We start from the raw sequence: 55394 nt of genomic DNA on the forward strand, positions 1-55394 counted from the left end.
ATCCCGCTGGTCGCGGGCCTGCCCACGCTGGACGAGATGTACCGGCAGATCTGGGAGCCGCGTGCGCCGGGGCGGTCCCGGGCGGCCAGTGATCTCGCCACGATCGCGTCCCGGCTCCGCGGCGCGCTGAGCGCGGGGGTCGACTACATCGATCCCGAGCTGACCCCGGCACGGAAGGGCAAGAAGGACGAACGCTGGCCCGAACTGCCTCCGCTGGAGGCACTCCGCGCTGGTGTTCCACTGGGCGTCGTCCTGCATCGGGGCGTCCATACCGCCCTGCATCGGAGCCTCGCCCACGGGTTCCGCCTCCCGGTCAAGGCCGCGCTGACCGCCCGCGGGCCCGTGCCGGTGTGCTGGTACGGGCAGCAGGACGCGGCGTGGATCGCCTACTACGACGTCCTGCACCGGCTCGGCCTGGCGCACTACGACCCGCCCCAGCTCGACCACCTCGGCAACTGGGCCGCGGTGGCGCGCTCGTGCGGATGGTGGTGGCCCGGCGACGAGGTGTGCGTCGTGGTCGAACGGCCCGACCGGATCCGCACCGAGGCGGTTCCCCGGGCATGGCACGACGAGGTCCGGCTCAGCCGCGACGGCGTCCGCTACCGCGACGGCTGGCATCCGCGAGCCGCCTGACCCACCGGCGGGCCGGGACGAGCCCGACACTCTCGTCCCGGCCCGCCATTCTCGCCCATGACGCCGATCCGGCCTGATCTGAAAGCTCTTAAGCGTCCGGGCCTTCGATGTATCGGACGAGCCAGGCCGGTACGCGCGGGCGGGGATACGCCTCCAGATCGCTTCGGTAATCCTCGGGCGGCAGCATCTGGTCGTGCGGGAAAGGGCCGTCGCCGTAGTCGTAGTTCACGGTCGTCTCGCCGCGGTTGGTGACGGTCAGCAGCAGCCGCCACCACGGCCCGGCCGACATTCCCGCCGCGACGTGCCTTTGCTCGCGGACGAGCGCGGCCACCGGTTCCGGAACCGGAACGACGACTGACCGATGGTAGGACGAGAACCGCAGGTGGGCCATCTCGGCGGAGACGGTGAACGCGAATTCGGCCCACAGCCACTCCCACTCGGACGGGCCGAGCAGCGCCAGCTGCTGCACGATCGGTTCGATCAGCCGCGACGCCTCAGCGGCGATCACGTCATCGGGGCCGACTTCGCCTTCGGGGCCGACAATGGTGAACCCGCTGATGATCGGCTCGTCCGCCGATTCCTCCTGTTCAAGCCACTGCACGAATTCGGCCATGTAGGCGTCGGCGTCCTTTCCGCCGTTGGTGGCCCGTTCCCGCGCGGTGAACTCGTCCTGCGCGTACTGCGGCGGAACCGAGGACGACACCTCCTCGATACGGCCGGAGTCGCCCACCAGGAACACCGACCGTCCCACCGGCATGTCGAGAAATGCCATCGGGTCGCTCTCGTCGACGTCCACCGGCGCGTACACGCTCCACCCGGCCTCGAAGCGATCCGCCGTCAATCCCGTGGTGGGATAGTCCAAGCCGCGCGCCCGGATCCAATCCACCACCAAGGAAATCGCTCGCGCCGCGTCCATTCGCCTGGCCCTCCCGCGTGTTGGTCCAGGGCACCCTACGTGGTCGGCCGACGACGCGGAAGTACTAAGCGAACCCGGCGATCGCCCGGCGGCCGCGACGGCCCGGCAGCCGTCCCTTTGACCGCCGCTCACCACGCGAAGCGGCGAATCTCACAACACCTCGACCTTCCGCAGACGCCTCCGAAGGACCACTCTGAACCGATGGAGGTCAGCTTCGCGGAGGACCACATCTGCTTCCTGCGCTACGACTTTCGCGGTGCCACGGTCCACCCCTTCGGAAGGGTCGCGCATGCGCAGATCCGCGATGCCGACTGGAAGGCCATCAGCCCCGAGATACGAACGGCTCACGGCGAGACGCTGTTCATACCCAAACGGCAGCAGCCCGACCTTGAACAGTTCTGCCGCCGCCATGGCATCGTCCGGAAAATCCGCAAGGATATCTGGGCCGACCTCCTAGAACCGTTCCTGGATACGCAGTTCACTCCTGAAGACGAACGAGCGACCGTCCACCGGCTGGGCGAAGCGGGATTCTCGCCCGAAGAAGTCACCCGCATCCGGCGACGCCTCACCCCGCTCATGCAGGCATACAACTTCGACGCCATGCTCTGGGAATGGGCCTACCTCGGCCTGTGCGACCTCCTCAACGCCGCCAACGCCCCCATCGTCAAGCCCAGCCTGCAAAACGCCCTCGGCGACCCGAAAACGTTCTACAACTGGACAATGGAAATAGCCGAACGGCATCGCTGACCATAGGCCGAACCCTGGCCGCCATCCGGAACACATTCCGGCACGACCGTAATCACGTCGCGGCGGCCTCAACTGGGTGAACTTCCGCCCACCGGCACACCTGGAAATCATGGCCGGTTCCGGACATTGTTGGGCACGCACGCTTGGCCGATACTCACGTCCGCCGAAGGAACTCATTTCCTCAGGAGTGGTCAGCGTGCTCCCTCACGTGCCCCCCGCCGTCCCGCCGCACGATCCCCAAGACGGAGCCGCCGACGGCTCCCGCCCGACCCGACCGACCCGCCGCGACATCCTGCGAACCGGCGCCGGCGCCGGCGTCACCGCCGGGCTCGCCGCCGGCCTCACCGGCTTCGCCGGCCTCCCGGCGGTCGCCGACGAATCCACCGGCCGGGAGCCTCCCCGGGGCCGCGAGAAGACGATGACCGACGTCCCCTTCGAGGGATTCGACACCGTACGCGTGGCGATCATCGGGCTCGGCAACCGCGGAGCGGGGCAGCTTCCGCTCTTCTTCCCGATCCCCGGCGCGCGGATCACCGCGCTGTGCGACATCCGCCGCGAGCAGACCGAGCGGGCCGCCGACCGGGTCGAGACCGAAGGCGGGCAGCCCCGCCCGGCGACCTACAGCAAGGGCGAGGACGACTACCGCAACCTCGTGACCCGCGACGACGTGGACCTCGTCTACATCGCCACCCCCTGGGAGTGGCACTACCCGATGGCGAAGGCCGCGCTCCGGCACGGCAAGCACGTCGCCGTCGAACTGCCGATCGCGACCCGGCTGGACGACATCTGGGACCTCGTCCGAGCGTCCGAGCAAACACGCAAACACTGCTGGCTGCTGGAGAACTGCAACTACGGGCGCGAAGAACTCCGCGTCCTGACGATGGTCAAGCAGGGCCTTTTCGGCGACCTGCTGCACGGGTCCGGCGGCTACGTCCACGATCTGCGCAACCCGTACCTCTTCCACGGCGCGTATTACCCCGAGGGCTGGCGCCGCAAATGGCACACCCGGACGAACGCCAGCCATTACCCCATGCACGGCCTCGCCCCGGTCGGCGCCTGCATGGACGTCACCCGCGGCGACCGCTTCGTCCGCCTGGTCTCGGTGGCGTCCCCGGCGTTCGGGCTGGCTCTCTACCGCAAGGAGCACATGCCGCGCGACCACCCGTCCTGGAAGGACGACTACATCTCCGGCGACCGCAACACCTGCTTCATCGAGACCGCGAAAGGGCGCTTCCTGCGCGCCGAGCACGAAGTGTCGACCCCGCATCCCTACAGCAGGGCGAACACCCTCGTCGGAACCCGCGGCGTCTGGTCCGGCGATCCGCAGCGCATTTACCTGGAGACCCTCGGCCACGCCAATCACACCTGGCGGGACTTCAACGACGACTTCAAGAACTACGACCATTGGCTGTGGACGGACGTCGGCCCAGGCGGTGGCGGCCACGGTGGCATGGACTACATCTCCCTCTGGCGCACCATCCAGCTGATGCGGCTGGGCCTGACACCGGACATCGACGTCTACGACTCGGCGTCCTGGTGCTCGGTGGTCCCGCTGAGTGAACGGTCACTCAAGATCGGCAGCCGCGCGGTCGCGGTCCCGGACTTCACCCGCGGCCACTGGAAAAAGCCACGCCCCGGCCTCTCCCGAGGCCGCCCCACCCAACCCGCCACCGCCCGCTCCTGACAGGCCCGGCCATTCTCAGAGAGCGTCGGGAACGAAGTCGGGAGCCGTGTCCGCATCGACCAAGCGCCATCCGAAAGCCCGCAGCGTGACGTCCTTCCTGGTGCCGAAACGCCGCAGCAGATCGGGCCATTCTCCGGGAGGCAGCCGGTCTGCGACCTCCTGGAACAATGCCTGCGCTCCGTAGCCCAAAGCTTCGGCGACGAAGAAGTGTATCGCCCAGCTGACCAACGAATCCCGCCAATCGCGGCCCCTGCGGCATTCGGCCATGCCATGTGCCAAGAGCCCGTCGCGCAGTCGCTCGACTGAACCCGATCTCAGCGCAAAAGTCGCGGATCTCATTCCGTACCGTGCCAGCGAGGTCACGTCGGATTCCTGCAACGCGTCGATAAAGTGAGCATCGATGTGCGCGGGCGCCCGCTTCAGGATTTCCGCCGCGTGAGCGTCGCCGTCACCCGGGATTCGAATCAAATTGGGTTGCACACGTTCATCATTCCGCAAGGGTCGTGGACGTGTTCAAGCGTTCGCCCGGGGCCAGGCCGGTGATCACGTCCGCGTAGGGCCAGGCGCCATCGACCGGTACCGGGTACAGGACGGGGAGGTCGACGCCGGCCTTCCGGTACTCCTCGATCCGGGCGCTGCACGCGGCTGGGTCGCCGTGGGCCACGAACGAGTCCGCGACGTGCTGCGGCACGTGCCGGACCGCGCCGGCCCAGTCGCCCGCGCGGGCCAGCTCCCGGACGGTGTCGAGCGGGTCGCCGAACAGGCTCGGCGCCGCGGGATGCAGGGCATAGCGGGGAACGATGGCGCACGCCCCGCGGGCCGCGGCCGCCGCGTCGTCGGCCAGGCAGGTGTGGACGACGCAGACGATCTCGACGTCCGCCGGATCCCTCCCCGCCGCCGCGGCGGACTCGCGAACCGCGGCCACGGCCTCGGCGGCCCGAGCCGGTGACATCAGGTTGAGGATCACGCCGTCGGCGATGCGGCCCGCCAGCCGCAGCATGCGCGGGCCGAGCGCGGCCAGGTGGACGGGCAGGTCGGGGCGGTGCGGCGGACGGTCGAGCGGCACCCGGCCGGTACGGAAGATGCCGCCGTTGAACCCCGGCTCACCGGCCAGGACGGCGCGCACCACCGCCACGTACTCCTCGATCATCTGGAGCGGCGGATGTTGCGGCAGGCCGAACTGGGCGTTCTTGGCCGCGTTGGCGAGTCCGAGGCCGAGCCGGAAGCGTCCGCCGGACGCGTCGTCCAGGAGCGCGGCGGTCTTGGCGGCCAGCACGGGCGGGCGCAGCGCGGCGTTGGCGATGGCGGTGCCCACGGACACCGATTCGGTCGCCGCGATCATCGGGTGGCAGAGCGTCAGGGCGTCGCCGTTGACCTCGGCGACGAAGACGGCGTCGTATCCGGCGTCCTCGGCGGCGCGGGCCAGTTCGCCCATCTCCGCGGGCGGCAGACCGCTGTTCGACGCGATGGACAGGCCGAGGCGTGCTTCCTGGACGTACCGGCTCTGCATCTGGCTGCCCCTCTCGTCAGGTCGGTGCCCGCATCATTGCAGAAGAGAATTCTGTAGAGCAGACCGCGGTGCCGGGCGGGGCGGGCCGGGGCTAGATGATCAGTTGGTCGATCTCCTGCACCGCGTCGGTGAGCGCGGCGACGATCTTGCGGCGGGCGGGGACGTTCATGCGGCTCGCGGGGACGGAGATGTTCAGCGCCATCGGAGGACGGTTCGAGCGGGGCAGGGCCATCGCCACCGACATCACGCCTTCTTCGCTTTCCTCCTTGCTGGTCGCATATCCCTTGCGGCGGACGTCCTTCAGCGCTTCGAGCAGGGCGTCGCGGGAGTCGATCGACGCGCCCGTCATTTGTTCGAGCTTCGGTTCGGGATACAACTCGATGAGGTCGGCGTCCGGGAGCTGGGCCAGCATCGCCTTTCCCGTCGAAGTGCAGTGCGCGAGGATGGACCGGCCGAGACGGGACCCCACGCGAACGGCGCGCGGGCTTTCTATCGAGTCGACGAAGCGGACCATCTGCCCTTCGAGGGTTCCGAGATGGACGGTCTCCTGCAATTCGCCGTTGAGGCGCTCCAGCACGGGACGCGCGCGTTCGCGCACGTCGAGGCGCCCCAGCAGCGAGAACGCGATCTTGTCGAGCGACGGCCCCGGCTCGTACATCCGGGACTGGCGGTTCTGCCGGACGAAACCGCGGTATTGCAGCATGGCGAGGAGCCGGTGAGCGGTCGACGAGGCCACCCCGAGGTAATCTCCCGCGTCGGTCAGGCGCAGGGCGCCGCGTTCGCCGATCAGCCAGAGCAGCCGCAGGGCGTTGTCGACCGACTCGATCGGGTACTGCGGGGGCGCGGAGTGCTCCGGCTCGATGGGCGGATCCGCGTCCGGACTTGCGGCGTGGTCGGGCATTGGTGCCTTTCTGGCGGTCGTCATGGAACGCAGCTCTCGTGCACGTCGGGCAACGTACCCGATCGAGACTTTCCATTATCGCGCCCTGCGACGCCGTGCGGTCAGGCTCCGGCGGTCAGGGCGTACAGCTCGTAGACGAGCGTGCTGCCCGTCCGGCGGCCCATGCCGACCGCCTGGATCCGGTTCAGCCATCCGTACCGCTCGTCGTCGGTCTCGAAGGTGGGCGCGGTGAAGATGACGCCCCCGTCCGCCGGCGGCCGGTCCGCCTTCCCCCGGTAGGTCATCGCGATGACGGCGCCGTCGTCGGTGCGCAGCAGGATCCGGGCGTCCACGCTGACCGTGGAGTCCGCGTGGACGCGCACCCAGTCGCTGGCGCTGCGCCCGAGCTGGCTCGCCCGGACGCGATCGCCCTCCCACCGGCAGTCGGCGGCCTCGCCGATCAGGCGGCCGCCCTCCGGGGTGGACGGCAGCCTCGTCTGCCGCTCGATCGTGATGGTCAGCGTGCCCAGCGGGTCCAGCTCGATGCCCACGCGGTCTCCTTCTGGCTGCTCGGGGGTTGACATCCGGATGCACAGAAAAGCATTCTGCATTGAAGAAATCAACAGACACCCTCGCTGATCAGAGAGGCCAGCCATGACTGGATTCGCCCGACCTCGCGGCCTCAACCACGTCGCGTACGTGACCCGTGACACCGCCGCGACGAAGCGCTTCTACACCGAGCTGCTCGGCCTGCGGCTGGTCGGCTACGCCATGGACGACAGCGTGGGCAGCACCGGGGAGCCGACGACCTTCCTCCACACGTTCTTCGAGATGGGGGACGGCTCGTGCCTCGCGTTCTTCGAGATCGAGGGCGTCGACGTCGACCACCACGAGTCGCCGCTGCCGCGCTGGGCGCCGCACATCGCGCTCTCCCTCGACAGCCTGGAGGAGGTGGAGGCCGCCCGCGACCGCCTGGTCGCGGCCGGAGTCGAGGTGAAGGGCGTCGTCGATCACGAGGGCATCTGGTCGTCCATCTACTTCTTCGACCCCAACGGCGTGCGCCTGGAGCTGACCTACCAGAACCGGCCGCTGAACGACGACGACGCGGCGGCCGCGGAGAAGGCGGTGAAGACCTGGGCGGACGAGCACGGCTCGGTCACCGCATGACGGTCGCGTCCCGCATGACGCTCGCGTCCACCCCGTACACGGTCGCCGACGACGACGCGGCACAGGACCTGTTCACGCAGAACGGCTGGGGCGACGGGCTGCCCGTCATCCCGCCGACGCCGGAACGCGTCGAGAGGTTCGTGGCCGCGTCCGGCATCCCGGCCGATCAGGTGATCGGGGAGATCGCCGAGCAGGGCGCCGCGCTCACGTTGGAGAAGATCGCGATCAACGCGGTCGCGGCGGGCTGCCGCGAGGAGTACATGTCGGTGCTCGTCGCGACGGTCCGCGCCCTGACCCGCGAGCCGTTCAACCTGCACAGCACCACGGTCAGCGGCGCCACGGCGCCGCTGCTGATCATCAGCGGGCCGGTGGTCGACCAGCTGAACGTCAACACCTCGTACAGCGTGTTCGGGCCCGGCCACCACGCCAACGCCACGATCGGACGGGCGGTCCGGTTCGTCCTGCAGAACCTGTGCGGCGGCATTCCGGGCGTCCTGGACAAGGCCACCTTCGGGCATCCGGGCAAGTTCACCTACTGCATCGGCGAGAGCAGGACGTCGCCGTGGCCGCCGCTGCACGCCGACCGGGGCGTCCCGGCCGACGAGAGCGCGGTGACGGTGTTCGCCGGCGAAGCGCCCGTCAACGCGCGCAACGACTGGGCGAGCGAGCCCGGCCCGATCCTCGCGACGATCGCCGACGCGATGCTGCCGTGCCACTACACGGACGGGAGCTTCGTCGTGGTGATCGGACCCCGGCACGCCGAGATCATCCAGCGCGCCGGGATGGACAAGGCGGCCGTACGCGAGGAGCTGTTCCGCCTGGCCAGGCGCAGCGTCGGAGCGCTCCGGCGCGCGGGCCGCCTGCCGGGAGGCCCGATGCCGGATGACGAGGGCGAGCAGCGGACCGTCGTCCGGAGCCCGGACGACATCCTGATCACCGTCGCCGGTGGCGACCTCTACGGATACTCCGCGGTCGTCCCGTACTGGGTCGGCGGCCACGAGTCCGCGCCCGTCACCGAGGCGCTCTCCGCGCAGGAGGCCGAGAGGTGCCGGATACCGCAGAGGGAGACGCCATGACCGGAGGACTCGTCGTCCTCGATCCGACCGCCGACACCGCACGCGAGACGGCAGGGTCGCTGCCGCGCCCCGCGTCGCTGTCCGGCCTCGCGGTCGGGTACCTCGACAACGGCAAGCCGAACAGCGACCGCTTCCTCGAACTGCTGTCCGCGAGGCTGCGGGAGGACGGGGCGAAGGATGCCGCCTGGGCCCGCAAGCCCAGCATCGGCCGCGTCGCGTCCGGCGAGATGCTCGACGACCTCGCCGCGAAGTGCGACGTCGTCGTCACCGGAGTCGGCGACTGCGCCGGGTGCTGCTCGTGCACGGTCCGGGACGCGATCGCGCTCGAACGCCGCGGGATCCCGGCCTACGTCGTGTGCACGACGGAGCTGGTCACCACGGCCAGGATCGCGGCGCGGGCGGCGGGCGTCCCCGACCTGCCGCTCACCGTCATCGACCATCCGCTCGGCTCGCTGACCGTCGAGCTGCTCGCCGCGCGCGCCGAGGACGCACGCGGCCAGATCCGCGAGCGGGAGGACCGATGACCGGAGCGGAGCGAGGATCATCGGTCCGACCACGCGGGGGTCTGGGGGGCGCCCCCCAGAAAGGCAGGAACCGGTGAGCGCGGGCGAGCGGGTGGCGATCGTCACCGGCGGAGGCCAGGGGCTCGGCCGGGCCTACGCGACGCATCTCGCCGGAGCGGGGAACCGCGTCGCCGTGGTCGACGTGGCGGGGGACGCGGCGCGGGCGGCGGCCGAGTGCGTCGCCGATGACGTGGGCGCGGACCGGGTGAGCGCGCACGAGGCCGACGTCACCGACGAGGACCAGGTCGGCGCGGTCGTCCGCGCGGTGGTCGAACGGTGGGGCCGGGTGGACGCGCTGGTCAACAACGCCGGTGGCGCGCTGCTGCCGTCCGCGCCCTTCGACTCGTTCAGCCGGGCGGACTGGACGCGGGTCCTCGACGTGAACCTGACCGGGCAGTGGCTGTGCGCGGCGGCGGTCGTCCCGCACATGCGCGCCGCCGGGCACGGCAAGATCGTGAACGTCACGTCGACGATGGTGTCGAAGGGCCTGCCGGTCGGGCTCGCGCCGTACGTCGCGGCCAAGGCCGGGGTGGTCGGCTTGACCCGGGCCCTCGCGCGGGAGCTCGGCCCGGACGGGATCCGGGTGAACGCCATCGCGCCCGGCTACATCCCGGTCGAGACGAGGAAGACGGTGCACACCCCGCAGGCGGCGCAGGCGCTGCGGGAGCGGATGAAGACCGAGCAGTGCCTGCCCGTGGTCGGCGTGCCGGACGACCTCTGCGGCGCGGTGGAGTTCCTGTGCTCGCCGGCCTCGGACTTCATCACCGGACAGGTCGTCAACGTCGACGGCGGCTGGGCGCACGGCTGACGGACGCCGCGACCAGCGAGAACATCCACCACGTAGGGACCGGAAGGGTCTTTACGCACGACCCCATAGTCGCTAGTCTCCAGAAATTAATTCTGGAGAAAAGAGAACCTCCCCGCCGAGACCGTGCCTGGCAGGTGCTTCGCACGCGCATCAGATGAAGGGATCCCACGATGATCAGAACCGGCACCGCCGGTCGCGTCGCGGCCGGGCTGACCGCCGCCGCGCTGGCCCTGGCGGCCTGCGGGGGCGAGGGTTCGGGCTCGGACGACGGGTCCGGCGCCTACAAGATCGGTCTCGTCACCAGCTCCGCGGGGCCGTTCGCCAGCAACTCCAAGACGATGGAGGCGGGCGCCGAGTACGCCGTGAAGCTGCTGAACGAGGCGGGCGGCGTCAAGGGCGCCAAGCTGGAGCTGGTCAAGGTCGACAGCCAGAACAAGCCGGCCACCACCGCGACGCTCATTCCCCAGCTGGCGGCCAAGCAGAAGGTCCTCGCGATTGTCGGCCCGGTCGACAGCGCCGGCTGCGAGGTCGCCTGCAGCGCGGCCAACAAGCTCAAGGTGCCGATCGTGAGCCCCGGCGCGGCCCGTCCCGGCGTGCTGAAGAACGCCCGCCCGTACGGCTTCACGATCGCCCAGCCGGACGCCGACAACAGCACCCCCGTCCTCACCAGGATCATCCAGAGCCGCAAGCTGAAGCGCGCCGCGATCATCAGCGACGAGGCCAACGCCACCACGAAGGCGCAGGCCGACCTGTTCCGCAGCGTGTTCGGAAGCAACGGCGTCCAGGTCGTCAAGAGCGTGACGTTCAAGAGCGGCGACTCCAGCTTCGCCTCGCAGGTGACCTCGCTCGCCGCCGCCAAGCCGGACGTGCTGGCCCTGGCCGCGGGCCCGGACGACGCGGGCCGGATCGCGCGGGAGGTGCGGAGCCAGCGGCAGACCTTCGCGCTGCTCGGCACCGGCTCGCTCCAGTCCGGCGGCGCCGCCTACGTCGCGGCGGGCGGGAAGGCGACCGAGGGAACGCTCGCCGCCGCCCAGTACGACCCGCACAGCGCGACGCCCGCGGCAAAGGCGCTGCTGGAGAAGGCGCAGGCCGCCACCGGCCAGGCCGACATCTCGCTCAACTTCGCCTACGCCTTCGACGCCGTGCACATGATCGCCAAGGCCATCGAGGAGAAGGGCGTGAAGACCGACTCGGATGCCGTCGCGAAGGCGCGGGTGACCGTCCAGGAGAGCCTCAACGCGATGCAGAACTACCAGGGCATGGCCGACGCCACCACGTTCAAGGAGGGCATCGCGCAGCGGCCGCAGCTGCAGGCGGTCGTCCAGAACGGCAAGTTCGTGATCGACAAGAGCGCCGGCTGACCGCATGCTCGCACAGCAACTGTTCAACGGTCTGTTGCTCGGGGCGACCTTCTGCCTGGTCGCCCTGGGCTTCAACCTGGTGGTCGGCGCCATGGACCGGCTCAACTTCGCGCTCGGCGAGACGGCGATGCTGAGCGCCGTCCTCGGCGCGCTCATCATGACCGAGACCCCGGTGCCGTTCCTGGTGAGCTTCGTCGCGGCCACGCTGATCGGCGGGGGAGTCGCGGTGGCGGTGTACTTCGTCTCGTTCCGGTTCGTGTCCGCCGACTTCCCGACGGCGTCGATCCTCAGCAGCCTCGGCTGCGGGCTGGTGCTGACCGCCGTGGTCACCAAGGCGTTCGGCAGCCACCAGCGCTCGGTGCCGGACGTGCTCTCCGGCGTCCGGCTCGACCTCGGCCTCTTCACGGTGTCCGGCGCGCAGCTGGTGATCCTGCTGCTGGCGACGCTGCTGACCGCCGGGCTGTACGTGTTCCTCGAACGCACCCCGTGGGGGACGGCGATCCGGGCGGTGTCGGACGACGCCACCGTCGCGGGCCTGCTCGGCGTCCCGGTGCAGCGGGTCATCCTGCTGACGTTCGCGCTCTCGGGCGTCCTGGCCGGGGCGGCGGGGCTGCTGACCGGGCTGGCGTACCACTCGATCAGCCCGTTCGACGGGTTCACCACCACGCTCACCGCGCTGATGATCATCGTGCTGGGCGGGCTCGGCAGCGTCACCGGCGGCGTCCTCGCGGCCCTGCTCATCGGGCTGATCCAGACGCTGACCGTGGCCTACCTGTCGGCGACGCTCCGCGACCTGATCGTGTTCATCCTCGTCGGCATCGTCCTGCTGGTGCGGCCGCAGGGGCTGTTCGGCCGCAACGCCGGCGTGTTGGAGAGGGTCTGATGTCCAGCTTCAACGAGGCGGTCCTCCTCCAGGTCGGCATCAACGTGCTGCTGGCCCTCGGGTACTGGATCGCGGTCTCGACGGGCAAGTACTCGTTCGGCCACACGGCCTTCATGGCGATCGGCGCCTACACCGCGTCGATCCTGACGCTCAACTTCGCCTGGCCGCTTCCGCTGGCCATGGCCGCGTCGGGCGTCACGGCGGCCGTCGCGGGGGCGCTGATCGGGTGGATGGCGCTGCGGCTCTCGCTGCTGTACCTGGCCATCATCACGTTCGTCTTCTCCCAGCTGATCAACCTGCTGATCTCCCAATGGGACTACGTCGACGGCGCCAGCGGCATGGTCGGAATGACCGGGACCACGGTGCCGCTCGTGCTCGGGTGCGTGGTGCTCGTCGTCGCGTACCTCGTCCTGCTGAGCAGGTCCCGGCTCGGCCTCGCGCACAAGGCGATCCGGGAGGACGAGCGCGCCGCGATGGCGTCCGGGCTGCGCATCACCCGCATCGCGGTGGGCGCGTTCGCCACGTCCGCCGCGGTGACGGGCGTCGCCGGGGCGCTGTCCGCGCACCAGCTCATGGTCATCACCCCGGAACTGTTCGGCCCGCACCAGGCCCTCGTGATCATCCTGTACTGCGTGCTCGGCGGGGTCGAGTACTTCTGGGGCGCGGCCATCGGCGCCATCGTGCTGAGCCTGCTGCCGATCTACTTCGACTGGCTCAACGAGTGGTACGAGATCGTCTACGGCCTGCTGTTCGTGGCGCTGATGATCGTCCGTCCGCAGGGGCTGATCGGCCGGGGCGGCGACGGCGGGATCCGGCTGCCGCGGCTCGTCCCGCGACGGGAGCGTGAGTCCGTTGGCTGAGCCGCTGCTGCGGGTGTCCGCGGTGACCAAGAACTTCCAGGGCGTCGAGGCGCTCGGCGCGGTCGACCTGGACGTGGCGAAAGGGTCCGTGCACGGCGTCGTCGGACCGAACGGCGCGGGCAAGACGACCCTGCTCAACGTCGTCTCCGGCTACGTCCCGCCGGACGCGGGCCGGGTCGTGCTCGCCGGACGGGACGTCACCCGCCTCACCCCCCAGCGCCGGGTGCCGCTCGGGATCGTCCGGACGTTCCAGAACATCCGGCTGTTCGGCGGGCTGACCGTCCTGGAGAACGTGCTGCTCGGGCAGCACAGCCGGGCGGTCACCGGGGCGCGCTCGCTCTGGCCGCTCAAGACCGGCGCGGACCGGCGGCTGCGCGCCCAGGCCGAGGAGGCCCTGGAGCTGTTCGGGCTGACCGCCTACCGCGGGCGCCGGGCCGCCGAACTCCCCTACGGCCTGCAGAAACAGCTCGAAATGGCGCGCGCTCTCGCCGCCCGGCCGCGGGTGCTGCTGCTCGACGAGCCCGCGAGCGGGATGACCGCCGAGGACCGGCGGTCCCTCGTCCCGAAGATCCGGGAGCTGCGGGACGAGGGGCTGACCGTCGTCGTGGTGGAGCACGACATGGACGTGATCTCGAACATCTGCGACCACGTGACCGTGCTCAACTTCGGTCGCAGGCTGACCGACGGACCGCCCGGAGAGGTCCTGGCCAGCGAAGAGGTAAGGACGGCCTACCTTGGCACCTGAAAAGGCTCCTGAAACGGACGACCTGCTGCGGATCGCGGGGCTGCGCGCCGGGTACGGCCGCGTCACCGGGGTGGCGGACGTGAGCGTCGAGGTGCGCCGCGGCGAGCTGGTCGCGGTGCTCGGGCCCAACGGCGCGGGGAAGAGCACCGTGCTGCGCGCCGTCTCCGGGATGATCCGCCCCTGGTCCGGCAGCGTCGTCCTGGACGGCCGTGACGTGACCGGCATGCGGAGCGACCTGCTGGTGCGCGCCGGCATGGTCCACGTGCCCGAGGGGCGGCGCGCGCTGCCCCGCCTGACCGTCGAGGAGAACCTGCGGGTCGGCGCGTTCACCCGCCGGGACCGCGCGGAGGTCCGGACGACGCTGGACGAGATCTTCGACCGCTTCCCCCGCCTCAAGGACCGCCGGGCGCAGAAGGCGGGCACCCTCTCCGGCGGCGAGCAGCAGATGCTCGTGATCGGCCGCGCGCTGATGGCGAAGCCGAAACTGCTCCTGCTGGACGAGCCGTCGCTCGGCCTGTCGCCACTGCTGGTCAGGGAGGTGTTCGCGATGATCAGAACCCTGGCCGCCGACGGCCAGACCGTCCTGCTGGTCGAGCAGAACGTCGCCCAGGGCCTCGCCGTGGCCGACCGGGGCTACGTGCTCACCGCCGGGCGCGTCACCGCGTCCGGCGCCGCCGCCGAACTGGGGGAGGACCCGTCACTGCTCCGGGGCTACCTCGGCTCCGGCGAATGACTTCACTCGTACCAGGGAGGACAACTGTGCCGTCGCCGTCTCGCCGCCGTTTCGAGGAGAGGTCCGTCATCGTCACCGGCGCCGCGTCGGGCATCGGCCGGGAGACGGCCGTCCGCTTCGCGCGCGAGGGCGCGCTGGTGACCGTCGCGGACATCGACGAGGCGGGCGCCCGGCAGACCGTCGAGGTCATCACGGCGGACGGCGGCGTCGCCCGCGCCGTCCGGACGGACGTCTCCGACCCGGACGCCGTCGAGGCCATGGTGGACGGCGCGGCGGAGGCGCACGGCGGGCCGCACGTCCTGCACAACAACGCCTACTGGGCGCCGCTGGGCCGTCCGGTCGCCGACACGACCCTGCCGGAGTGGGACCGGACGATCGACACCACGCTGAAGAGCGTCTTCCTCGGCTGCAGGTACGCGATCCCGCACATGGTCGCCGGGGGCGGCGGGGTGATCGTCAACACGGCGTCGACGGCCGGTCTCGTGGGCACCCCGAGCTTCGCCGCCTACATGGCGGCCAAGGGCGGCGTCATCGCGCTGACCAGGTCGGTCGCGTTCGACTACGGCAAGCAGGGCATCCGGTGCAACGCGGTGGCTCCGGGCCTGATCAGGACACCGGCCACCGACCCGGTCTTCCAGGACGAGGATCGGCTCGGCTTCCTGACGGGCAAGCTCCTCGTCGGGCACGCCGGTGAACCGGGGGACATCGCCGAGGCCGTCCTCTACCTGGCCGGGGACGAGTCCCGCTTCATGACGGGCCAGACGCTCGTCGTGGACGGCGGCCGCCTCATCGCATGACCGTATATGTGACACGAAAGGTGCGTGAGCGGTGATCGAGCTGCTCGGGATCCCGATGGCGGCGGGCGCCGGCGTCGACATCTACTCCGGGGTGGCCCGGATGGCCGGGAAGGTGTGGGCGTCCCTGCACCGCGCGGCGGAACCGTCGCGGACGGCCGTCGTCGTGGTGCATCCGAGCTCGAACTTCCTCGGGCACTACCTGCTGGGCCACCTGGCCGAGCGGGGCGTGGACGCGGTCGGCCTGAACACCCGGTACATCGGCAACGACAGCACGCTCATCATGGAGAACTGCGTGCTCGACGTCGGGTCGGCCATCGCGTTCCTGCGCGAGCGCGGCTACGAGAAGATCGTCCTGATCGGGAACTCCGGCGGCGGCGGGCTCACCGCGTTCTACCAGAGCCAGGCCGAGTCCCCGTCCGTGCGCGCGACGCCCGCCGGCGACCCGCCCGACCTGACGAAGGCCGCGCTGCCGCCGGTGGACGGCCTCGTGTCGCTGATGGCCCACCCGGGCCGCGCGATCGTGTACACCGAGTGGCTGGACCCGGCGATCGTCGACGAGCACGACCCGTCCGAGCGCGACCCGGACCTCGACATGTTCGATCCGCGCAACGGCCCGCCGTACAGCCCGGAGTTCGTCGAGCGGTACCGGGCCGCCCAGCTCGCCCGCAGCCGCCGGATCACCGCCCGGGTCCGCGAACAGCTCGCCGAGCTGGACGAGCGCCCCGACGGTCTGCGCGACCTGCCGTTCCTGGTGCACGGCACGGTCGCCGACCCGCGCTTCCTCGACATGACGCTCGACGAGTCCGACCGCAAGCCGGGCACCCTGTGGGGCCCGGCGGTGACGTCCAACCTGCTCCCGGCGACGCTCGGCCACCACACCAGCCTCCGCTCGTGGCTGAGCCAGTGGAGCGTGGACGACTCCAACTGCGACGGCCCGCACCACCTGGCGCGGACCAGCGTCCCGACGCTCGTCATGTACGGCACCGCCGACCAGGTCTGCTTCCCGAGCCACGCCCGGTCGATGTACGACTCCATCCCCCATGACGACCGGCGGCTCGTCGCGGTCGACGGCGGCAACCACTACTTGCAGGGACAGCCGGACCTGGTCGCGTACGTCGCGGACACGCTGGTCGGCTGGCTGGAATCGAAAGGACTGCGCGCATGACCGACCTGACCGACCTGACCGACCTGCATCCGGATTTCGCCGATCTCCGCGTCCATCCCGGCGAGTCGCACATCGACGGACGGGAGGAGCTGTTCGACGTCGTCAACGTCATCGCGTTCGGCGGGGCCGCGGACCGTCCGACGCACGTGCCCGCCGAGCTGGGCGCCGTCGGTCCCGTCGCGATCTGGGAGTCGACCGGGGCCGCTGACTGCCTGCCGTTCTGGAACACCAACCTCGACGGCGACCAGTACCTGTACATCGTGCACGGCAGCGTCCGCGTCGAGTTCAAGGAGACCGGGGGCGACCGGCAGTACGGCCACTACCTGGGCAGGACGGGCGACCTGCTGCGGCTGCCCCAAGAGGTCGCCCACCGGACGTACTCCGGCGACGGCAAGCGGCGCATCAGCCTGGAGCTCATGCCGCGCAACCCGTTCTGGGACGGCCTCGGCACGGACCCGGTCACGCCCGACGCGAGCCGGAGGGCGGGCGGCTTCGCCTTCGAGATCCACGACACGGAGGTCGAGATCTCCTGGCCCGGCGGCGAGCTGCGCACCCCGCGCGACCTTTTCACGCGCGGGCTGCACGCGCTGTGCGCCTACGAGCTGCACCTCGGGCACAACGAGTTCGACGGCGGCTTCATCGTCCACGACCTCGGCGAGGAGGTTCGGCTCGCGGCGCCCGGCCATACCGAGACGCTGGACGGACGCGACGTGCTCGCCGTCTTCCACGGCCTCCGCGACGCGCTTTAGCCGAGCTGCTGGAGGCGGCTGAGTTCGTGGCGCCAGGCGGTGGCCTCGTTGAAGGCGCCGCCGAGATCGGGCAGCTCGGCGAGGTCACTGTCGGGAAGGTCGCGCGGCGTCCCGCCCGCGCTCGCGACCGTGAGCGACATCCGCGCGATGGTGTCCACCGAGATCGCGCGCAGCACCGCCTCGGGGACGGTGCCGCCGGTACTGGTGATGCCGTGCCCTCTGAGCAGGACCACGGCCTTGTCACCGAGCGCTTCGACCATCTCCCCGGCCAGCCGCCGGTCGCGGACCAGCACGCCGCGCGGATACACGGGCACCCCGGCCTGGGCGATCCGGGCGCCGGGAATGTCGAACGCGCCGATGATCGGCCGGATCGCCAGCCCGGCCAGGTCGGCCGCCACGACGGCGGGCGGATGGGCGTGCACGACGGCCTGGACGTCCGGACGGCGGCGCAGCACCTCAGCGTGCAGGGGAAGTTCGTTCGGGGGCGTCCAGCCTCCGTCGAGTTCGCCCTCGGCCGCTGGTGCGCCGTCGAGATCCACAAGGTGGACATCGGCCGCGGTCGTGTACGCGAGCCCGCGCTCGTGCGGCCCGCGGCAGCGGACGAGGAGCCGGTCGGGGCCGGTCCGCAGGCTGATGTGCCCGAGGATGCCGTCGGCCAGCCCCCGGACGGCCAGGACGCGGCAGGCATCGGCGATCTGGCGGCGAAGCTCGGAGAAGGGGTCGGTCATCATCGCCTTCCTGTGGGTCGGGCGTCGGCGAGCACGTCCAGCTCGGCGACCGCCTGGGCGTGGTCGGCGTCCGCGGCCAGGAGCCGCCGGCACGCGACCAGCGCGCGCGGCCAGTTGAGGGTGACGGCTGCGCCGAGCCTGCCGGTGGCGTCGGTGTAGGCGACGGCGGCTCGTGGCCTGTCGCCGGTGAGGTCGCCGATGACCTCGTGGGCGCTCATCCGCGCCGGGGTGCCGGCGATCTGGATCTTCCAGTCGTACTGGTCGCTCCACACATACTCCACCGGCCGGTAGGGGAGCGGTTCGCCGGGGTGGACGATGTTGCGCGCCACGCATGCGGCCTGCTCGACGGCGTTCGTCCAGTGCTCCACCCTGATGTGCTCGCCATAGCGCAGGTGGGGCCATCGGGCCACGTCACCGGCCGCGAACACGTCCTGCGTTCCCTGCGCGCGGCAGTACTCGTCGCAGATCACGCCGTCGGCGACGTTCAGGCCAGACGAGCGCAGCCACCCGTCATTGGGCAGGGCCCCGATGCCGACCACGACGGTGGAGGCGGGCAGGACGTCCCCGTCGTCCAGGAACACCCGCAGGTCACCGCTGGTGCCCTCGATCGCGACCACTCCGGTGCCGAAGCGCGTCCGGACGCCGTGGCGTTCGTGGATCCCGGTCAGCAGCGGGCCGACCTCCGGGCCGAGGACCCGCGCCATCGGATCGGGGAGAGGATCGACGACCGTGACCGGGCGGCCGAGCCCGCTCGCCGCCGCGGCCACTTCGGCGCCGACGAACCCGCCGCCGACGACCACGACCTCGCCTCCGCGCAGGAGATCCCGCCGCAGCCCGGCACTGTCGCTCTGGGTCCGCAGGACGTGGACGCCGTCGCGCGCGGTCCACGGTGAGGGGCGGGCGGACGCACCGGTCGCGATCACGCACACGTCGTAGGGCACTCGCGTGCCGTCGGCGAGCCGAACCTGCCTGTCCGCGACGTCCAGATGCTCGGCGGCGACTCCCAGGCGCAGCTCGACCCGCTCGTCCGCAGGCCCGCCGTTCAGCAGGGACAGCTTCCCGGCCGCCCAGTCGCCGGTGAGGAAATGCTTGGAAAGGGGCGGCTTGTCATAAGGCTCGGCGTTCTCGTCGCCGAGGACGAGAACACGCCCGTCGAAACCGTTGGCGGACAGCGCCTGGGCGGTACGGATACCCGCCACCGACGAGCCGACCACGACCGCGGTGCGGCTCATTCGCCCTCGACGGTCAACGCCGAAACGGGGCAGCTCCTTGCCGCCTCTTCGACGCGCTGCCGCTCCTCTTCGGGGACGCGCTCCTTGAGCAGGACGACGACGCCGTCATCGTCGATGTCGTAGACGTCCGAGGCGCCGGCGACGCAGTTCGCATAGCCCTGGCAGGCGCTTTGGTCAGCCCGCAGGATGGGCATGGCGACAGCTCCTTTCCGTTTCTGTGAGACGTCCGTCCGTCAGGCTTTGGCGGCGATCCCGCCGTCCGGATGCACGACGTCGCCGGTGATTCCCCGCGACCGGGACGAGGCGAGGAACACGTAGCTCCACGCGTGATCCGTCCCGCTCAAGGCGACGCCCAGCGGAGTGCGCGCCTCCAGGTCCGCGGCCCGGCCCGGGGTGTCGTCAAGCCTCCGCGACTGCTGCCCCAGGCTGGGGATTCCCCGCAGATCGGTATTGAGAGTTCCGCCCGGAGCGACACCGTTGACACGGACGTCCGGCGCCAATTCATGCGCCAGCGACGTCACCAGCCCGCGAACCGCGAATTTGGACGACACATACAGCACGCCGCCCCGTCCGGGGTAATACGCGGACGTCGACTCGGTGAGCACGATCGAGCCGCGCGACTCGCGAAGCGCGGGCAGCGCCGATTTCACCGCGTGCAGATGGCTTTTGACGTTGGTCGAGAACATCTCCGCGAACGCGTCGTCTATCACGTCGGCGTCCAGATCCTCCAGGCCGCGGTAGAAGTCGAAAACGCCGACGCAGTTCACCAGCACGTCCAGGCCGCCGAACGCCGCGACCGCCGCCGCGACGGCCTCGTCGTTCGCGTCCCGCGTCGTCGCGTCGCCGACCGTGACCGGCACATCGGGAAGCGCCGCACCGATCGCCGCGGCCTTGCCCGGGTCCCGTTCCAGCACCGCGACGGACGCGCCCTCCGCGCGGAACGCGTCGACCACCGCGCGCCCGATGCCCGAGCCGGCGCCCACGACCAGCGCGCGCCGCCCGTCCAGCCAGCCGGTCATTCACCGTCCTCCACGACCGATTCGTCCTCCACGAGCGATTCATCTTTCACGAGCGACCCGAACGGGTGGCCGATCATCTCCGAGAACGTCGCGGTCTGCTGCCAGGTCAGCGCCTCCAGCTCCAGCGGGCACAGCGCGATCCACTGTCCCGAGCGCGGAGACTCCACCAGCAGCCGCGCGCCGTTCCGCGTCTCGACCTTGGTGACCCTGATCTCGGAGAACTCGTTGCCCAGCACGAGCGTCTCGCCCTGCGCGTGCTCCAGCAGCCGCAGCCGCTCCCGCTCGGCGCGCGCGGCCTTCTCGGCGTCCTCCCGCTCGCCTTCCCAGCCGATCGTCATAGGAAGATCGCCAGGTTCTGCATGCGGATCACGGACTCGTCCACCAGGATCGTGCGCCGCGCCAGCCGCCAGCCGCCGTCCTCGCGCCGCAGCAGGTCCTCGCGCCCGGCCGAGACCAGGGACGGCTCGCGGACGTCGCCGCGGCTGCGGAACAGCAGCACCCCGGAGTCGACGATGAGATGGTCGTCGTCGCCGGTCGCGAATGTGCGCACATTGGTGATGTGGTGGCGGAGCCTGGACGGCGGGTCCTCCGTCCAGGCGTGCTCGGTGAGAAACCGGGCCACGCGCCGCGACAACGAGTACTTGTTCTCATCGAAATGCGCTGCCCCAGGCGCGGTGTCGAAACCCGTCCCCAAAGCCGTGGTCACCCGCACGGGCATCAAATAGTGAATGTCATCGGTCAGCAGTTCCAGCCACCGCGTGTAGGCCTGCTCGTCCAGCAGATAAGCCTCGTCGACCAGCCACTGATGCGCCAGCAAATGGCGTTCGTCGCCGAACGGCAAGGTGGAGCCGGCACGCTGCTCGCGCGGAGCATGACCACCCAGGACCGACCGGGCCGAATGCGTGGTCTGCTCGCCGGTCACTGCCCGCCCTCCGCCCGATGGCCATTCGTGCCGACCTCGACACCGGCGGCCTTCGGCATCGGCCGCTCCATATGGTCCGCCCAGCGCCGGAGCAATGCCCGCTGGTTGTACTCGCTGTATCCGGTGCGGGCGCTGCCGGGCCCGCTGAACCGCTCGGGAGGCAGGGCGGGGACGACCGCCGTGTCGTCCTCCAGCAGCCCCATCCGGCTGTTCAACCGCAGCCGCCGCGCCATTGATCCCGCGGCCGTGTTGGTCAACGACACCCAGTTCTCGACATCGTCCTGCTCGAACATTCCGGTGCTGCCGAAACACATCAGATAGGCCTTGTAGGAGAGCCTTTTGAACTCCTCCGGGGCCTCGGCGTCCACGGCGAACCACGACAGGACCTCGGTCTCGTCCTGGCTGATCGGCTGCCACTGCCGCACCGAGATGAACGGGACGACGTCGTCGGAGTCCTCGACCCGCGGCCAGTTGTGCACGAAGCTCAGGTTCGGGAACACCGAGGCCGCCGAGATCATGAACCCGTCCCGGCCGATGACGTCGCATTGCTCCCGCGACCATTCCCGCCTCATCCGGGCGATCATCTCGTCGGGATATCCGACGTACCGCAGGCGCTCGTCCAGCCCGCCGGGCGGCAGCTTGTATGTGGTCCCCCCGCCATTCCCGGCCCAGTAAGTCGCACCGTCCCGGCGCTTCTCCGCCTTGGGCTCCCGGAACAGCCCGATCTCCACCACACTCGTATGGGTCTGGGGCGTGTGATACATGTCCCCGGCGAAGTTCTCGGCCCCGATCTTCCAGTTGGCCTTGACCCGCCACCGCTGCGGCCCACGCATTTCAATGCCACTCGGACTCTGCCGAGTATAGTAATCGAGATAAAATGCAAAATCGCCGAGATAATCGTCCAGCGGCGGCGCATTCTCGTCGAGGCTGATGAAGATCATGCCATTATAGGAGTCGATCTTCGGTGCGGGGAGCAGCCGCTGGCTCTTCCTCTTGAACCCGGCCTCCCCGCCATAGGCGTCCTGATGAAACGGCAGCCCGACGATCCGGCCGTCATTCCGGTAGGACCATCCGTGGTACGGGCAGCGGAAATGCGAGGCGTTGCCCATCTCGGCCCGGCAGACCTGCATGCCCCGATGCAGGCACATGTTGAAGTGCGCACGGATCTCGCCCTTCTCGTCCCGGACGACGATGAACGAATCGTCCAGGACCCGCCGGACCACATAATCGCCGGGACTGGGGATCTCCGACTCATGGGCGACGAACATCCACGCCCGGCCGAAAACACGCTCCTTCTCCAGTGCGAAGACGTGCTCGTCGTTGTAGATGTGCGCCGGGATCATGCCCCGCCGCACGCTACTCAGGACACCCGCTTGGTCGATCATCTGCGACGTCTCCCCACGAACCTCGTCTCCCGCCCGGACAGCCCACCAAGTTTCTCTGTACTACAGAGCAATCCTCTGGCTAGTAGAACAGTGCGCCAACGCGGCTGTCAACCGGCCCGCCGCGCCGCCGGGCCGGTCACGATCCAGGTCTCAGCAGGGATTCACGCACTTGCTTCCGCCGGGCGGGTCGCTCAGTATCGAGGTGGTTCCCACCCTCCCTGGGGAGAGATCGTGTGGATCAGACCCGGCCGGCCCGTCCGTTCGCTCCTGGCCGCATTCATCGTGACCGCGTCCGTGCTCGTGATAGCGGCGCCTCCCGGCACAACGGCGTCACGGCAAGTGGGGGAGAGAACCCGTCCCAGGGCGTTGTATGTGACCAGCGCGGGGGGAGCGACACTGACCGCGCTTTCGATCGATCCAGGTGGTCGGCTGACCCGACTGGGCGAGCCGGCCCCCGCAGGTCCCGAGGTGCGGGGGGTGGTCCTTACCCCGGACGGCGGGTTCGCCTATGCGGCGGGCTTTCAGGACGGCACGATCATCCCCTATCGGGTCGCTCCTTCCGGGGAGCCCGTCAGACTCGGCGACCCGTTGCCCGCCGGCGGCAACCCCGCCGGCATGGCCATGACGCCGGGCGGGCGAGTGCTGTACGCGACCGACCCACCTCACGATCAGGTCCTCGCGTTCGCGATCGGCGCCGACGGCACGCTCACGCCGCTCGGCGCGGTTCCGTCAGGCGGGACGACCCCTACCGGCCTGGCCGTCGCGCCGGACGGCCGCCACGTCTACGTCAACAACGGCACTCGCGACGCTCAGATCGAGAACACACTGGTGGTCTTCCGGGTGCAGCAGGACGGAACGTTGGCGCCCACCGGCACCAGCATCGGCCTCGGCAAGGGCGCGTTCGCCTCACTGATCGCGATCACCCCGGACGGGCGGTTCCTTTACACCGCGACCCGGATCGGCAGCGAAGTGTGGGGTTTCCGCGTCGGTGCCGACGGCGATCTGTCCCCGGTGCCGGGTGAGCGATTCCCCGCGCCTCCCATGCCGGAGGGAGTCGCCATGAGCCCCGACGGGCGGAATCTCTACACGGCCAGCGTCAACCGCAGCGAACAAAACCCTGACGGCGCCAATGCGATCGGGGCCTTCCGAGTCCGCGACGATGGAGGGCTCGACCAAGTGCAGCCGCCGGTGCGTGACGGCACCTCCCCCGCCGCCGCCGCCATATCGCCGGACGGCCGCCACCTCTTCGTCGCCAACGCCCAGAGCAGCGACATCTCGTCGTTCACGATCACCGGCCCGGATGGGCGGCTCTCGACGGTGCCCGGTTCGCCTTTCCAGGCCGGTCTCGACTTCCCGGCGTTCCAATCCGTGGCCGTCGCCCCCAACCAGGGCCCGCTCGCGCGGCTCTCGGCCACACCGCATCCCGACCACGGCGGGGCCATCATGTTCGACGCCCGCGCCTCCACCGATCCCGACGGCCAGGTCGCCCGCTACGACTGGGACTTCGGCGACGGAACGGTACGACGCGACGGCGGGCCGACCCCGACCCATCACTATCCACGACCCGGCACGTTCACCGTGCGGCTCGTTGTCACCGACAACGAGAACTGCGCCGACCGGCTGGTGTTCACCGGCATGTCACCGCTCTGCAACGGCACCGCGGCGGCCCGCCGCCAACTGGCCGTCGACATCGAGCCGGGCCGCGCGACTTCCCGTCCAGCCGGTCGGTGAGTTACCCAGACGACCGTTCTCAGGGTCCGGGTGTCGGTGGCAATTGAACGGGCGGGGCTGGGAGGCCCCGCCCGTTCGTGAACTGCGTGATGTGCCTACTGCTTGAGCAGGTTCTGCATCTTGGTGATCTCGGCGGTCTGGGAGGTCACGATGTCTCCGGCCATCTTCTTGGCGGCGGGGGACCGGCCCGCCGACTGCTCTTTCCTGGCCATCGTGACGGCGCCCCGGTGATGTTTGATCATCATCTCCAGGAAGGCCCTGTCGAAGGCCGCGCCTTCGGCGCCCTCCAGTTCCTTCATCTCCTGGGCGGTCATCATGCCGTCCATGCCGCCGTGGCCTTCGTGGCCCGTCCCGCCCGTCCCGGGCGCGGGGACGGTCGCGCCCCAGCCGGTCAGCCAGGCGGACAGCTGGTCGATCTCCGGGCCCTGCGCCTTCTTGATGTCCGCGGCGAGCCCCTTCACCTCGGGGGACGCGGCGCGGGCGGCGGCGAGATCGGCCATCTCGATCGCCTGGCGGTGATGCGGGATCATCATCTGGGCGAACATGACGTCCTGCTGGTTGTGCCCGCCCTGGGCGGCGTCGGCGGACGGAGCCGCGCTCGCCGGCGTCGAGTGACCGGCCGTCGAGCCCTTGGCGTCGCCGGAGCCGTCGCCGCATGCCGCCAGGCTGATCGCCAGGGCGGGGACGGCGGCGAGCGCGAGAGTGCGCTTCATGATGGGTGAACCTTTCGTGTCGAGTTCTGTGAGGTCAGGGGAGCTCGGCGCCACGGGGGCGCCGATGACCTGTCACAGCCTCAACACGCTCAGCCGGTGCAGGGACGGTCTCGGCGGCGGCCGCCCGACGAGGAGGATCCGGACCCTGATCAGAAGGCGCCGGGCCGCGGTCGCCGGCTCGCGCAGGAGCAGCGCGACGATCGCCCCGAGGAACGAGATCATGACCAGCATCGCCAGGCAGACCTGGCCGCCCGGATGGTCCTGGTGCCGGCCACCGGAGTGATCTCCATCCGAGGGGCGGTGGGCGGCGTTCGACGCGGGCGGCGTGGCGTCGTGCGCGGCGCTCATGCCCGCCAGCGGGACGCCGGCCATCTCGCGCGGGCTCGGCGACGCCTGGAAGCCGTGCATCGCCAGCACGCAGAGCAGCACGAGCAGGCCGAACGGCAGTTTCAAGGCGCGCCTCCCCACAAGGCTCATCGTAAGGCGCGGCTCCGGCCATGCCGTCCAGATTGAGAATCTCCGCATCTTCAGATGGGCTGAAAGATGATCTTCATCTGCGGGAAATGAGCCATCTCAGGTGCGCCTTCTGGTTGGGCTTTAATAAACATTGAAAATCGCTTCTGCTTCCTCGCTGGAGGAAAATAGAGCGGCGAGGCTAGCATCACGTGATTGTGGAACTCGTGGCGCGACCGGCGCGAAGTCGCAGGCGCCTGTTCGGCTTGCTGGCCGTCACGGTCTTCCTCGCCTACGGCTCGCCGTGCGTGCCTTTGGGGCATTGCCACGGCGAACATGTCGTGTCCAGCGCCGCGGCTTCGGAGCCGTTGGTCAGCACGGTGGCGGGCCTGTCCTCCGAGGTCAAGGGGGACGCCGAGCCGTGTCACGTCGATCCGCCGCATGGAGTGATGCCCGGATCGCAAGCGACGGGCTCACCCGGCCCCGGCTCTGCGCCGGTGGCAGATGTCCTCCTGGTCCCCGTGGAGTTGAGCCCGAACAGGGGCGGTCCGCGCCTGCCGGGCGAGCCGTTAAACGGCTTCGGCCTGGCGGCGTACCGCACCGGTGCCACCGCCCTCGCAGCGCTTTGCATTTCCCGAACCTGATCAGTCGCCTGCGCCGACCGCAGTTGTCGGCGCATACATGCCCATGTCATGTATCGCGACTGATAAGGACCATCACGAATGAAATCGACACGCCGTGTCCGCGTGCCCCAGATCCTGGACGTCATCGGCGGAACGCCCGTAGTGGGCCTGCGCAATCTCACGACCCCCGGCGAGGCGCGACTCGTCGTCAAGCTGGAGAACGCCAATCCCGCGGGCAGCCTCAAGGACCGGCCCGCCTGGTACATCGTCGAGCACGCCGAGCGGACCGGGCGGCTGCGTCCGGGCGGGACGCTCATCGAGTCGTCGTCGGGGAACTTCTCCATCGCGCTCGCCATGATCGGCGCGTCCCGCGGCTACCGCGTGGTGGCCGTCGTGGACCCGAAGATCACTCCCACCAACCGCGGCCTGCTGGAGGCGTTCGGCGCGGAGATCATCGTCGTGGACGAGCCCGACGACTCCGGCTCCTACCACAAGACGCGCATCGAGCTGGCGAACCGGCTGCACCGCGAGACCCCGGGATCGTTCCGTCCGGACCAGTGCTTCAACCCGCTCAACGGCCAGGCGCACTACAACGCCACCGCGCGTGAGCTGCTCGCGCAGACCCGCAACCTGGCCGCGGTCGTCTGCACGGTCTCCACCGGCGGCCAGCTCGGCGGCATCGCCCGAGCGGTCAAGGAGCACGCGCCGCACGTCGAGGTCGTCGGCGTCGACGTGCAGGGCTCCACCGTCTTCGGCGGGGAGCCGCACGCGTACCTGACGCCGGGGGTGGGGCTGAGCTGGACGCCGTCCAACCTGCCGGACCTGTCCCTCCTGGACGAGGTGTACATGGTCACCGACCAGGACGCCTTCCAGGCATGCCGCACTTTGGTGCGCTCCGAAGGGCTGCTCGCCGGCGTCTCGACCGGCGCGGCCCTCACCGTCGCGCTCGCCAAGGCGATGCGGGCCAGGCCGAAACAGCAGGTGGCCTTCCTCGCCGCGGATCGCGGCGAGCGCTATCTGGCCACGGCCTTCAACGACGATTGGCTGAAGGCCAACGGCCTCAGCGCCACAGCCGACCCGGAAGACCTGCGGGAACGCGCGCGGCACCTCACCCCGCATTCCACCCGGCCGGCCGAGGAATGCGCGAACTATCTGCCGGGCCTGGCCGCCGAACTCGGCTCTCCCACGCTCGTGCTCGCCCGTTCAGAGTGGCGGTGAAGTGATGCTGGCGCTTCTCCGTGAACGCCCGTTCCGGCGCCTCTGGCTGAGCTATTCCGCCTCGGCCGCCGCGACCGGGATGATGCCGACGGCGCTGACGCTCGCCGTCCTGGACGGGCCCCACGGCCTGTCCGCGCTCGGGCTCGTCCTCGGGGCGCGGACGCTCGGGTTCGTCGCCGGGTCCCTGCCCGGCGGGGTCATCGCCGACCGCTACCCGCGCACGCGGGTGCTGGCGGTCTCCAGCGCCGTCCGGGGCGGCGCGACCGCGGTCGTGGGCCTCGCCGCCGGGCTCCCCATCCTGGTCGTCTGCGTCGCGATCGGCTTCGCGGGCGCGGGCGAGGGCACCTTCCGCAGCGCCTACCAGGCCCTCGTCGCCGACCACATCGGCAAGGACCGGCTCCAGGAGGCCAACGCCGCCACCACCCTCAGCCTGCGGATCTGGCTGGTCGGCGGGCCCACCGCGGCGGTGGCGCTGTACGCCGAGTTCGGCCGCGGCGTCAGCCTCACGGCGGCGGCCGTCCTGTGGTTCGGCTCCGCGCTGCTCGCCGCCGCCGTCCCGGTGAAGGGCTCGGCGGCGCCGCGGCCGGACGCGGGCACCGGCATGCTGACCGAGTTCCGGCAGGGCCTGGACGAGGCGCGCCGGCACCGCTGGTTCCTCGCCGGCCTCGCCGCGCTGATCGCCTGGCTCGCCCTGGGCGAGGCCGCCAAGTACGTGATGCTGCCCGTGGTGAGCCAGGAGAGGTTCGGCTCCACCGCGCTCATCGGCCTCGCCCTCGGCGCCTACTCCGCCGGCGCGATCGCGGGCGCGATGCTGATGAGCCGGTGGCGGCCGCGGCGCGTCGGGATCCCCGCCATGATCATGCTGGGGAGCTACGGGCTCGTCCCGCTCTCCCTCGCCTACGCCTCGCACAGCTGGGTCATCATCGCCGCCTGCGCCATTGGCGGGATCGGGATCGAGGTCTTCAACATCCCGTGGTTCACCGCGATCCAGCGCGAGGTGCCCGGCCATATGCAGGCCCGGATCTCGTCGCTGGACTTCCTCGTCTCGTACGGGATGAGCCCGGTCGGGTTCGCGCTCATCCCGCCGATGGTGGACGCCGCCGGCGCTCAGAGCGTCCTCACCACGGCGGGACTCCTGGTCATGGGCAGCGCTCTCGCCGCGCTGCTCGTCCCGGGCATGAGCGTGTTCAGCGATCCGCGCAACAAAAAGGCGGAGCAGCCCCTGGTGCCCGCCGCCGGGTGAGCGGCCGGACGAGCGCCGGGATTATTTACCCATAGGGGGTATGTTACGGTTCTCGCGACATACCCCCCACGGGTAAATCTCTTGAAGGGTGGACTTCCCATGTCCGCAGATCCGAGGCGCTGGTGGGCGCTCGCCGTGCTCGCCACCGCCCAGTTCATGGTCATCATGGACACCTCGATCATCGGGGTGGCGCTCCCCGACATGCAGCGCGAGCTCGGCTTCAGCCAGAGCGGCCTGCAGTGGGTGTTCAACGCCTACGTCGTCGCCCTCGGCGGCCTGCTGCTGCTCGGCGGCAAGCTGTCCGACCTGCTCGGCGCGAGACGCGTCTTCGCGGCGGGATGGCTGGTGCTGATCGGCGGCTCCGTGGTCGCGGCGGCCGCCACGGGCGCCGAGGCCGAGATCGTCGGCCGCGCGGTTCAGGGCGTCGGCTCCGCGCTGATCGCACCGTCCGCGCTGACGCTGCTGATGGTGCTGTTCTCGGCGCGGCCGAAGGAGCTGGCCAAGGCGATGGCGTTCTACGGCGCCGCCGCCCCGGCGGGCGGCACGGCCGGGGTCTTCCTCGGCGGCGTCATCACCGAGTGGCTGAGCTGGCCCTGGGTGTTCATCATCTACATCCCGATCGGCCTGGTCACGCTGGCGCTGGTTCCGGCCGTCCTGCCGGACGTCCCGGGACGCCGCACCGGGCTGGACGTGCTGGGCGCGCTCGCCGTCACGGGCGGGCTCGCTCTCGCCGTCTACGCGATCGTCCAGGCGCCCGGACGCGGCTGGGCCGATCCGGCGACCGTTCTGCAGCTCGGCGGCGCCGTCCTGCTGCTGGCCGCGTTCGTCGGCGTCCAGCGGATCGCCCGCGGCCCGCTGATGCCGCTGTCGGTGTGGCGCACCCCGAACCTGGCGGGCGCCAACGTGGCGATGGCGCTGCTGGGCGCCGCGTGGATCCCGATGTGGTACTTCCTCAACCTGTACCTGCAGCAGGTGCTGGGGTACGGGGCGTTCCCGAGCGGCGCGGCCCTGCTGCCGATGACGGCGCTGATGATGGTGCTGATGGTCGGCGTCACCGGACGGCTCATCGGCCGGTTCGGGACCAAGCCGCTCATCGTCACCGGCCTCGTCGTCCTCGCGGCGGGCCTGGCGGTGCTGTCCACGATCGACGCGGGCGGGAGCTTCGCCGCCGACGTGCTGCCCGGGTCGCTGATCTCCGCGGTCGGCATGTCGCTGGTGTTCATCCCCGCCACGATGGCGGCGCTCGGCGGCGTCGCGCCCGAGCAGGGCGGTCTGGCGTCGGGCATCGTCAACACCACGTACCAGGTCGGTTCGGCGATCGGGCTGGCGGCGATGACCGCCATCGCCACCTCGCACGGCGCGGACGAGCTCGGCGACCTGCCCAGGCTGACCGACGGCTTCCAGGCCGCCTTCATCGGGGCCGCCGTCGTCGCCCTGGCGGGCGCCGGTCTGGCCCTGGTCACCCTGCGAACCCGCGCCGTCCAGGCGGGCGCGGGCGAGCCCGTCAAGGAAAGGATCCAGGCATGATCGGCTGTACCGAGGCCGCCCGCCCGGGTCACCGGCCCGGGCGGCACGGCCATGGCCGGCGTTCAGCCGATGGTGAGGACGACGCCGCTTCCGATGCCGAGAACGAGCGAACCCGCAGCCGCCAGGTAGGCCGTTCCTTGGGCGAGGCGATCCAGGCGTCCGCCGGCGTCCTCGGCGTCGTCGGTGTCCTTGGCGTCCTTGGCGAAAGCGGGGACGATCCAGCGCAGGTAGTAGAAGACGCTGGCGACGGAATTGACGGCCGCGACGACCGCGAGCCATGCGTAGCGTCCGTCCAGCGCCGCGCCGAACATCAGCAGCTTGCCGACGAACACGGCGGCGGGTGGGGTGCCCACCAGGCCCAGCAGGCAGATGACCAGGGAGAACGCCAGGAGCGGCGAGCGGCGCATCAGCGCGACGTAGGCGGGCAGCTCGTCGCGGCCGACGGCGATGACCACGGCGAACGCGCCGATGTTGGTGACGGCGTAGGCGGCGAGATAGAACAGCAGGGCGGGCTCGGCCAGGTCGGTCCGTCCGGCCACCGCGATCGGGACCAGCAGGTACCCGGCCTGGCTGACGGTCGAGTAGGCGAGCAGCCGCCGGACGTTGTCCTGCGCGAACGCGGCGAGGTTGCCGAGTGTCATGGTCGCGGCGGCGATGATCGCGATGAGCAGCGGCCAGTCGCCGACACCCGGTGGCAGCGCCTCGGTGGCGAAGCGGAAGAGGGCGGCGAACGCTCCGATCTTCGGGACGGTCGTCACGAACGCCGCGACCACAGGGGGAGCGCCCTCGGTGACGTCCGGCACCCAGAAGTGCGCCGGTACCGCACCCGCCTTGAACAGCAGCCCGGCCAGCAGGAGCACGACGCCCACCGTGACCGCTCCGCCCGGGGCCGTCCCGAGCTCGGCGCGGAGCATCTCGTAGGACGTGCCGCGCCCGAGCCCGTAGAGCAGGGTGACGCCGGTCAGCATGAGGATGCCCAGGAACGCGCCCATGAGGAAGTACTTGAGCGCCGCCTCGGTGCCCGGCGCGTCCTTCCCGAAGCCCGCGAGCGCGTAGCCGGGGATGCTGGCCAGCAGGTAGGCCGCCACCAGCACCAGTAGGTCGGACGTCGCGCCGAGCGCGATCGTGCCGAGCGCCGCCAGCATGACGAGGACGTAGAACTCGCTCTCCCGCCGGTGACCGCGCAGCGGGGTCGCGGCGAGCACGATGACCAGCAGCGTCGCCGCCAGGACGACGATCCGCGTCACGTGGGTGACGGGGTCGAGCATGAACGCGTCGAAGGTCATCAGGTCCGCGCGGCGGGCGGCGAGGGCCGCCGCCACCAGGCCCGCGACCAGCCCGGCCGCGCACAGCAGCCCGACGATCCACTGCCGCGTCCGCGGCAGGAACGACCCGGTCAGCAGCCCGATCACCGCCGCGCCGAGGACGAGCAGCTCCGGCAGGAGGTCCGCCGGGTTCTCGCGCATCATCGCGCCACCAGCGAGACCACCGTCGCCGAGACCGGTTCGATGACGTCCAGCAGGAACCGGGGCGCGATCCCGATGACCACCGCGAGCAGCAGCAGCGGGACGATCGCGCCGAGCTCGCTGCGATGGACGTCGGTGACCCGCGCGGTCAGCTCGCCCGGCGGTCCCAGGACGGCGCGGTGCAGCAGGCGCAGGAACAGCGCGGCGGTGATGAGGATGCCCACGATCGCCAGCGCGCCGACGACCGCGAGCCCGGCGCCGCCGCTGCCGATCACGCCGGTGAAGATCTGGAACTCGGCGATGAAGCCGGAGAAGCCGGGCAGCCCGAGGGACGCGAACGCGCCGACCGCGACGAGCGCGGAGAAGACCGGGGCGCGCGCGGCGAGGCCGCCGAAGCGTCCCATGTCGTAGGTGCCGGCCCGGCCGTAGAGCACTCCGGCCAGCAGGAACAGCGCGCCGGTGATCAGTCCGTGGCTCACCATCTGGGTGACCGCGCCGGTTACGGCGAGCCGCCGCGCGGCCTGGTCGCCGACCGCGCCGGCGGCGCCGAGCGCCACGACGATGTACCCCATGTGGTTGACCGAGGTGTACGCGATCAGCCGCTTGAGGTCTTCCTGCGCGTACGCCACCAGCGCCCCGTACAGGACGCTGATCACGCCCACGATGATGATGACCCAGGCGTAGCGGCGCCACGCGTCCGGCAGCATCGGCATCGCGATCCGGACGAAGCCGTACGCGCCCATCTTCAGCAGGATCCCGGCCAGGATCGCCGACCCCGCGGCGGGCGCGTCGGTGTGCGCGGGCGGCAGCCAGGTGTGGAACGGGACGGTCGGCGTCTTGATCGCCAGCCCGACGCCGATCGCCAGCAGGACGAGCCCGCCGAGCCCCGCCGACCCGGCCAGCGGCGGCGTCCGGGTCAGTTCCACCATGTCGAAGGTGTGCGGCTCGGCGCCCAGGTAGAGCCCGATGAACCCCAGCAGCAGGATCAGGGAGCCGAGGAAGGTGTAGAGGAAGAACTTCAGCGCCGACCGCATCCTGTCGCCGTGCCCCCACCCGGCGATGACGAAGTACATCCCGACGATCGACAGGTCGAAGAACACGAAGAACAGCAGGAGGTCCAGGGCCGCGAACAAGCCGAGGGACACCGTCTGCAGGAACAGGAAGAGCGCGGCGAAGGCCCGCACCTGCCGTTCCTGGCGCAGCGAATAGATCGCGCAGGCCAGGAACAGCAGGGAGGTTAGGGCCAGCAGCGGCAGCGAAAGGCCGTCGACCCCGATGTGGTAACCGGCCCGGACGGACGGGATCCAGCGCACGTTCGTCTCGTAGGAGATCCCGTCGTCCGTGCCGTGCCCGATCCACATCGCGACGACCAGGGCGAGGTCGACGGCGCACGCGGCGATCCACGTCCAGGTCACCGCGCGGGCGCCGGGCCGGGGGAGCGCGTACAGCCCGAGCGCGACGGCGAGCGGAAGGAAGATCACGACGGAGAGCACGGTCACCTGACCAGGAGGACGACGACGATGAGCACGGCGAGCAGGACGGCGGCCTGCGCGTAGTAGGTGTGCGCCTGCCCGGTCTGCGGGCGGCGTGCGAGGGCTGCCAGCAGACGGGTGCCGCGGCCGACGGCGGCGACGAGCCCGTTCACCCTGATCTCGATCCGGCGGCCGGCGAGCGCGGCGGCGAGACGTCCCGTCGCGGCCGTCGCGCGCACGCCTCCGTCGATGACGCGGTCGTCGAACCGGGCCAGCGCGGTGGCCAGCGCGAACACCGGACGCGCGACGAGCAGCCCGGCGAGCCGTTCGAGATGCAGCCAGTGCAGGGCCGGGGCCGTCCAGGCCGCCCGGACTCGGCCGCCGCGCCGCATGAATCCCCAGGTCATCGCAAGGACGAGCAGCGCCAACCCACCCGAGAGCGCCAACTCGGCCGCGCCGGGCCCTGGCCCGTGACCGGTGCCGAGGAGGTCCGACCATGCCTCGTCCACCGCGGGCAACGCGAAGATCCCGAGCGCGGCGGACCCCAGGGCCAGCACAGGCAGCGGGACCTTTTCGAGTAGCGCGATATGCCGCGTCGCCGCGTCGGTCGGACGGGTCACGACGAACAGCGCACGTGCCGCATAGCCCGCCGACAGGAGCGCAGCGGCGAGCCCGACCGCGTACAGCGGGGGCGACACGTCCAGAGCGGCGCTGAGGACCGTGTCCTTGGTGGCCCAGAGCGACAGCGGCGGCGTCCCCGCGAGGGCGAGCATCCCGACGCCGAAGGTGGCTCCGACCAGCCGGTACCGGCGAGCGGCGCCGTGCAGCTCGCCGAGGTCCTTGGTTCCAAGCGCACTCAGCCACGCGCCCGCGCCGAGGAACAACAGGCTCTTCACGGCGGCGTGCGCGACGAGATGCGCGGCGCCTCCGGTCACCGTGCCGGCTCCCGCGCCGAGCACCATGAACCCGATCTGCGCACAGGTGGACGCCGCCAGCAACTGTTTCAGGTCGCGCTGCGCCAACGCGACCGCGCCCAGCAGGAGCGCGGTGAGCGCACCCGCCCACGCCACCAGCGACGCGGCCCAGCCCGTGGCGTCGAGCAACGGTTCCAGGCGAAGCAGCAGATACGCCCCGGCCGCCACCATCGTCGCCGAGTGCAGGAGCGCGGAGACCGGGCTCGGGCCGTCCATGGCCCGCGACAGCCAGAAGGAGAACGGCAGCTGCGCCGACTTGCCCAACGCCGCCATGACGACACCGGCCGCGATCAGGTCGCGCCAGTGGCCCTCGGCGGTGGCCAGCCCGTCGAGGCTCAGCGATCCGGTGCCGATCAGGGCGGCGCCGGCGGCGAAGTACAGGCCGAGGTCACCGGCGCGCGTGGTGACGAAGGAGACGTCCGCGGAGCCGACCCGTCTCGGCTCCCGCCACCAGAAGCCGATGAGCGCGTACGACATCGCGCCCATGACCTCCCAGCCCATCAGCAGGACGGCCAGGTCGTGGGCGGTGACCGTCACGAGCATCGCCCCGGTGAACACCAGCATCAGCCCGAAGAAGCGCCCCCGCGACTCGTCCGCGGAGAACTCACCGGCGGCGAACACCAGGACGGCGAGGCTGACCGAGGTGACCGTCAGGACGAGGACGGCGGAAAGACCGTCCACCGCCAGACCGCCGGGCAACCGCTCGAACAGCGGGAACCGCACGGCCGGACGGGCCGCCGCCCCCGCGACCGCCAGGCATAGCGCGACGAACGCCGCCCCCACCGCGATCACGGGCGCCGACCGATCGACCCGGCGGCGCCCGAGGACGAACCGTCCGCCGAGCAGCAGCACGCCGGTCACGATCGGCACCGCAGGCAGCAGCCAGCCCAGAAAGCTCATCCCCGCCTCCTGTGGGGGGCGACCCCCCACACCCCCCGGTTCGCTCCGCTCATCCTTTGAGATCCCCGGCATCATCGGTCAGGTCGACGTCGCGCGCCCGGAACAGCGCGGTGACGACGGCGAACCCCATCGCCATCTCCAGCGCCATCACGGTGACGGCGACGAGCACCAGGACCTGGCCGTCCGCCGTCCCGGGCGAGACGTAGAACCAGAACGCCCCGCCTGCCACCAGCAGCCCGTTGATCATGAGTTCGAGCCCCATCATCAGCATCACGATCGACTGCTGCGACAGCGCCCCGTACAGCCCGACCGAGAACAGTGCGGCGGCCAGAACGAGAAAGGCTTCGAGACTCACTTCGCGCGCCCACCTCCGCGTCCGGGTGGCCGGTCGTAGCGTCCCCGGTCGGTCGCCAGCACCACGGAGGCGATCATCGTGGCGAGGATGGCGATGCCGATCACCATCATCGCCAGCATCTTCGGACCCATGATCGCCTCGCCGACGGCGAAGGTCGGGTCGGCGGGCACTGAGCCGCGCCGCTCCGGCCAGGGCGTGAGGAAGACCCCGGCCACCAGCGCGGCGAACACGGTGCCGGAGATGACGAGGGCTCCCCGGTTGTTGTGCACCATCGTCATCGGCATGAGCCCGCCGGGATTCATCATGTACATGATCATGAAGACCGCCATCACCAGCATCTCCATGATCATCATCAGGATCACCAGGACGCCCAGGTAGTCGAGGTCGAGCAGCAGCAGCTCGACGCCGACGCACAGGAACGAGGCCAGCAGCGCGAACGTCGCCCGCGCCATCGAGTCCACGACGAAGACGGCGATGCCGAAGCCCACGGCGCCCACCGCCAGGACCCAGAACGCGACGGCCTGCATGTCACCTCCTCAGTTCACGACCACGATGCCGACCACCAGGGCCTGCAGCAGCGTGGCCGGGATCAGGACCACCCACGCGGCCGTCATGAACCGGTCCATCCTGAGCACCGGGAACCGGCCCCGGACCCAGACCAGCAGGGCCAGCACCGCGTACGTCTTGATCAGCGACCAGGCCCATCCCGGCAGCCACGGCCCCGCGCCGCCGCCCAGGAACAGCGGCACCGCGGCCGCGGCCGCCACGGTCAGCAGCGCGAACCGTCCGGCGAAGAACAGCAGCCGGTCCGGACCCGACAGCTCGGCCGGGACGCCGCCCGCGAGATCGTCCGCCACCGGGTGGCTCAGCGGTCCCCAGAACGCCATCGCGAGCGCGGACAGCAGGTAGACGGCGAACGCGACCGGCATCCAGACGGCGAACCAGAGGCCGTCCTGCGCCGCGGCCACCTCCCCGAAGTCGAGCGAACCGGCCCCGAGACCGGCGGTGATGAGGGCGAACATGTGCGGCAGCTCGTACGCCAGCCCCTGCGCGACGAACCGGTAGCCGCCGATCAGCGGGAACGCCGAGTTGACCCCCCACCCGGTCAGCCAGAGCGAACCCCAGGCCACGACCTCCATCGCGTTGAACCACACGACGCTCACCGGCAGCTCCCACACGCTCGCGTCACCGAGCGGGATCACCGTCGCCGCCAGCAGCGCCGCAGTGGGGAGGCTGATCACACCGATCCGCGCGAGCAGCACGTCCGGCGCGTGCGTGCGCCGCCGCTGCTGGACGATCAGCCGTACGCCTTCCCGCAACGGGGCGACCAGCCCGTCCCCGGTCCGGAACGCCGCGTCCATCGCCGCAGCCGAATAGGCCAGGGCACCCAGCACGAGGGGAAGCGCGACGACCGCCCAGAGGGGCGTCGGCTCACTCACCGGAGACCTCCGCCAGGACGCCGATCTGGTCGAGGTCGGGATCCAGGCCGGCGACGGTCAACCTCGCCGCCGCCAGTTCCATGCCTTCCAGCAGCTCGGGAAGCATCGCGACGACCGCGGCGCTCGCCCGGCCGTCCACCGGGCCTCGCGGGCCATTGGGGTCCTGCAAGGGTGCGGGATCGTCTAGCCGTCCCGCGGCTTCGCCGATGGCGTCGAGCCGGCCGGCCAGCCGGACGAACGCGTCCCCGACATACCGTGTGGACGCCCCGTCCGGCAGATGATGCTCGGCCATTTCAGGGTCGATGACGCCGACACCGCCGAGCATCCATCGCAACGTCCTCGACCGGCGAGCACGGCGTACGAACCTGCCGACGCGCGGCGCCAGCTCGCTCTGGGACTCGCCCGCGATGAGCTGATCGCGCAGGACGCGAGCCTGGTCGGCGGCACTGTCCCAGCCCGCGACGGCCAGCAGCCGTCCGACGCTGTCGAGGTGGCTCGCGGCCCTGCGCCGCTCCGCGTCCCCGGTCGTCACCCGCTCGCCCGCGGCGGCTCGCAGCCACGGCTCGTCCCAGAAGGCCGGCCCGGCCGCCGAGCCGTCCAAGACGGCGGCCTCCGCGGACTGGACGACGTCGCCTTGCACGCTCAGGTCGAGCACGAGCCCGGCAGGCCAGTCCGCGAGCGCCGGGCCGAGCGGGATGTGCAGGACGTCCAGCTTCAACCCGTCCCGGTCCGCCGCCCGTCCCGCCATGGCCAGCCCCGACGGAGCCCCCATGTGATGCTCGTGCCCACCCTCCTCCATATGCCCGCCGTGCTGCATGTGGCCGTCATGATCGCCCTCTTCGGCGGGCGACCACGGTCCGCGATCTTTGCGGGCCAGGGCGTCGGCCCACTGCGCGGAGGTGTCCTCCAGTTCCCGGGTCGCGCGGTCGAGTTCCGCCGCGACCTTCTCGGCCGACGCCGTTTCGTCCAGGCGGACGAGCGAGCGCGGGCCCGGCACGTCCTCCCAGATCGTGTCCACGGCCGCCGCCAGGCCCGTGCCGGGACGTCCGCACACGACGAGGATCGCCGCCGCCGCGGGCGACCGGACCGGACGCCCGCCCCGCCGCCCCAGCTCGGCCTCGACCAGCAACCTGGTCCGCGTCGCGCCGGGAGCCGTGATGACGAAGGCGCGGGGACGCGCGTGGGCGAACCGCAAAAGCCCCGCTCTCAGGCCCATCGGAAGGCCCCCTCGCGCCACGCGTACACGACTCCGACCACCAGCAGCGCGAGGAACGCGAACATCTCGACGACGGCCTTCGTCCCGACCGAGGCGACCACCACCGCCCACGGGTACATGAAGACCATCTCCATGTCGAAGGCCAGGAAGACCATGGTCACGACGTACCAGCGCACGTGAAAGCGCGACACCGCATGCTCCCGGGGACGTTCGCCCGACAGGAACGGTCCGGTGCCGAGGGCGCCCGGCGGCGCGTAGACGAACGACAGCGCGTACACGGCGGTGACCACGGCTGCCAGCAGACCCAGAAGCGCGAGCACCGCTACGTACGACTGCACGCCGTAAGAGATCATGCTTGACGTCTACCCACATGAACGGCACTCGCCCCGCCGCCCACCGCGCGCCCTGACGGACAGGCGGCTCAGGCCGGACGGGACGCGGCGTCCGGGGCGGTGCCGAGGATCTCCTTGGTGTGCTGGCCTATCGAAGGGGGCCCGGCGGCGAACGCCGAGTCGACCACCGGCAGCGGCGAACCGGGGACGATCACCTCGCCGACCCCGCTCTCCAGCGGGATCGACCGCACCATCCGGCGGTGCCGGACGTGCGGGTCGGCCGCCAGGACGTCCACGCTGAAGATCGGGCTGCAGGGCACGCCGACGTCGCCCATCCGCGCGACGACCTCGGCCGCCGGACGCGCGCCGGTCCACGCCTCGATGACGCGGTCCAGCTCGTCGCGGTGGTCCAGCCGGGTGTCGGCGGCCGGCGCGGCGAAGTACGGCAGTAGCTCCGGCGCGTCCAGCACGCCGGCGAGCGCCGTCCACATCCGCAGGGTCATCGGCGCGAGGTACACGTGGCCGTCGGCCGCGGTGTAGGTGCCCGCGTAGGAGCGCCGCACCTTGCTGCCGACCCGCATCGGGCTCGCGCCGAGCTGGACCGCCTCCGCCAGGCACGGGCCCAGCAGCGACATCATGCTGTCGAGCATGCTCAGGTCGGTGAACGAGCCCTCGGCGGTGGCCGCCCGCCGGCTGAGGCCGAACATCACCGCGAGCGCGGCGTAGAGGCCGGTGACGTGGTCGGGCACGAACAGGCCCGCCTGCATCGGCGTCCCGTCGGGCTCGCCGGTCAGGTGCACCAGGCCCGACATCGCCTGGATGATGCCGTCGAAGGCGGGCCGCTTCGCGTACGGGCTGTCGTTGCCGAACCCGCTGGCGTGGACGTAGACCAGCCGCGGGTTGACGTCCCGGGCCCGCGCGTAGCCGAAGCCGAGGCGTTCGGGGATGCCGACGGCGTAGTTGGTGACCACCACGTCCGCCGAGCGCAGCAGCCTGACCAGCGCCTCCTGGCCCGCGTCGGACTTCAGGTCGATCATGACGCTGCGCTTGTTGCGGTTCAGCGCGTGGAAGTAGACGTCGTTGTACGACAGGGACTCGGTGCCCCGGCTGGCGTCGCCCTCCGGCGGCTCCACCTTGATCACGTCGGCGCCCTGGTCGGCCAGGATCTGGCTGCAGAACGGCCCGGCGATGTAGTGGCCGAACTCCAGTACGCGGATGTCGCTCAGGGGCGCGGCGTCCATGGGGTCCCCTCCCTTGCGGCGTCGCCGTTCCGGGGCGCCGCGGCCTCGCCGTTCCGGGACGCGGCGGCGTCCAGGCTCGGCATCCAGATGCCCTGCTCGGCGGCGAACTCGACCGCGCGCTCGTAGCCGGCGTCGGCATGGCGCACCACGCCGCTGCCGGGGTCGTTGGTCATCACCCGCTCGACGCGCAGCGCGGCGAGCGGCGTCCCGTCGGCGACCACCACCATCCCGGTGTGGACCGACCGGCCGACGCCCGTGCCGCCGCCGTGCTGCACGCCCACCCACGTCGCGCCGCTGGACGCGTTGAGCAGCGCGTTCAGCACCGGCCAGTCGGCGATGGCGTCGCTGCCGTCGATCATCGCCTCGGTCTCCCGGTAGGGGGACGCGACCGACCCGGAGTCGAGGTGCTCGCGCCCGATCGCGACGGGCGCGCTGACCTTCCCGTCGCGGACGAGGTCGTTGATGACCCGTCCCGCGCGGGCGCGCTCCCCGTAGCCGAGCATGCAGGTGCGGGCCGGGAGCCCCTGCACGCGGACGTGCTTCGCCGCCAGCCGCAGCCACCGCGTCACGGACGCGTTGTCGGCGAACTCGTCCAGCATCGCCGCGTCGATCACGGCGATGTCGTCCGGGTCGCCGGACAGCGCGATCCAGCGGCAGTGCCCCTTCGCCTCGCAGAACAGCGGGCGGATGTAGGCGACGATGAAGCCGGGGTAGTCGAGCGCCCGTTTGAAGCCGCCGAGATCGGCCTCCACGCGGAGCCCGTTGCCGTACTCGAACACCTCTGCGCCGCGGTCGAGCAGCGCGCACAGCGCCTTGACGTGGTCGGCCATGCTGGCGCGGGCGCGCAGCACGTAGGTCCGCGTGTCGCGGGCGCGCAGGTCGTCGGCCTCCTCCTGCGACATGCCGGGCACGGCGTACAGGAGCGGGTCGTGGGCCGAGGTCTGGTCGGTGGCGATGTCGACGGGGACGTCCCGCGCGACGATCTCGGGCAGGACCTCGGCGGCGTTGCCGCGGAGCCCGACCGAGAGGGCGCGCCGCTCGTCCCGGGCCGCCAGCACCAGGGCCAGGGCGTGATCGAGATCGTCGGCCCGGACGTCGAGGTAGCCGAGCCGCATCCGCCGGTCGATCTTCGCCTGGTCGACCTCCACGCAGAGGACCGCGCCGCCGTTCATGGTGATCGCGAGCGGCTGCGCGCCGCCCATGCCGCCGAGCCCGGCGGTGACGGTCAGCGTGCCGGCCAGGGTCCCGCCGAAGCGCTTGGACGCCACCGCCGCGAACGTCTCGAACGTGCTCTGCAGGATGCCCTGCGACCCGATGTAGGCCCACGACCCGGCGGTCATCTGGCCGAACATCGTCAGCCCGGCGTCCTCGAGGCGGCGGAACTCCTCCAGCGTCGCCCACTCCGGGACGATCATCGCGTTGGAGATCAGCACCCGCGGCGCCCACTCGTGCGTGCGGAACACGGCCACCGGACGGCCCGACTGCACCAGCATCGTCTCGTCGCCGGCCAGGCGGCGCAGCGTCGCGACGATCGCGTCGAAGTCCCGCCAGGACCGCGCGGCGCGGCCGTTGCCGCCGTAGACGACGAGGTCGTCGGGACGTTCGGCGACGTCCGGGTCGAGGTTGTTCATGAGCATCCGCAGGGCCGCCTCCTGCGCCCAGCCCTCGCAGGTCGGCTCGACCCCGTGGGGTGCTCTGACCGTCCGCGGTCCCGGCATCGCTTCTCCTTCGCTCACGTGGGCTGCCACCTACTCGCCCGCCCCGGCGGACCGCGGCCCGAACGGCTCGGGCCGGAACGGGTCGTCGCGGGCGCCGAGGAAGGCCCGCAGGCCGCCCTCGGCCTTCGCCGCGTTGAGCCGCTCGCGCTCCGGCCCGTAGGACGAGTGGGCCATCGCGTTGAGCGCGCCGTTGAGCAGCAGGCCGCTGTCGATGCCGGCCGCGCGCAGGCCCTGCATGGTGATGGCCTTGTTCAGCCGCACCGACGCGGCGGGCACCTGCGCGATGCGCCGGCCCAGCCGCCGGGCGGCGGGCAGCAGGTCGCCGGGTTCGACGACCTCGTTGACCACGCCGATGCGCAGCGCCTCGGCGGCGTCGAAGTGGTCGCCGGTCAGCGCGTACCGGTTGGCGTTCTTCCACCCGCACAGCGCCGCGAACAGGAAGATGGAGCTGGACGTCATCCGCACCTCGGGCTGGGCGAAGACGGCGGCGCCGGACGCGATGGTGATGTCGCAGGCGAGGGCGTACCAGAACCCGCCGCCCATGCACCAGCCGTTGACCGCCGCGATCACCGGCTTGGGCAGGCTCCAGATCTCCCTGAGGTGGTCGAGCTCCACCTGGCTGCGCTCGTACCAGCCGCCGATGACGTCCGCCGGGTAGCGGGACGCGGGGTCGGACGCGCCGTCCACGGCCGCCATGTCGTAGCCGGAGCAGAACGCCCGCCCCGCCCCGGTCAGGACGATCGCGCGGACGTCCGGGTCGGCTCCCGCGTGGCGCAGGGCGTCGTGCAGTTCCCGCTCAAGGTCGGACGACAGCGCGTTCATGACCTCGGGCCGGTTGAGGGTGATGGTGGCGACGGCGTCGTCCACCTCGTAGAGGATGGTCTCGTAGTCCATGACGGAACGTTCCTAACGTGCTTGGGGCGGTTGGACGATCCGGAGGTCGAGCACGCGCACACCCTGCCCGCGCGGCAGCACGGCGACCGGGTTGAGGTCGATCTCCACCGCGGTTTCGTGCAGGTCGGCGGCGAGCTGCGCGACGCGCAGGACGAGGTCGGCGAACGCGTCGGCGTCGGACGGCGGCGAGCCGCGATACCCGGCGAACAGGCGCGCCAGCGGCGTCCCGGCGATCAGCGCGCGTACCTCCTCCGGCGACACCGGCGGCAGCGCCAGCGCCGGGTCGGGCTGGAGCTCGACGAGCGTCCCGCCGACTCCCAGCGCGAGGACCTGCCCGAACACCGGGTCGAGCCCGCACCCGACGAACGCCTCCACGCCGCCGGTGACCATCTCCTCCACCACGACCAGCGGCGCCGGTTCGCCGAGATGCCGCGCCACGGACGACGCGACGGTCTCGTACGCGTCGCGCACCTGCGAAGCCGTGGAGAGTCCGACCGCGACTCCACCGACGTCGCTCTTGTGCACGACTCTCGGCGACGCGGTCTTGAGCACGACCGGGAAGCCGATCGCCTCGGCCGCCGCGACCGCCTCGTCCGCGGAGCCCGCGGCGGCCCGCCGCGGCAAGGCCAGCCCGTACTGCTCAGCCAGCTCCTCCAGCGCCTCGCCTGAAACCTGCCTGGACGGCGACGCATCGAGTGCCCGCCGCACGGCCTGCGAGGAGGCCGTCCGGGGTTCGTCCCGTTCCCCCTCGTCGGCGGCGCGGGCCCGGTGCGTGCTCGCGGCGGTGACGGCGGCGATCGCGGCCATGCCGGCGCGGGTGCCGTGCACGACGGGGATGTCCGAGCCGGCCAGCGCGTCGGCGGCGAACGGGTGCAGGCCGCCGCCGTAGTTCGACAGCACTATGACCGGCGTGCCGGAGCGCTGCCGGACGCCCGGCAGCGTCGCCAGCAGCCGGGTGTAGGACGTGGCCAGCCGATCGCCCAGCGACGGCGGCGCGTCCAGGACGACGGTGAGGAGATCGACCCCCGGATCGTCCGCGACGGCCGCCGCGAGGCGTCCGAACCGCTCCGGTTCGCCGACGAGCTGGCCGGTGCCGTCGAGGGGGTTGGCGATCGTGGCGAAGTCGGGCAGGATCCGCGCGAGTTCTTCGCGGGTGCCCGCCGACAGCTCCGCGAGCCGCACGTCACCGTCGACGGCGACGTCGGCGACCAGCCCGATCTCGCCGCCGGACAGCCCGACGAACGCGACGCGGTCACCCGCCGGGGCGGTCTGCAACGTCGACAGGCCGACCAGCGCTTCGGTCAGCTCGTCGAAGTCGTCCACCGTCACGATCCCGGCGCGGCGGCAGAACGCCTCGTAGGCGCGCGCGTCCCCGGCGATCGCGCCGGTGTGGGACGCGACGTTGCGTGCGCCCAGCTCCGTCCGCCCAACCTTCAGGGCCACCACCGCGACCCGGTTGTCATGCCCCTTCCGGACGGCCGCCATGACGCCGCCCGCGTCGCTGATGCCCTCGACCACGAGGCCGACCGCCCGGGTGGACGGGTCCTGGACGAGATAGTCCAGGTAGTCGGCCAGCCCGGTCACGGTCTCGTTGCCGCTGGAGACGACGTAGGAGAATCCCAGCCGTCCCGAGCCCGCCAGCAGGATGCATCCCGACCCCGACTGGGATACGACCGCCACCGGCCCTGCGGGCAGGTCCGCGCCGAAGTCGGTGCCGGTCAGCCACAGGGCCCGGCCGGGGTTGAACACGCCCAGGCAGTTCGGCCCGACCAGGCTCATGCCGTACCGTCCGGCCAGCTCCCGCAGGCGGGCGGCCCGCGCCGCGCCGCCGGCGGTCTCCTCGAACCCCGAGGCGTAGACGACCACGCCCCGGCAGCCCTTCTCGCCGGCCTCCTCGACCAGCGCGGGCACGGTGTCGCCCGGCGTGCAGACCAGCGCCACGGACGGGGTGTCCGGCACGTCGGCGAGCGTCCGGTGCACGGCGACGCCGTCGACGTCCCGGCCGCCGGGGTGGACGCCGTGGACCGCGCCGCCGAAGCCCGCCCGCCGGAGGTTGCCGAGGATCCGGCGGCCGGTCGAGCCGGGCCGCGGCGACAGCCCGACGATCACGACGCTCTTCGGGTTCAGCAGGTCGTCCAGCGCGGGCTGGCGATACGTCCGCCCGCTATCGCTCATGGGGCACCGCCGCCACCTGCGTCGTGTCGAGGTAGGCCGTCAGCGTGCCGCCGTGCCGGATCGACTCGCGGGCGTCGCGCGCCAGGGTGGCGCGCAACGTGACGCCCTCGCCGGTGCGCAGCGTGACGCGCACGCCGTTGCCCAGGTACAGGTCGTCGAGGACGTGCAGCTCAAGCCGGGCCGGGGCCGGTCCTGACGGCGTCAGGCTCAGCGCCTCCTCGGGGATGCTGAGGCCGACCCGTTCGGCGGACGGCTCCAGCGGCTGCCCGCACATGACCTCCATGTCGCACCCGGCGAACCCGACGCGCGCCTTGTCGCCGTCGAGCCCGGCCAGGGTGGCTTCGGCGATGTTGTGGCCGCCGAAGAAGCTCGCGACGAAGGCGTTGCGCGGACGGGTGTAGAGCTCCTCGGCGGTGCCGACCGCGTCGATGCGGCCGTCGTGCATGATGACGATCCAGTCCGAGAGCGTCAGCGCCTCCTCGCGGTCGTGCGTGACGTAGACGGTCGTCGCGCCCGCCTCCTTGTGGAGGCGGCGCAGCTCCACCGCCATGCGCATGCGGAGTTCGCGGTCGAGGGCGCCGAGCGGCTCGTCCATCAGCAGGAGCTGCGGACGGAACGCCAGCGCGCGGGCGACGGCGACGCGCTGCTGCTGCCCGCCCGACAACTCGCGCGGGAGCCGTCCGCCCAGCTCGCCCAGGCCGACCAGCTCCAGCATCTCGGCCACCCGCCGGTCGCGGTCGGCCTTCGGAAAGCGGCGCATCTTGAGGCCGTAGGCGATGTTGTCCGCGGCCGTCATGTGCGGGAACAGCGCGTAGTTCTGGAACACCATGCCGATCTCGCGCGCCGCCGGAGGCATCCGGGTGACGTCGCGGCCGTCGATGAGCACCTCGCCCTCGTCGGGCGCGAGGAAGCCCGCGACGACGCGCAGGATCGTGGTCTTCCCCGAGCCGCTCGGCCCGAGGACGGTGACGAAGTTGCCGCGGTCGGCGACGAGGTCGATGCCCCGCAGCGCCTCCGTTCCGCCGAAGCGCTTGACGAGCCCGCGCAGTTCGAGCCCGGCCTCCGTCCCGGCGGGGGCGGGCGGCGCGGCGGGGCCGGGACCCGGCTCGGCCTCCGCCGCCTGCCGCGGTTCCTTCCGTGCCCTGACGTTCATACCTTCCTCCGCAGCAGAAATGCGAGCGAGCCGACGACGCCGGTGCCCGCCATGAGCAGGGTCGCGATCGCGGTGATGTTCGGATCGAGTCCCGTCTTGACGTTGTCGAAGATGGCCTTCGGGAGCGTCACCGTCCCGGGGCCGCCGAGGAAGTTGATGAGCACCGCCTCGTCGAAGCTGGTGATGAACGCGAAGATGTAGGACGCGCCGATCGCGGGCAGCAGCTGCCGCAGGGTGATCCCGACCATGGCGCGCGGCCGTGACGCGCCGAGCGTCATCGCGACCAGCTCCGTCTCCGCCGGGAGCCTGGCCATCGCCGAGCCGAGGATCAGCAGGACGAACGGCAGCCCGTGCACCGCGTACGTCAGCACCAGCGCCACCATGTTGCTGGTCAGCCTGAACTGGACGAACAGGGTGTAGAGCGCCACCGCGTAGGCGACACCCGGGATCACGAGCGGGCTCAGCCCGACGGCCTGGAGCAGCCCCTTCAGCGGCAGCCGCGACCGGTGCAGCGCGAACACCGCCGGGACGCCGATCAGCAGCGAGATCGCCGCCGACACGGTGGCCAGCTTGAACGACAGCACCATCGCGTCGATCCAGGTGTCCGAGCCGAGGAACGACCGGTACTGCCGCAGCCCCCACTCCTCCGGCGGAAACTGCAGCACCTCGGCGTTGGAGAACGACAGCACGACGACGCACAGGATCGGCACGCCGAGGAACAGCACCGCGAGCGCGCGCACCACCAGGTCGGTCGCCTGCACGCCGCGGGTGAGGGCCCGGCGCCCGGCCGTGTCGCGGACGGCCCGCGGCGCGGTCTCGGGCGGGGCGTGCGAGGTCAGGGTCTCGATCGTCATCCCAGCGCCCTCCGCAGCCGCTCCCGGCCCACCAGGCGGAGCCCGCCGAGGATGACCAGGCCGGCGACGACCAGCAGCAGCACCGAGGCGACCGCAGCCTGCGCCGGTTCGAACAGGTTGAAGATGTCGTCGGCGATGAGGCTCGCCGTGAACGGCGCCGTGGCGCCGCCGAGCAGGACCGGCGTCAGGTAGTACCCGACGCAGATCACGTAGACGATCACCGTCGAGGCCAGCAGGCCGGGCAGTGCCAGCGGCGCCACCACGTCCCGCAGCGCCCGCACCCGCGAGGCGCCCATGCTCTCCGCGGCCTGGATGAGGTTCAGGTCGATGGTGACGTAGACCGCGTACAGCGGCAGCACCGCGTACGGCAGCATCTGGTAGGTCATCCCCGCCACGACCGCGAACTGGGTGCGCAGCAGCTGCATCGGCTCGTCGATGACGCCTATCGACGTCAGGGTCCGGTTGACGACCCCGAAGCGCTCCAGCAGGACGGTGAAGACGTAGATCTTCATCACCGCCCCCATCCACAGCGGCATGAACACCGCGAGCGCGATCACCATCCGGGTCAGCCGGCTCTTGGTCGTCCGCAGCGACCAGGCCAGCACCGCGCCGGCCGCCACGACGATCACCGTGACGATCAGCGAGGTGAGGCAGGTCGTCCACAGCGTCCGGCGCGCGGCCGGGCTCTGGAAGAAGTCGCCGACGTTCCCGAACCCGTTGGGCTCGCCGAACGCCGTCCGCAGCAGCTCGACGAACGGGTAGACGATGAACACGCCGGCGGCGACGAGGAAGGGCGCGATCAGCCCCAGCCCGGTCAGGCCGGAGAACGTGGACTGCCAGCCCCTTCTGCGTGTTCGGCGGGTCATCCGAAGCATGTGCTCATCTCCTGGTCATCTCCCATCCCTGCTCGCCGTGCGTGCTCGCCGGGAGCATGCCGGCGGCCTGTCGCCGGAAGCGTGCCGGCGGCCTGGCCGCGCGGCCGCCGGCACGCCGCTTTTCAGCCGACGAGGATCTCGCGCAGCGCCTTTCCGAGTTCCTGCTGCTGCTTGGCTCCCGCCGTGCCGTCGACGAGGGTGACGCCGGTCTTGTTGATGGGCAGGTTCTTGATCACCTCAGCCGACAGGTACTTCTGCATGTCGCGCCCGCCGGTGCCGCTGTAGATCTTCTCCGTGAACTTGGCCTGGGCCTCGCGGTGCTCGGCGTACCACTTGATGAACTTGAACGCGGCCTCCTTGTTCTTCGCGCCCTTCGGCACGCACCAGCCCTCGTCGAAGAGCAGGCCGCCGTCCCAGTGCAGCTTCAGCTCCGGGACCTGCTTCATCGCCGAGACCAGGACGGTGTTGGGCGCCTGCATGATCGCGACCTCGCCGTCCACGACGGCCTGCTGCATCTGCGCGGGGCTCGTCGACCAGACCTGCACGTTCGGCTTGATCCGCTTGAGCGCGTTCATGGCCCGGTCCACGTCGACCGGGAAGTACTGCGCCGGCTGGACGCCGTCGCCCGCCAGCGCGAACAGGCTGGTGAAGATGGGGTTGTTCGCCGTGATGCCCCGCGTGCCCGGGAAGTTCTTCACGTCCCAGAACTCGCGCGGGTTCGTCGGGCACTTCTTGACCAGCTTGGTGTTGCAGCCGATCAGGTTCACCGTCCCGCCGTGGTCGAGGTAGTACGGCTCCGACGGCCCCGGCCGGATCGCGCCGTCGGCCACGAGCGGCGTGATCTCCTTGACCAGCGTGTCGGGCAGCTTCTCCAGGTTGCCGTCCAGGACGAGCTTCGAGGTGTCGCCGCCGGGCGCCTCCAGCAGGTCCCACTCGATGTTGTTGCCGGCGCGCTGCGCGGCGACCTTGGCCGCGAAGCCGCCGCCGGGCGTGGCGATGGTCACCTTGATCCCGGTGTCCTTCTGGAACTGGTCGTAGAAGAACTCCTTGTTCGCGGCGGTGAACGACCCGCCCCAGCCGGCGATGACCAGGGTGTCCGAGCCGCCGCCGCCCGGGTCGGAGTCCGAACCGCAGGCGGCCGTGACGGTCGCGACGGCCACGGCGACCGCGAGCGCCGCCGCTATCGGACCCCGCCGGTCCCGCCTGCCGCCGCGCGCGTGCGTTCGTTGGGAAGACATGTCATCCTGCTCCTTTTTGTGGGGTGGGCGAAGACCCTGTGAACCCCCGGTGTGCACCCCTGTGGTGAGCGGCGTCCCGGTGCACGTCCTTCTGGTGAGCGGCGTCCGGGCGGGCGATGCCGTCGCGTGCGGCGGGCGGCACTTTCAGATGCCAGTCGGTGCGGCGCTGGTAGGCATCGGCGACGCGCAGCACCGTGCTCTCGGCGAACGGCCGTCCGACCACCTGGAACGACAGCGGCAGCCCCGCCTCGGTGAACCCGCAGGGAACGGCGGCCGCGGGCAGCCCGGAGGCGTTCCACGGGCCGTGGAAGCCCGGCCGGAGCAGCGCCGCGGCCAGGTCCGCCGACGCGATCGGCGCGGCGGCCGTGAACGACACCGGCGTGAGGAGCACGTCGACCTTGGCGAAGACGTCCGCCAGGCCCCGCCGGAACAGCGCCCGGACCCGCTGCGCCTGGACGTAGTCGGCGCCGGTGAAGAACGCCGCCCGCGCGAGCAGCTCGCGGGTCGTCCTCCCGTAGTCACCCCACCTGCCGGCCAGGTTCGTCCGGTGGTAGGCGAACGCCTCGGAGAGGAACGTGATGTTGTTGGCGTCGTTCGCCTCCTGCGCGTGCGGCACGACGACGTAGGTGAGCGTCGCGCCCGCGTCTGCCAGCTCGTCGGCGGCACGCAGCACGGCGGTGCGGACTTCGCCGTCCAGCAGCGGCGAGTCCAGGAAGTACCGGGTCGGCACCCCGACGCGCAGCCCCTCGACCCCGCCGCCGCGCGCGCCTTCGGCATAGCGGTCGGGCGGGACGGGCGAGGAGTACGGGTCGCCGGGGTCGTCGCCGGCGATCGCGTCGAGGATCAGCGCGCAGTCGTAGGCGCTGCGGGCCATCGGGCCGACGGTGTCGAGGGTGAACGCGCACGGGACGACGCCGTTCTTCGGCACCCGCCCGAAGGTGACCTTCAGCCCGGTGCAGCCGTTCGCCGCGGCGGGGCCGCGCACCGAGCCGCCGGTGTCGGTGCCCAGCCCGCCGAGGGCGAGCCCGGCGCTGACCGCGATCGCCGTTCCCGAGCTGGAGCCCATCGGCGTGTGCTCGGCGTTCCACGGGTTGCGCGGGAACGGGAAGCGGGCCGTGCGGTCGGGCAGGCCGCACGCGAACTCGTTCGTCGTCGACTTGCCGAGCAGGACGCTCCCCGCCTCCCGCAGCCGCGCCACCGCCGGTGCGTCGGCGCCGTCGCCCCAGCCGGGGGAGAGGACCTCGCTGTTGGCGCGCGTCGGCGCGTCCCGGGTGGCGATGAGGTCCTTGACCACCAGCGGGACGCCCTGGAGCGGCGACCTGTCGCGTCCGCGCGCGAAGTCGGCGTCGGCGCCCGCCGCCGCGGCGAGGGCCTCGTCCTCGGTGACGGTGACGTAGGCGCCCAGCGCTGGGTCGAGCCGGGCGATGCGGTCGAGCACCATCCGGGTCAGGGCCGTCGAGGTCACGGTGCCGGTGCGCAGGGCCGCGGCGGCGTCCTCGATGGTGAGCGGCAGGGCCGGGGGCGTCATGGGCGCGCGCCTTCGCCTGGCAGCGCGGAGGTCCGCGTCATGGCGACGGGGTCGATCGGCGGGTCGTCGTGCAAGCCGAGGGCCGACAGCGCGTCCGCCTTCGCGCGCAGCGCGTCGTAGCCGGCGGCGAGCCGGACGGTCTCGTCCTCGGAGAGCGACAGCCCGGCCGCGCGCAGCGCAGACTCCGCCGCGTGGACGGCCTCCTCCGCACCCTTGCCCGGGGTCATCATGACAGGCCGTCCCGCCATCGCCGGAGCGCCGGGACCAGCGGGCGCCCCTCGGCGCCCCGGCTGATCCACAGGCGCTGCAGGCGGCGCTGCCGTCCGGGGTCGGACGGGTCGTCCACGAATCCCGTCCGCGAGTGGATCACCGTGTGGTTGTTGACGAACTCCAAGTCGCCGGCCCGCAGGTCCACGTGGACGGCGGTCCCCGGACGCCGCAGCAGCGAGTCCAGGTACATCAGGCAGGTCATCTCCTCGGCGCCGAGCCGCGGGACGTCCTCGAACCGCATCGCGCTCACGATCCGCTTGGTCGCGAGCGAGCAGGTCAGCGCGCCGCCCGCGGCGGAGAAGATCGGCCGCGGGGACCAGCCGGGCTCGCCGTCCGGCTGCTGGCCCTCCCAGTCGGTGGCGTACTCCCGGTAGACCAGGTCGAGCCATTCCGGATGCTCGCGGACCAGCGTGTTGTAGACCGTCGCGGCGCTGGCCACCACCCGCGCGCCGCCGCTCCTCGCCGGGGCCAGGCAGAGGTAGCTCACGACGTCGGTGGGATCGGTGTGGAAGGGCGCGCCGGCCTTGCTGGCGTAGGTCCCGCCGCGCTGGGCGGGGTGGTGGGCGTCCTCCAGGACGCTCACCAGATCGCCGTCCCGGTTCTGCGGGACGATCTCGCCGACGCGCCCGGCGATCGCCCGGTGGATCCGGGACGCCTGCTCGGGCGTGTACTGCGTCCCGAGCGGCAGGCCGCGCAGGACGGCGTACCCGATCCCGTTCTCCAGCCCGTCCACCAGTTCCGCGATCAGTTCGGCGATCAGTTCGGCGATCAGTTCGGCGGGGCCGGGGGCCTCCTGACCGAGCGCGTCCACTTCCGCGTCGGTGAGACGCCGGACATACGGCTCGCCGGACTCGAAGTCGGCGGCCGTCCACACGCTCGGGCCGCTCACCGGCCGGCTCCGCATCTCGGCGCTCATGCGGACCGCGCCCATTCCAGGCGGGAGATGCCGCTGCGCCAGTAGTGGTATTCGGGGCACACGACCCGTCCGGTGTCGGGGCGGCTGACCCACAGCCGCAACAGGTGCCGCTGGAACGCCGGGTCGCCTGGGTCGTCCACGAAGCCGGTCCGGCTGTGCAGGGTCACGAAGTTGTTGACGAACTGGATGTCGCCGACCTCCAGCGTCATGTCCAGCGCGACGCCCGGCCGGGTCGGGATCTCGTCGAGGAACAGCAGGCACGCCACCTCGCGGGCGCTGAGGCGCGGGACGTCCGGGAACCGGGTCGCGCTGAGGATCCGGCCGGTGCGGTACGCCGACGACAGCAGCCCGTCCACGTAGGAGTAGAGCCGGGAGTAGTACCAGCCCGGGCTGCCGGGCGGCTCCTCGCTGACCCAGTCGGTCGGGAACCGCTTGTAGAGGACGTCGAGCCACTCTGGGTGCTCGTCCAGGACGATGTTGTAGAGCGCCGGCGAGCTGGCGACCAGGCTGATCCCCCCGCTGCGCGCCGGGCGCAGGCACATCAGCCCGACGATGTCGGTCTGGTCGGTGTGGAACGCGGCGGCCGAGGCGGTCGCGTACCCGCGCGTGTTGTGGCCCTTGGCACCGAGGTTCCGGATGTGCCCGACCAGCTCGCCCCTGCGGTTCTGCGGGACGAGTTCGCCCAGGTGCAGGCCGATCGCCCAGTAGATCTTGGCGGCGTCCTCGACGCTGTAGCGGTCGTGGATCGGCAGGCCGCGCAGCAGGACGAAACCGGTGCCGTGCTCGAGCTCGTCCAGGACGTCGCGGACCTTCGCCGAGAACGACGGCAGCGGGAAGTCGCGCTTGGACAGCTCCGGCGCGGACTTCTCCCGGACGCCGGCCAGCGCCCGGTCGAACTCCTGGAGGTCGTCCTCGGTGAACCTCCGGGCGTAGGAGTCCTCGGCGCCGATGTCGGCCGCCGTCCAGACGCTCCGTCCGATCACCGGCTCTCTCAGAATGTCAACCATCACAGAACTCCGAACAGGGACGATTAGTGATCACGCCGAGCCGCCCGCGACGGGGCGCACGGTGTGTGAGGCGGCCGTCTCGCGCACGGCCTGAACCGGTGTGGGCTTGTGGCTACACCGGGCTAGACCACGGTTCCGTTCTCGTCGTGGAGCCGGGCGAGGAGTTTCGCGATGGTGAGCAGCTGGATCTGCGAGGTCCCCTCGTAGATCCGGAAGATCCGGCAGTCCCGGTAGAGACGCTCGATCTCGCTCTCCTTCACATAGCCGTAGCCGCCGTGGACCTGGAGTGCCCTGTCGACGGCCTGGAAGCAGTTCTCGCTGGCCACGTACTTCGCGATCGATCCGGCCCGCCGGACGTCCCGGCCCTGGTCGCGCAGCGCGGCCGCGTGGTAGGCGTGCAGGCGCCCGGACTGGACGAGCGCGTCGATCTCGGCGAGCAGCAGCTGGATCGCCTGCAGCTCGCGGATCGGCCGGCCGAACTGGACCCGGGTCGAGGCGTATCCGGTCGCGAGGTCCAGCGCGCGCATGGCGACGCCGCCGGCCAGCGCGGCCACGTCGATGCGCGCGCTGTTGAGGACCTCCAGCGCGATGCGCCCGCCCCCGCCGGGCTCGCCGAGCACGGCGCCCCGCTCGACCCGGACGCCGTCGAAGGAGATCTCGTACGCGTGCTCGCCGCGGATGCCCAGCTTCTCGATGGGCGCGGAGAAGCCGAGGCCGTCCGCGCCGGACGGGACGAGGAACGCGGTGATGCCCTTGAACCCCGCGCCGGGTTCGGTCATGGCGAACACGACGATCTCGTCGGACTCCCGCGCGTTGCTGGTGAAGGTCTTGCTGCCGGACAGGGTCCAGCCGTCCGGCCCGGCGGTGGCGCGGGTCCGGATGCGGCTGATGTCCGAGCCCGCGTCCGGCTCGGTCAGGGCGAAGGCGACGCGGAGGGACCCGGCGGCCAGGCCGGGCAGGTACCGCTTGCGCTGCTCGGACGAGCCGTACTGGCGCAGCGTCTCCATGCCGAGGTAGTGGCCGGCGAACACCGACCCCAGGGACGCGTCGGCGTAGGCGACCTCCTCCATCGCGAGGACCTGGGTCACCATGTCCAGTCCCAGGCCGCCGAACTCCTCGGGGATCGTGATGCCCATGAGCCCCATCCCGGCGAGCCGGGCCACCAGCTCGGCCGGGTACTCGGCCTCGGCGTCCCGCCGCGCCGCGCCGGGCATCACCTCCCTGCGGCAGAACTCCCGGAGGGTGTCGCGGAACTCCCGCCGCTGGTCGTCGAGCAGGTCAAACATCGCCCCCCTCCCGTCCGGCACCGGCGCGCACGGGTTCGTCCAGCCAGCCGGCGACCAGGCCGTAGGCGGGACGGTCGAGGCCCCGGACGCCGCCGAGTGCGGCCACCTGCTCACGCACCGTGCCTCCCGGCCTTGACGGAACGTTCCAGACGAGGCCGCCGAACCCTGCCCGCCCCGGCCGTGAACGCGACCCGGAGGCCGGTGTGCGGCGGTGCCGCGGCGCTGGACAGCTCGACTCTCATCTGCAACCCTGTCATCTAGTAAAAATCGAAGGTCACTAGATGAAAGCATATGACCGGGGGCCTGGCAAGACTCGCTCCCGGGACGACCACGGAGGAAGAACAGGGTGTCGACAGACAACGGTCCAGCGCCGACGCGCACGGTGGAGCGGGCTCTCACGCTGCTGGTGGAGGTCGCCACCAACGACGGCCTCGGCCTGGTGGACCTCGCGCGACGGGTCAACCTGTCGCCCGCGACCGCCTCGCGGCTGCTGCGCACGCTGGAGGCGACCGAGTTCGTCCGGCGGGACGAGGACGGCGCGTACCACGGCGCGAGCCGGCTGATCCAGGTGGCGGTGACGTTCATGGGCAGCGTCCCGCTGTACCGGCTCGCCGAACCGCACCTCGCCGCCCTGCGCGACGAGGCGGGCGAGAGCGCCTACCTGGGCGTCGCCGGCCCGGAGAACACGGTGGTGTACGCGCGCATGGCCGAGAGCGGCAAGTCGATCCGGCACAGCGGCTGGCTCGGCCGGACCGTGCCCGTCGAGGGCACCGCGATCGGCACCGCACTGCGCGGCCGCTGCGGCGAACTCGGCTACGTCACCGCGAGCCACGCCCTGGAGGACGGCGTCACGGCCATCGCCGGCACCGTGCACCGGGCGGACGGCAGCGTCGCGGCCGCGATCAGCGTCGTCGGCCCGACGTTCCGGATCCCGGACGCGCAGGTGCGGAAGATCGGGAACCTGGTCGCCGCGCGCGCCCAGGCGATGTCCCGGGAACTCGGCACACCGGACTTCAACACCGACGCGACGCCCGACTCGTCCGACTCGTTCGGCGGCTAGCCGAGGCGCCACCGACGAACGCCCCAGCCCCGTCCGGCTCCCCCTGCCCGCCCCGAACCCGACCCTGACCCCAAGGGGGACCTGATGTCCGAGGATGCCGCACCGGCCGTGGGCACGCGTTCGCGCAGTGCCCGTCACGTCGCAGGGCCCCGCGACGCCACGGCCGACCCGCCGTACGCCGCAGACCTGCCAATCCTCCTGCGGCTGCTGGAGCAGGTACGCCCGTCCGACGGCGCGGAACTGGCGTCGTTGCGCTGGGACCCACAGCCCCCGCCCCCGCCCGTGGAGAACACCGGAACGGCCGTCCGCCTGGAAGCCACCGTCACCAGGCGAGTGGCAGGCGCCGCGCAAGCGACGATCCACCAATCAGTGCACGTCGTGGACGATCTCGACCGCGTCCGGTCACGGTCGACGGTGGCCTGGAGCGTTCCGGCCGCGCTGACCCCGGACGCGGCCGCGGAGTGGGAGGCGGCGGACTTCGCGTCCGTGCGCTGGGGCGGCCGGCTGCGCGAACGGCTGGCCGGCGACCCCCGCTTCGCCGCAGCCGCGCGCAGCTTCGACGGCGCGATCGCGTTCGCCGCCCAGGACCGGCAGGCGCACTTCCGGATCTACCGGGGCGAGATCATCGACGTCGCGCGCAAGTCCCTGGACGGCGCGACGTTCACGGTCGAGGGCGCCGACCTCGCCTGGGTCGGACTGCTCACGGCCGAGTCCAACGACTTCGTCCGCCGCACCAGCGAGGGCCTGTTCCGCGTCCAGGGCAGCGGCTACCAGTACCTGCGCATGATCAAGGCGCTCATGATCATGCTGGACCACGCCCGCGAGCTGGCCCGCGAGAGTGAGGCGACCCGTGCATAACGCCGACTACCTGGAACTCGACGGCCGGCTGGCGTTCGTCGAGAGCCGTCCGGGCGACCGTCCGGCCGTCCTGTGCCTCCACACGGCCGGGCAGAG

At 71.4% G+C, this 55394-nt stretch carries 59 protein-coding genes (2 of these 59 running past the window's edge); 23 read left to right on the top strand and 36 right to left on the bottom strand.

The window, feature by feature from the left end; genetic code table 11:
* Positions 1–633, top strand: partial view of a DUF6745 domain-containing protein gene (locus ACH35V_RS06440; protein ID WP_395970594.1) — the 3' portion only. The gene continues 51 nt to the left of window position 1, outside the view; 633 of the gene's 684 nt are visible here — the last part of the coding sequence; its start codon lies beyond the left edge, outside the window; the stop codon is at positions 631–633.
* 88 nt (positions 634–721) lie between these two features.
* Here ACH35V_RS06440 and ACH35V_RS06445 read toward each other — a convergent pair whose 3' ends face one another.
* Positions 722–1474, bottom strand: coding sequence for a hypothetical protein (locus ACH35V_RS06445; protein ID WP_395970595.1), 753 nt, complete (start codon positions 1472–1474; stop codon positions 722–724).
* Between the two features lie 276 nt (positions 1475–1750).
* Between ACH35V_RS06445 and ACH35V_RS06450 the strand changes: the two genes are divergently transcribed.
* Together ACH35V_RS06450 and ACH35V_RS06455 are read left to right on the top strand one after the other, a co-directional pair.
* Positions 1751–2296 carry a hypothetical protein gene (locus ACH35V_RS06450; protein WP_395970596.1) on the top strand — a complete coding sequence of 182 codons (546 nt, stop codon included), beginning with the start codon at positions 1751–1753 and terminating at the stop codon, positions 2294–2296.
* 196 nt (positions 2297–2492) lie between these two features.
* Positions 2493–3980 (top strand): Gfo/Idh/MocA family protein, encoded by a 1488-nt coding sequence (locus ACH35V_RS06455; protein WP_395970597.1) that lies wholly within the window; start codon positions 2493–2495, stop codon positions 3978–3980.
* Positions 3981–3995: 15 nt separating this feature from the next.
* On the opposite strand, the gene ACH35V_RS06460 is transcribed toward ACH35V_RS06455, so the two are convergent.
* The 4 genes from ACH35V_RS06460 to ACH35V_RS06475 form a co-directional block, all read right to left on the bottom strand.
* Positions 3996–4460 carry a hypothetical protein gene (locus tag ACH35V_RS06460; RefSeq protein ID WP_395970598.1) on the bottom strand — a complete coding sequence of 155 codons (465 nt, stop codon included), beginning with the start codon at positions 4458–4460 and terminating at the stop codon, positions 3996–3998.
* A gap of 7 nt (positions 4461–4467) precedes the next feature.
* Positions 4468–5490: an LLM class flavin-dependent oxidoreductase gene (locus ACH35V_RS06465; RefSeq protein WP_395970599.1), complete on the bottom strand. Its 1023-nt coding sequence runs from the start codon at positions 5488–5490 to the stop codon at positions 4468–4470.
* 91 nt (positions 5491–5581) lie between these two features.
* The gene (locus tag ACH35V_RS06470) at positions 5582–6391 is read right to left on the bottom strand and encodes an IclR family transcriptional regulator (RefSeq protein WP_395970600.1); all 810 of its coding nucleotides are present in this window, start codon (positions 6389–6391) and stop codon (positions 5582–5584) included.
* A 101-nt stretch (positions 6392–6492) separates the two neighbouring features.
* Entirely contained in the window at positions 6493–6921 is a 429-nt protein-coding gene (locus ACH35V_RS06475; protein ID WP_395970601.1) for a DUF3237 domain-containing protein, read from the bottom strand.
* Between the two features lie 103 nt (positions 6922–7024).
* On the opposite strand from ACH35V_RS06475, the gene ACH35V_RS06480 reads away from it, so the two are divergent.
* From ACH35V_RS06480 to ACH35V_RS06535, 12 genes are all read left to right on the top strand, one after another.
* Positions 7025–7537: a VOC family protein gene (locus ACH35V_RS06480; protein WP_395970602.1), complete on the top strand. Its 513-nt coding sequence runs from the start codon at positions 7025–7027 to the stop codon at positions 7535–7537.
* A complete protein-coding gene (locus ACH35V_RS06485; protein ID WP_395970603.1) occupies positions 7534–8613 on the top strand; it encodes a hypothetical protein in 1080 nt (359 codons plus the stop codon). The genes ACH35V_RS06480 and ACH35V_RS06485 overlap by 4 nt, the downstream gene beginning before the upstream one ends.
* Complete coding sequence (locus ACH35V_RS06490; protein ID WP_395970604.1) at positions 8610–9137, top strand: hypothetical protein; 528 nt, start codon at positions 8610–8612, stop codon at positions 9135–9137. The genes ACH35V_RS06485 and ACH35V_RS06490 overlap by 4 nt, the downstream gene beginning before the upstream one ends.
* 73 nt (positions 9138–9210) lie before the next feature.
* Positions 9211–9984, top strand: coding sequence for an SDR family NAD(P)-dependent oxidoreductase (locus tag ACH35V_RS06495; RefSeq protein WP_395970605.1), 774 nt, complete (start codon positions 9211–9213; stop codon positions 9982–9984).
* A 170-nt stretch (positions 9985–10154) separates the two neighbouring features.
* On the top strand, positions 10155–11345 hold the full coding sequence (locus tag ACH35V_RS06500; RefSeq protein ID WP_395970606.1) for an ABC transporter substrate-binding protein: 1191 nt from the start codon (positions 10155–10157) through the stop codon (positions 11343–11345).
* A 4-nt stretch (positions 11346–11349) separates the two neighbouring features.
* Entirely contained in the window at positions 11350–12228 is an 879-nt protein-coding gene (locus ACH35V_RS06505) for a branched-chain amino acid ABC transporter permease (RefSeq protein WP_395970607.1), read from the top strand.
* Positions 12228–13088: a branched-chain amino acid ABC transporter permease gene (locus ACH35V_RS06510; protein ID WP_395970608.1), complete on the top strand. Its 861-nt coding sequence runs from the start codon at positions 12228–12230 to the stop codon at positions 13086–13088. The genes ACH35V_RS06505 and ACH35V_RS06510 overlap by 1 nt, the downstream gene beginning before the upstream one ends.
* The gene (locus ACH35V_RS06515) at positions 13081–13833 is read left to right on the top strand and encodes an ABC transporter ATP-binding protein (protein WP_395970609.1); all 753 of its coding nucleotides are present in this window, start codon (positions 13081–13083) and stop codon (positions 13831–13833) included. The genes ACH35V_RS06510 and ACH35V_RS06515 overlap by 8 nt, the downstream gene beginning before the upstream one ends.
* Positions 13823–14566 (top strand): ABC transporter ATP-binding protein, encoded by a 744-nt coding sequence (locus tag ACH35V_RS06520; protein ID WP_395970610.1) that lies wholly within the window; start codon positions 13823–13825, stop codon positions 14564–14566. Before ACH35V_RS06515 ends, ACH35V_RS06520 begins: the two co-directional genes overlap by 11 nt.
* Positions 14567–14592: 26 nt before the next feature.
* Complete coding sequence (locus ACH35V_RS06525; protein ID WP_395970611.1) at positions 14593–15363, top strand: SDR family NAD(P)-dependent oxidoreductase; 771 nt, start codon at positions 14593–14595, stop codon at positions 15361–15363.
* A 31-nt stretch (positions 15364–15394) separates the two neighbouring features.
* On the top strand, positions 15395–16528 hold the full coding sequence (locus ACH35V_RS06530) for a serine aminopeptidase domain-containing protein (protein WP_395970612.1): 1134 nt from the start codon (positions 15395–15397) through the stop codon (positions 16526–16528).
* Positions 16525–17277, top strand: a complete 753-nt coding sequence (locus ACH35V_RS06535; RefSeq protein WP_395970613.1) for a hypothetical protein — start codon at positions 16525–16527, stop codon at positions 17275–17277. The genes ACH35V_RS06530 and ACH35V_RS06535 overlap by 4 nt, the downstream gene beginning before the upstream one ends.
* Here the strand turns inward: ACH35V_RS06535 and ACH35V_RS06540 are convergent.
* Genes ACH35V_RS06540 through ACH35V_RS06570 form a run of 7 tightly spaced genes read right to left on the bottom strand, consistent with a single transcriptional unit; the run spans position 17274 to position 22563 of the window.
* Positions 17274–18005: a class II aldolase/adducin family protein gene (locus ACH35V_RS06540; RefSeq protein WP_395970614.1), complete on the bottom strand. Its 732-nt coding sequence runs from the start codon at positions 18003–18005 to the stop codon at positions 17274–17276. The two genes, ACH35V_RS06535 and ACH35V_RS06540, sit on opposite strands and share 4 nt — an antisense overlap.
* A complete protein-coding gene (locus ACH35V_RS06545) occupies positions 18005–19237 on the bottom strand; it encodes an NAD(P)/FAD-dependent oxidoreductase (RefSeq protein ID WP_395970615.1) in 1233 nt (410 codons plus the stop codon). The genes ACH35V_RS06540 and ACH35V_RS06545 overlap by 1 nt, the downstream gene beginning before the upstream one ends.
* Positions 19234–19431 (bottom strand): ferredoxin, encoded by a 198-nt coding sequence (locus ACH35V_RS06550; RefSeq protein WP_395970616.1) that lies wholly within the window; start codon positions 19429–19431, stop codon positions 19234–19236. The genes ACH35V_RS06545 and ACH35V_RS06550 overlap by 4 nt, the downstream gene beginning before the upstream one ends.
* A gap of 39 nt (positions 19432–19470) precedes the next feature.
* Positions 19471–20256: a 3-(cis-5,6-dihydroxycyclohexa-1,3-dien-1-yl)propanoate dehydrogenase gene (gene hcaB, locus ACH35V_RS06555; protein WP_395970617.1), complete on the bottom strand. Its 786-nt coding sequence runs from the start codon at positions 20254–20256 to the stop codon at positions 19471–19473.
* Positions 20253–20594 carry a hypothetical protein gene (locus ACH35V_RS06560; protein WP_395970618.1) on the bottom strand — a complete coding sequence of 114 codons (342 nt, stop codon included), beginning with the start codon at positions 20592–20594 and terminating at the stop codon, positions 20253–20255. The genes hcaB and ACH35V_RS06560 overlap by 4 nt, the downstream gene beginning before the upstream one ends.
* The gene (locus ACH35V_RS06565; RefSeq protein WP_395970619.1) at positions 20591–21178 is read right to left on the bottom strand and encodes a 3-phenylpropionate/cinnamic acid dioxygenase subunit beta; all 588 of its coding nucleotides are present in this window, start codon (positions 21176–21178) and stop codon (positions 20591–20593) included. The genes ACH35V_RS06560 and ACH35V_RS06565 overlap by 4 nt, the downstream gene beginning before the upstream one ends.
* The gene (locus ACH35V_RS06570) at positions 21175–22563 is read right to left on the bottom strand and encodes a Rieske 2Fe-2S domain-containing protein (protein ID WP_395970620.1); all 1389 of its coding nucleotides are present in this window, start codon (positions 22561–22563) and stop codon (positions 21175–21177) included. Before ACH35V_RS06570 ends, ACH35V_RS06565 begins: the two co-directional genes overlap by 4 nt.
* Positions 22564–22935: 372 nt before the next feature.
* On the opposite strand from ACH35V_RS06570, the gene ACH35V_RS06575 reads away from it, so the two are divergent.
* Entirely contained in the window at positions 22936–24294 is a 1359-nt protein-coding gene (locus tag ACH35V_RS06575) for a beta-propeller fold lactonase family protein (protein ID WP_395970621.1), read from the top strand.
* A gap of 95 nt (positions 24295–24389) precedes the next feature.
* Here the strand turns inward: ACH35V_RS06575 and ACH35V_RS06580 are convergent, their stop codons facing one another.
* Positions 24390–25007: a DUF305 domain-containing protein gene (locus ACH35V_RS06580; protein ID WP_395970622.1), complete on the bottom strand. Its 618-nt coding sequence runs from the start codon at positions 25005–25007 to the stop codon at positions 24390–24392.
* Positions 25008–25079: 72 nt separating this feature from the next.
* The gene (locus ACH35V_RS06585) at positions 25080–25460 is read right to left on the bottom strand and encodes a DUF6153 family protein (protein WP_395970623.1); all 381 of its coding nucleotides are present in this window, start codon (positions 25458–25460) and stop codon (positions 25080–25082) included.
* 212 nt (positions 25461–25672) lie between these two features.
* Between ACH35V_RS06585 and ACH35V_RS06590 the strand changes: the two genes are divergently transcribed.
* From ACH35V_RS06590 to ACH35V_RS06605, 4 genes are all read left to right on the top strand, one after another.
* Positions 25673–26104, top strand: coding sequence for a hypothetical protein (locus ACH35V_RS06590; protein WP_395970624.1), 432 nt, complete (start codon positions 25673–25675; stop codon positions 26102–26104).
* 78 nt (positions 26105–26182) lie between these two features.
* A complete protein-coding gene (locus ACH35V_RS06595) occupies positions 26183–27301 on the top strand; it encodes a cysteine synthase family protein (protein ID WP_395970625.1) in 1119 nt (372 codons plus the stop codon).
* Between the two features lie 4 nt (positions 27302–27305).
* Positions 27306–28544, top strand: coding sequence for an MFS transporter (locus ACH35V_RS06600; RefSeq protein ID WP_395970626.1), 1239 nt, complete (start codon positions 27306–27308; stop codon positions 28542–28544).
* A gap of 99 nt (positions 28545–28643) precedes the next feature.
* Entirely contained in the window at positions 28644–30071 is a 1428-nt protein-coding gene (locus ACH35V_RS06605) for an MFS transporter (RefSeq protein WP_395970627.1), read from the top strand.
* A 62-nt stretch (positions 30072–30133) separates the two neighbouring features.
* Here ACH35V_RS06605 and ACH35V_RS06610 read toward each other — a convergent pair whose 3' ends face one another.
* From ACH35V_RS06610 to ACH35V_RS06715, 22 genes are all read right to left on the bottom strand, one after another.
* Positions 30134–31540: an NADH-quinone oxidoreductase subunit N gene (locus ACH35V_RS06610; protein ID WP_395970628.1), complete on the bottom strand. Its 1407-nt coding sequence runs from the start codon at positions 31538–31540 to the stop codon at positions 30134–30136.
* Entirely contained in the window at positions 31537–33036 is a 1500-nt protein-coding gene (locus tag ACH35V_RS06615) for a NuoM family protein (protein WP_395970629.1), read from the bottom strand. Before ACH35V_RS06615 ends, ACH35V_RS06610 begins: the two co-directional genes overlap by 4 nt.
* Positions 33033–34883 (bottom strand): NADH-quinone oxidoreductase subunit L, encoded by a 1851-nt coding sequence (locus tag ACH35V_RS06620; RefSeq protein WP_395970630.1) that lies wholly within the window; start codon positions 34881–34883, stop codon positions 33033–33035. The genes ACH35V_RS06615 and ACH35V_RS06620 overlap by 4 nt, the downstream gene beginning before the upstream one ends.
* A gap of 49 nt (positions 34884–34932) precedes the next feature.
* On the bottom strand, positions 34933–35238 hold the full coding sequence (nuoK, locus tag ACH35V_RS06625) for an NADH-quinone oxidoreductase subunit NuoK (protein WP_395970631.1): 306 nt from the start codon (positions 35236–35238) through the stop codon (positions 34933–34935).
* On the bottom strand, positions 35235–35765 hold the full coding sequence (locus tag ACH35V_RS06630) for an NADH-quinone oxidoreductase subunit J (RefSeq protein ID WP_395970632.1): 531 nt from the start codon (positions 35763–35765) through the stop codon (positions 35235–35237). The genes nuoK and ACH35V_RS06630 overlap by 4 nt, the downstream gene beginning before the upstream one ends.
* A 9-nt stretch (positions 35766–35774) precedes the next feature.
* Entirely contained in the window at positions 35775–36677 is a 903-nt protein-coding gene (locus ACH35V_RS06635) for a complex I subunit 1 family protein (protein WP_395970633.1), read from the bottom strand.
* The gene (locus ACH35V_RS06640; protein WP_395970634.1) at positions 36670–37893 is read right to left on the bottom strand and encodes a hypothetical protein; all 1224 of its coding nucleotides are present in this window, start codon (positions 37891–37893) and stop codon (positions 36670–36672) included. The genes ACH35V_RS06635 and ACH35V_RS06640 overlap by 8 nt, the downstream gene beginning before the upstream one ends.
* A complete protein-coding gene (locus ACH35V_RS06645) occupies positions 37884–38246 on the bottom strand; it encodes an NADH-quinone oxidoreductase subunit A (RefSeq protein ID WP_395970635.1) in 363 nt (120 codons plus the stop codon). The genes ACH35V_RS06640 and ACH35V_RS06645 overlap by 10 nt, the downstream gene beginning before the upstream one ends.
* A 68-nt stretch (positions 38247–38314) precedes the next feature.
* Positions 38315–39466, bottom strand: a complete 1152-nt coding sequence (locus ACH35V_RS06650) for a CaiB/BaiF CoA transferase family protein (protein WP_395970636.1) — start codon at positions 39464–39466, stop codon at positions 38315–38317.
* On the bottom strand, positions 39448–41184 hold the full coding sequence (hutU, locus tag ACH35V_RS06655; RefSeq protein WP_395970637.1) for a urocanate hydratase: 1737 nt from the start codon (positions 41182–41184) through the stop codon (positions 39448–39450). The genes ACH35V_RS06650 and hutU overlap by 19 nt, the downstream gene beginning before the upstream one ends.
* Positions 41185–41214: 30 nt before the next feature.
* The gene (locus ACH35V_RS06660) at positions 41215–42078 is read right to left on the bottom strand and encodes an enoyl-CoA hydratase/isomerase family protein (RefSeq protein WP_395970638.1); all 864 of its coding nucleotides are present in this window, start codon (positions 42076–42078) and stop codon (positions 41215–41217) included.
* Between the two features lie 12 nt (positions 42079–42090).
* The gene (locus ACH35V_RS06665) at positions 42091–44253 is read right to left on the bottom strand and encodes an acetate--CoA ligase family protein (RefSeq protein ID WP_395970639.1); all 2163 of its coding nucleotides are present in this window, start codon (positions 44251–44253) and stop codon (positions 42091–42093) included.
* A complete protein-coding gene (locus ACH35V_RS06670) occupies positions 44243–45406 on the bottom strand; it encodes an ABC transporter ATP-binding protein (protein ID WP_395970640.1) in 1164 nt (387 codons plus the stop codon). Before ACH35V_RS06670 ends, ACH35V_RS06665 begins: the two co-directional genes overlap by 11 nt.
* Positions 45403–46260: an ABC transporter permease gene (locus tag ACH35V_RS06675; RefSeq protein WP_395970641.1), complete on the bottom strand. Its 858-nt coding sequence runs from the start codon at positions 46258–46260 to the stop codon at positions 45403–45405. Before ACH35V_RS06675 ends, ACH35V_RS06670 begins: the two co-directional genes overlap by 4 nt.
* Complete coding sequence (locus ACH35V_RS06680) at positions 46257–47135, bottom strand: ABC transporter permease (RefSeq protein ID WP_395970642.1); 879 nt, start codon at positions 47133–47135, stop codon at positions 46257–46259. The genes ACH35V_RS06675 and ACH35V_RS06680 overlap by 4 nt, the downstream gene beginning before the upstream one ends.
* Before the next feature lie 122 nt (positions 47136–47257).
* Positions 47258–48373, bottom strand: a complete 1116-nt coding sequence (locus tag ACH35V_RS06685; protein ID WP_395970643.1) for an extracellular solute-binding protein — start codon at positions 48371–48373, stop codon at positions 47258–47260.
* Between the two features lies 1 nt (position 48374).
* The gene (locus ACH35V_RS06690; protein ID WP_395970644.1) at positions 48375–49901 is read right to left on the bottom strand and encodes an amidase; all 1527 of its coding nucleotides are present in this window, start codon (positions 49899–49901) and stop codon (positions 48375–48377) included.
* Entirely contained in the window at positions 49898–50131 is a 234-nt protein-coding gene (locus ACH35V_RS06695) for a hypothetical protein (protein WP_395970645.1), read from the bottom strand. Before ACH35V_RS06695 ends, ACH35V_RS06690 begins: the two co-directional genes overlap by 4 nt.
* Positions 50128–51060, bottom strand: coding sequence for a TauD/TfdA family dioxygenase (locus ACH35V_RS06700; RefSeq protein WP_395970646.1), 933 nt, complete (start codon positions 51058–51060; stop codon positions 50128–50130). The genes ACH35V_RS06695 and ACH35V_RS06700 overlap by 4 nt, the downstream gene beginning before the upstream one ends.
* Before the next feature lie 23 nt (positions 51061–51083).
* Positions 51084–52094 (bottom strand): TauD/TfdA family dioxygenase, encoded by a 1011-nt coding sequence (locus ACH35V_RS06705; protein ID WP_395970647.1) that lies wholly within the window; start codon positions 52092–52094, stop codon positions 51084–51086.
* Positions 52095–52216: 122 nt separating this feature from the next.
* Positions 52217–53380 (bottom strand): acyl-CoA dehydrogenase family protein, encoded by a 1164-nt coding sequence (locus ACH35V_RS06710; protein WP_395970648.1) that lies wholly within the window; start codon positions 53378–53380, stop codon positions 52217–52219.
* A complete protein-coding gene (locus ACH35V_RS06715; protein WP_395970649.1) occupies positions 53373–53498 on the bottom strand; it encodes a hypothetical protein in 126 nt (41 codons plus the stop codon). Before ACH35V_RS06715 ends, ACH35V_RS06710 begins: the two co-directional genes overlap by 8 nt.
* 228 nt (positions 53499–53726) lie before the next feature.
* On the opposite strand from ACH35V_RS06715, the gene ACH35V_RS06720 reads away from it, so the two are divergent.
* From ACH35V_RS06720 to ACH35V_RS06730, 3 genes are all read left to right on the top strand, one after another.
* On the top strand, positions 53727–54440 hold the full coding sequence (locus tag ACH35V_RS06720) for an IclR family transcriptional regulator (RefSeq protein ID WP_395970650.1): 714 nt from the start codon (positions 53727–53729) through the stop codon (positions 54438–54440).
* An 84-nt stretch (positions 54441–54524) separates the two neighbouring features.
* The gene (locus tag ACH35V_RS06725; protein WP_395970651.1) at positions 54525–55298 is read left to right on the top strand and encodes a hypothetical protein; all 774 of its coding nucleotides are present in this window, start codon (positions 54525–54527) and stop codon (positions 55296–55298) included.
* A protein-coding gene (locus tag ACH35V_RS06730) for an alpha/beta fold hydrolase (protein ID WP_395970652.1) crosses the window boundary here: on the top strand, positions 55291–55394 show its beginning. Its footprint extends 706 nt past the window's final position; the window shows 104 of its 810 coding nt (coding positions 1–104); its start codon is at positions 55291–55293; its stop codon lies off the right edge, out of view. The genes ACH35V_RS06725 and ACH35V_RS06730 overlap by 8 nt, the downstream gene beginning before the upstream one ends.

Source organism: Actinomadura sp. 1N219 (assembly GCF_044326405.1).
Lineage (GTDB): Bacteria > Actinomycetota > Actinomycetes > Streptosporangiales > Streptosporangiaceae > Spirillospora.

What these genes read in the sequence shown, in the direction of transcription:
- ACH35V_RS06550 (WP_395970616.1), bottom strand. Translation starts at nt 19,431, where the DNA reads ATGCCCATCCTGCGGGCTGACCAAAGCGCCTGCCAGGGCTATGCGAAC.
- ACH35V_RS06545 (WP_395970615.1), bottom strand. Translation starts at nt 19,237, where the DNA reads ATGAGCCGCACCGCGGTCGTGGTCGGCTCGTCGGTGGCGGGTATCCGT.
- ACH35V_RS06595 (WP_395970625.1), top strand. Translation starts at nt 26,183, where the DNA reads ATGAAATCGACACGCCGTGTCCGCGTGCCCCAGATCCTGGACGTCATC.
- ACH35V_RS06640 (WP_395970634.1), bottom strand. Translation starts at nt 37,893, where the DNA reads ATGGGCCTGAGAGCGGGGCTTTTGCGGTTCGCCCACGCGCGTCCCCGC.
- ACH35V_RS06540 (WP_395970614.1), bottom strand. Translation starts at nt 18,005, where the DNA reads ATGACCGACCCCTTCTCCGAGCTTCGCCGCCAGATCGCCGATGCCTGC.
- ACH35V_RS06450 (WP_395970596.1), top strand. Translation starts at nt 1,751, where the DNA reads ATGGAGGTCAGCTTCGCGGAGGACCACATCTGCTTCCTGCGCTACGAC.
- ACH35V_RS06710 (WP_395970648.1), bottom strand. Translation starts at nt 53,380, where the DNA reads ATGTTTGACCTGCTCGACGACCAGCGGCGGGAGTTCCGCGACACCCTC.
- ACH35V_RS06510 (WP_395970608.1), top strand. Translation starts at nt 12,228, where the DNA reads ATGTCCAGCTTCAACGAGGCGGTCCTCCTCCAGGTCGGCATCAACGTG.
- ACH35V_RS06685 (WP_395970643.1), bottom strand. Translation starts at nt 48,373, where the DNA reads ATGTCTTCCCAACGAACGCACGCGCGCGGCGGCAGGCGGGACCGGCGG.
- ACH35V_RS06675 (WP_395970641.1), bottom strand. Translation starts at nt 46,260, where the DNA reads ATGACGATCGAGACCCTGACCTCGCACGCCCCGCCCGAGACCGCGCCG.
- ACH35V_RS06660 (WP_395970638.1), bottom strand. Translation starts at nt 42,078, where the DNA reads ATGGACTACGAGACCATCCTCTACGAGGTGGACGACGCCGTCGCCACC.
- ACH35V_RS06490 (WP_395970604.1), top strand. Translation starts at nt 8,610, where the DNA reads ATGACCGGAGGACTCGTCGTCCTCGATCCGACCGCCGACACCGCACGC.
- ACH35V_RS06480 (WP_395970602.1), top strand. Translation starts at nt 7,025, where the DNA reads ATGACTGGATTCGCCCGACCTCGCGGCCTCAACCACGTCGCGTACGTG.
- ACH35V_RS06465 (WP_395970599.1), bottom strand. Translation starts at nt 5,490, where the DNA reads ATGCAGAGCCGGTACGTCCAGGAAGCACGCCTCGGCCTGTCCATCGCG.
- ACH35V_RS06535 (WP_395970613.1), top strand. Translation starts at nt 16,525, where the DNA reads ATGACCGACCTGACCGACCTGACCGACCTGCATCCGGATTTCGCCGAT.
- ACH35V_RS06605 (WP_395970627.1), top strand. Translation starts at nt 28,644, where the DNA reads ATGTCCGCAGATCCGAGGCGCTGGTGGGCGCTCGCCGTGCTCGCCACC.
- ACH35V_RS06505 (WP_395970607.1), top strand. Translation starts at nt 11,350, where the DNA reads ATGCTCGCACAGCAACTGTTCAACGGTCTGTTGCTCGGGGCGACCTTC.
- ACH35V_RS06500 (WP_395970606.1), top strand. Translation starts at nt 10,155, where the DNA reads ATGATCAGAACCGGCACCGCCGGTCGCGTCGCGGCCGGGCTGACCGCC.
- hcaB (WP_395970617.1), bottom strand. Translation starts at nt 20,256, where the DNA reads ATGACCGGCTGGCTGGACGGGCGGCGCGCGCTGGTCGTGGGCGCCGGC.
- ACH35V_RS06580 (WP_395970622.1), bottom strand. Translation starts at nt 25,007, where the DNA reads ATGAAGCGCACTCTCGCGCTCGCCGCCGTCCCCGCCCTGGCGATCAGC.
- ACH35V_RS06670 (WP_395970640.1), bottom strand. Translation starts at nt 45,406, where the DNA reads ATGAACGTCAGGGCACGGAAGGAACCGCGGCAGGCGGCGGAGGCCGAG.
- ACH35V_RS06470 (WP_395970600.1), bottom strand. Translation starts at nt 6,391, where the DNA reads ATGCCCGACCACGCCGCAAGTCCGGACGCGGATCCGCCCATCGAGCCG.
- ACH35V_RS06485 (WP_395970603.1), top strand. Translation starts at nt 7,534, where the DNA reads ATGACGGTCGCGTCCCGCATGACGCTCGCGTCCACCCCGTACACGGTC.
- ACH35V_RS06680 (WP_395970642.1), bottom strand. Translation starts at nt 47,135, where the DNA reads ATGCTTCGGATGACCCGCCGAACACGCAGAAGGGGCTGGCAGTCCACG.
- hutU (WP_395970637.1), bottom strand. Translation starts at nt 41,184, where the DNA reads ATGCCGGGACCGCGGACGGTCAGAGCACCCCACGGGGTCGAGCCGACC.
- ACH35V_RS06620 (WP_395970630.1), bottom strand. Translation starts at nt 34,883, where the DNA reads ATGAGCTTTCTGGGCTGGCTGCTGCCTGCGGTGCCGATCGTGACCGGC.
- ACH35V_RS06630 (WP_395970632.1), bottom strand. Translation starts at nt 35,765, where the DNA reads ATGCAGGCCGTCGCGTTCTGGGTCCTGGCGGTGGGCGCCGTGGGCTTC.
- ACH35V_RS06645 (WP_395970635.1), bottom strand. Translation starts at nt 38,246, where the DNA reads ATGATCTCTTACGGCGTGCAGTCGTACGTAGCGGTGCTCGCGCTTCTG.
- ACH35V_RS06725 (WP_395970651.1), top strand. Translation starts at nt 54,525, where the DNA reads ATGTCCGAGGATGCCGCACCGGCCGTGGGCACGCGTTCGCGCAGTGCC.
- ACH35V_RS06610 (WP_395970628.1), bottom strand. Translation starts at nt 31,540, where the DNA reads ATGATGCGCGAGAACCCGGCGGACCTCCTGCCGGAGCTGCTCGTCCTC.
- ACH35V_RS06695 (WP_395970645.1), bottom strand. Translation starts at nt 50,131, where the DNA reads ATGATGACCCCGGGCAAGGGTGCGGAGGAGGCCGTCCACGCGGCGGAG.
- ACH35V_RS06570 (WP_395970620.1), bottom strand. Translation starts at nt 22,563, where the DNA reads ATGATCGACCAAGCGGGTGTCCTGAGTAGCGTGCGGCGGGGCATGATC.
- ACH35V_RS06600 (WP_395970626.1), top strand. Translation starts at nt 27,306, where the DNA reads ATGCTGGCGCTTCTCCGTGAACGCCCGTTCCGGCGCCTCTGGCTGAGC.
- ACH35V_RS06705 (WP_395970647.1), bottom strand. Translation starts at nt 52,094, where the DNA reads ATGGTTGACATTCTGAGAGAGCCGGTGATCGGACGGAGCGTCTGGACG.
- ACH35V_RS06560 (WP_395970618.1), bottom strand. Translation starts at nt 20,594, where the DNA reads ATGACGATCGGCTGGGAAGGCGAGCGGGAGGACGCCGAGAAGGCCGCG.
- ACH35V_RS06690 (WP_395970644.1), bottom strand. Translation starts at nt 49,901, where the DNA reads ATGACGCCCCCGGCCCTGCCGCTCACCATCGAGGACGCCGCCGCGGCC.
- ACH35V_RS06665 (WP_395970639.1), bottom strand. Translation starts at nt 44,253, where the DNA reads ATGAGCGATAGCGGGCGGACGTATCGCCAGCCCGCGCTGGACGACCTG.
- ACH35V_RS06650 (WP_395970636.1), bottom strand. Translation starts at nt 39,466, where the DNA reads ATGGACGCCGCGCCCCTGAGCGACATCCGCGTACTGGAGTTCGGCCAC.